This window comes from Scandinavium sp. UTDF21-P1B (assembly GCF_040750395.1).
Lineage (GTDB): Bacteria > Pseudomonadota > Gammaproteobacteria > Enterobacterales > Enterobacteriaceae > Scandinavium.
Map to the genome: position 1 here is coordinate 1 of NZ_JBFLVD010000037.1, position 56,709 is coordinate 56,709.

Genomic DNA, 56,709 nt, shown 5'->3' on the forward strand with positions numbered 1-56,709 from the left:
ACTAAAACAGGTGTGCTGGCACAATCGTTGGCCCCACAAGAGATATTACTTGGGGTGAGGGGCTTGTTGCATATTCAGCATTTTATCACCGTGCACAATCATATGAGAAATCATCCTTCCAGGATGTTCGGGTAATGAATCATATCGTTGGCGCGGGAACGTTCAGGCTCATAGAATCACCATATATATCATCTACCTATACAATTGATGGTTCTCGAAAATATGTTTGTTAGACTCTTAAAATAAGGACTTCTCATGGTAAATATCATAAACAAAAAATCTTTATTTATTCTTTCAATGATGGCTTGCAGTACAAGTTATGCTGCTTCTTTTGATTGTAATACAGTAGATTCAGGTGTTGAAAAAATGATTTGCTCAGATCATAAGTTAAGTCGTTTGGACGATTATCTATCCCAGAACTATAAAATAGCTATGGGGCCTGCTATGCCTGAAGAAGCAAAATCTAAAATTAGAAAATCGCAAATAGATTGGCTTAATAAGAGAAATGCTTGTACTGATGCTCAATGCATTGAGCGAATGTATTCGAAGCAGATGGACTATCTTTGGAACGAATGCTTTGATCATCTTAGTGGTAAAATTGAATATATTAAATTTTCCGAAGCAATAGATAAGATAAAGAGAGATCTAGCTTCTCAAGAATATAATAAAACTCATAAGACATCTGAGGAAGTTATCAGAGAATTATCAACTAAGAACACTAACAAAGTTCAACAATTAGGATTTAATAATAAACAATTAGAATCAACTTTATTTTTAGATGGGTTTGGTAGTTACTTTGAATACCATACTCTTAAGGAATGTTTGTCATTAATTTTTGAATTACCTGATTTAACCCTATTAGAGAAAATCAATTATAAAGGTTATGCTGGATTTAGGATAAAAACATCCGGACGACCTTACTCTGGATTTATTTTTAGAGAAGAAGAAGGTGAGATTTATTTAACCGGTCTAGTATCAGGTGATAAAATCATAGAAGCTACTACTGAAAATGACATGCGAGAGCTTGCTCGTATATTATTGAGCTATACAAACCATGTACTGGATAATAATAACTTTAGGGATTGATATAGCATTTAAAAAAACATGGTATTAGGGCTAAATGTGGTTCATTTTCCCGTATGATAATACATCTAGGTATTGTGAGATGTGAGTTATTACCGACTCTGACTCCCTCCTGCAGAGCAACGTACCATGCTGATTCTATAATGAATCAGCTAATGATTTATTGGCGGTACTTTGTAAACATATGATGATTACATGATAAGGGATATATGACGTAATGATTAATAGGCAAGTATCATAGATACCAATGATTCTTGCCTATGTTCATTATTTACCATTTTCACTTAAAAAGGGTCTGCGTCGTAGGTAAATTTTGTTCCAGATAGAACCTTTGTAGACTCATAATCTTTATATTTGCTTCTTCTCCCCCTTTCAGAAATAAGATGTAGGTTTTTTCTGGCCCTCGAACCAATGACATATAACAGTTTTTTTGCACTTTCATCACTTGAGTCATTAAAGTTTGGAACCATGTCTTGTAATAATCCAAATGATATAACAGTGTCATACTCTCCACCTTTTACTCCATGTATCGTTGACACTTTAATACCTGTTCTTGGTTTGAATGCATTACGAAATGCATTTATGTCTGTGGCAAAATGTTCATTATCTTTTTTTAGGCGATGAATTCTATCTTGTGAGCTTTTGAAAAAAGAGTCATAGTGCTCTTGTAGTTGAGGGTATGAGGAAACATCTACATTTATTCTTCTAAATAGTTCATCAAAAAAACTTCTTAGATAAATCAAACCGTCTATCTCATCAATTTTGATATCGTTAATAATATTTAAAAATAGTCGAGGGTTTAATCTTTGAATATCAACATGGCAAAAATGCATTTCTGACAATATATCAGAAACCCAACGCATTCGTTTGACATACATATTTGGAGATGGTTCAGTAAGAATTACCTGGGTGATTTTATACCAGAAGTTGTCAATATCTCTGGAAAAGGGCACAAGACCTGGACCATCAAAACTAAAATTTGGTAGTCTTGTAACTAAAGTCCTAGTTAAAGCTGCAAGATGCATCCACCATGGGGCCAGAATGCAAATTTCTTTCTGCTCAATTCCTAGTTGATTAACATTATATTCAATATACTTGCTTATGTGATCAACTAAATTATCCTTATAAACTTTTTGATTATACGTTACAACACTTTGGTAATTCTTAAACTTACTTTCCGAAGTTGTTTTGCTAGCTAATACATTGAAATTGATATAAAAATCTATTATTCTCTTTGAGCTTCTATAATTCTTATCTAAAGTCATATATGAAAATCGAGAATTAGTTATTTTCTCCAGCTCAGCTTGTGAGATTGCATACCCTCCTAATGAACCGTAAATGGCTTGGTTTGGATCTCCAACTACAAAAGCATTAATTTTACCTTCGCTAGATTGAATTATTTTGGAAACTATAGCGTATTGAATTTCTTTAGTATCCTGAAACTCATCTATGAAAATGTAGGAAAAAATACCACTTAATATTTTCGATATGGCATCTTTACTTATCAATTGGTATGAGAAGTATAGCATTTGCTCAAAATCAATTTGGTTATTTTTCCTTAGTTGAATGTGGTATTCGTCAAGGATATTCTTGATTGCTCCATGCTTTTTGAGATAACCAGATAACTTTAAGCCTTTAGATGTGTAGTAATGATTGCAGTCATAATAATTAACTTTTTCAGTTTTGTAATTTGAACAAATTGTTGTAATTAACTCTTCAGAGTCATAGGTGTTCAGTATTTTAAAACCGTCCCTAAGATTTTCATGATAAATAGAGTAAGGTTTTAGCAGCCATTCATAGCAAAATGAATGGATTGTTCCAATCCATAAACGTGATGTATCTACTCCTAATAACTCAATTCGCTCTTTAATTTCATCAGCAGCTTTATGGGTATAAGTGATCGCTAGTACATACTTTTTATCATCATTAAGCTTTGATAGCTCTAAAGCTATTTTATAAGTCAATGTTCTCGTTTTACCACTTCCCGGACATGCAATCAATAATACACTACCATGCGCATTGATTGCATCTTCTTGATCTTTATTTATTTCTTCCTTTTCCCATACAAACATTTATAATCTCCCCAAAATGTCATTATTTTCGATGGGTAGATCTTTTATCATTTCAACTTTCAGAGCATCAATATCATCTTTTGATAAATCAAATAAATTCCACTTAGGACTGAAAACACTTAGCCCATCCTCATATGCTTTTATATAGTTAATCCAACTATTTTTTAAGCCTAAATCTTTAGCTTCATTAAGCTTACTTATCTGTAGTTGTGCATAAGCCACATGTTTAATAACAGAATTGTAACGATGTTCTAAAATTTTATATTTAAGCTGTCTATTAAAATCACCGTGAGCAAATTGGATCGCATTTAATATATAATCTGGGATAGCTGTTTTGAAATCTATCACTTTCCCCAGTGTAAGTGCGAACCATCCTTTACCCTGATAATTAGCCATGGCCAAAGCTCTGACTCCTGATATTTTTATATCTCCAGAATTTAATTCATTTATGGAGTTGGTGATTGTTGCTTCTTGTTTGTAGATATCTCTAACGATGTTTTTTAAATAATTGTTATTACCTGATTTTATGAAGTCCACTTCAAATGTATGGTCTGCGAAAAATACCTCAACCCAATTATTGTTATTACAAAAATCTTGCAGCCTTTTTTTTCTTTCCGCTCCAGACTTTTGAGATGCATCTGCCTTTTTCTTGGCCTTTATTTCAACATCATCATTATCAGCAACTTCAGGAATAGTAATATCAAAAAATGCCTCATCGAGGTCAGTTATTATACTGCACTTCTTTTTAATCCGTTCATCGCTAAATAACAATGCTACATTCTCAAACCCAGTGCTTCTTATATTTATTAGGCTTATCCCAATCTCATCTAAACTTAACCCCGTGACCTTCTTGATTAATGTTGGGATCAATAACTCTTCTGCATCACCTTCAACTAAAACAACACTACGAGCAAATAATAAATTACTTCTTATTGCATCCAAATATCGTTGGATAAATTCACACTGTTCATCAGCCAACCCTGTTGAAGGTTGAAAAACTTCGCAGTTACCGCTAACGAAGCCAATTATATTCATGTTTTTTATGTTGCTAATTTCAGAGATGTTAGATGAGTGTGTTGAGTATATTATTTGAGTATTGTCATACTTTATGTTTTCGAATAATGATTTTTGAATATGTGTATGAATATGTGCTTCTGGCTCTTCTATTAATAGAAAGTTCGCTATTGATTGATTCGCGTGCTGGTACTTAAACTCTAATAATTTTAATGTAAGATATAGTAAGTTGGCTCCTCCAAGGCTCATTTCATGTATCGCCCCTTCATAGCCATCAACAGATTCTGCAACAAAGAGTTTTAGTGACTGAAATAGTTCGTCAGACTCATCACTTAAACTTGATTTAATCGACATCCCCTTTGGCGAATAGGTATCACCAACAGCATCTTTGATAGTCGTCGCAATATCACTACTTACAGTACATATATCTGGAAATTTCTCTATTTCAGAATTTAAATTTCTCACCAGGTCAGCAATCGGTTTAAATTCAGTTGAGCTTATTTCACCGGATTTTCGTTTTAGGAGGGTTAGTAAAGGGTTGGTTTTATTATTATGAAAGTCAGATACCACATCCCTAAGAGCTTTAATGAAAGTTAAAGAAACTTCATTTGGGATATTAAGTATATTGGGTAATTTAACTCCAAGTTCAGGATGGTTTAGAATTTTAGGAAATGAAGCACCATCAAAATCACCTACTATTTTTTTATAATTGGAACTATCGCTTAGATCAAGGGCACCTTTGCCAACTAGAATAGTTTCATAATCATCAATTGTTATGTTATTAAGTACTTCGTTAAGAGCATTTATATCACCAGGATTTATTTTTGACAAATCTTGCCTAATAAAAGATTTGGGCCTGAAGATTAAACTATATGTTGCCCTACTAACAATTTCATCTTCAGCATTACCAATACCATGAAGAAATAAGGATTGACTAGTTTCATCTGCGGCTATATCGTCAAATTCGACACTGATTATTATCCAATGTCCCCGCCAGTTTCCTATCGAACGATTGAAATCCCCTTCATTTAATTTCAGAGAATACCTTGGCATTGAGCTATCAAGTAATAACCTTATCGCTCTAAATAAATTTGTTTTCCCAGAAGCATTCTCACCAATAATCGTGTTTATGCCTTTATCAAAGTAAAAATTAGCTTTTTTGAAATTTCGATAGTTTACCAAAGTGAGTTTTTTTATAAACATATGATTTTAATCCATTTTTTTGTTAGTGCCTGTGTTTCATTGCATTGATAAAATAACGTAATCCATCACAAAAAAATTCTCTTAGACTAGAGTAAAGAAAGAGCTGTACTACTCTCGGAACGAGTGTGTGGATCTAACTGGTACCCCTACCTTTCAAGGACATCGGTTCGGACATTCCTGTTACAATCAGTTACGCTGCAGTTCTACCATAGCATTTGTCTGAAAAATATCTATCTCCAGCAAATAAAGTGCCGCACATCCAATCATTTTTCGTCATCTTTGGGACTTCCATGGTGAGTAGGTGAATTACCATCACGCTGTTTGCTTCCGTAGTGGCGTCACGTTATAGGCCTCCTCTCTTTCTAAAGAAACAAGCAAGCCAGCCCACAATTCCAACGCTTGTTTCCTCTCATCGAAATACTGATAGCGGTTATAAATCCCTTCCACGCCTTTGATTCTGTGATTCAGGCAGCGCTCTGCAACGACCGGATCAATCCCTAATGCTGCCAGATGCGATCGTGCGGTACGTCGAAAATCATGAATAGTAAAATTAGGGATGCCGGGGAGATTACTCTTCACCTTGCTCAAGGCTACAGGCAGCGTGCTTTCCTGAATGTGGGGAATCATGCGGTGCTGCATTTTTCTTGCTGGAAGTACCCACTGGCTATTACAGGACATCTGGTGCAGTTCTTTCAGCCATACAAGCGCAGGTGTAGGTATAGGGATATCGATCGCATCACCATTCTTAACTCGTTCAGCGGGTAAGTGCCAGACTGCTTCATCAAGATCGAACTCTTCCCAGCGGGCACCGCAAAGCTCCATTTTACGGCAGCAGAATACCAACAGAAGCTTCATTGTCAGTTCGTTCTGACGTGAGAAACCTTTTGTCATTGGCATTGCCTGTAAGAATCGCACAAGCTCTTCTCGGCTTAGCCAGCGTTCCCTGCTTTTTTCCTGCCCACCCGCATCATCAATTTCAAAAGAACTAGTAGGATTCGTTTCTAGCATATGCCGTCTTATTCCGTAATCGAAGATACGGCGAGTCCATCTGAGCACATCGTTAGCGACTGTAGGAGCACCACGCTTAACGATTTTTTGCAGCATGTCATCAATATGTCTGGCTTTAACCTCTTCGATTCTGAGTTGACCGATTGCAGGATTAATGTCCTTATCAATGCGACGACGTAGAATGTCTGGATGCTTCCACCGATTGAGGATCTGACGTTCAAAGTATTCTGCCGCCAGTTCTGAAACGCGAAGCGCGTGCTTTTCCTCCTCCATCTTCCTCAGCGCTTCAGCTTTGCGTTCTTGCTTTTCCCCCGCAACGTCATAACCCAATGCAACCCGTGCTGACTGTTCTTTAGCTTTTGCTCGTGCTTTAGCGAGTGACAGCTCGGTGTACGTGCCTATGACCAGCGATCGCTGCTTTCCCGCAAAGCGATAACGCAAACGCCAAAAGGGTACTGAGTAATTTTCTGGGAAGCATAAATACAGCCCACCCCCATCAGAGCGACCAGCAAAATGCTCACTCGATTTTATCCATGCTCTGATTTGTAAGTCTGTCAGTTTTGCCATGCTTATCTTGTCTCATTGCTGTGTACATAAACTGCGTGTCATAAATGTCAGTATGTACACGTCTATGTACATACGAAACACGCGCTCTAGTGATACATCATGAGACTATGTAAAACAAAAAAGGCCATGATTTACAATGGCCTTTTTATCCTGACGAGACTTGGTGAGACTACGCGAAATCGCGTGAAACGTTACTCGATATTCTGAATCTGCTCGCGCATTTGCTCGATCAGCACCTTCAGCTCAATGGCTGAAGCAGTAACCTCTGCATTAATGGACTTAGATGCCAGCGTGTTTGATTCGCGGTTGAACTCCTGCATCATGAAGTCGAGACGACGGCCAACGGCTTCTTTTTTCTTCAGGATGTTCCAGGTCTCTTTAACATGGGCTTCGAGGCGGTCCAGCTCTTCGGCCACGTCGATGCGCTGAGCCATCATCACCAGCTCCTGCTCAAGACGGTTGTTCTCGAGCTGAACCTGAGCCTCTTCGAGTTTTGCAACCAGGCGCTCACGCTGCCACTGGAGGATTTCTGGCATATGAGTACGGACTTTAACCACTTCCGCACTCACACCGTCAAGTCGCTGTTCGATGAGTGTTTTCAGCGCCTTGCCTTCGGTTTCACGCGCCACAATGAAGTCATCGAGAGCACCATCCAGGGCGGACAGAATTTCAGCGGTGATGGCATCAAGGTCCTGCTCCTGAGCAGCCATGACGCCGGGCCAGCGCAGAATGTCGACCGGGTTAATCTCACCCTCATCGCTCTGCATTTTGACCCAGTTAGCCGCGTTGACCAGCTGCCTGGCGAGGTTTTCATTGAGGATAAGCTCCCCTTGTGCGCCGGGATCCTGCTCAAAGCGCAGGGTACATTCAACTTTGCCGCGCGTCAGGCGGGTACGGATACGTTCGCGTACTACAGGTTCAAGGCTACGGAACTGTTCGGGCATGCGGAAGTAAGTTTCGAGATAACGCTGGTTTACCGAGCGCAGTTCCCACGCGGCGCTGCCCCATGTGCCCTTGATTTCACGGCGGGCGTAGGCGGTCATACTGCGGATCATAGACGTTCCTGTTTTTAAAGGAGAGATGGGGGGATTATAGCTACCGGGGCTTTCTCATGATAGGAATAAGCGCGTTTAATCCGTATAATGCGCAGCCACATTCGTTTTAAGCCGGAGATTTCATCATGCGTCCAGCAGGCCGTAGCGCTCATCAGGTGCGTCCCGTAACCCTGACCCGTAACTACACCAAACACGCTGAAGGCTCTGTGCTCGTCGAATTCGGTGACACCAAAGTGCTCTGCACCGCCTCCATTGATGAAGGCGTACCGCGTTTCCTGAAAGGTCAGGGCCAGGGCTGGATCACCGCCGAATACGGCATGCTGCCGCGTGCGACCCACACCCGTAATGCCCGCGAAGCGGCAAAAGGGAAGCAGGGTGGCCGTACCATGGAAATTCAGCGCCTGATTGCCCGTGCCCTGCGTGCGGCCGTGGATCTGAAAGCACTGGGTGAATTCACCATCACTCTGGACTGTGACGTGATTCAGGCCGATGGCGGCACGCGCACAGCTTCCATTACCGGTGCCTGCGTGGCACTTGCTGACGCACTGAACAATCTGGTTGTTGCAGGTAAGCTCAAAACGAATCCGATGAAAGGCATGGTTGCTGCGGTTTCCGTCGGAATTGTGAACGGCGAAGCGCTCTGCGACCTGGAATACGTCGAAGACTCCGCCGCCGAAACGGACATGAACGTGGTGATGACCGAAGACGGTCGCATCATTGAAGTGCAGGGCACGGCAGAAGGCGAACCGTTCACCCATGAAGAATTACTGACCCTGCTGGCGTTGGCCAGAGGGGGGATTGAATCTATTGTCACGACGCAGAAAGCGGCGTTAGAAAATTGATATTAAGGGCGACGATGTCGCCTTTTTTTTTTGTCCACAGAAAAGCAAAACAGAAAAGTAAGATGAGGAGCGAATCCATGAAACCGTATCAGCGCCAGTTTATTGAGTTTGCGCTTAACAAGCAGGTATTGAAGTTCGGCGAGTTCACGCTGAAATCCGGGCGCAAAAGCCCTTACTTTTTTAATGCCGGGCTGTTCAATACCGGCCGTGACTTAGCTCTGCTGGGCCGCTTCTACGCTGAGGCGTTAGTGGATTCAAAGATTGATTTCGACTTGCTGTTTGGCCCGGCATACAAAGGGATTCCGATTGCCACCACCACCGCAGTGGCGCTGGCGGAACATCACGAACGTGACGTTCCGTACTGCTTCAACCGTAAAGAAGCGAAAGACCACGGGGAAGGCGGCAATCTGGTCGGCAGCGCGCTCGAAGGGCGTGTCATGCTGGTGGATGACGTGATCACCGCAGGCACTGCGATTCGCGAATCCATGGAAATCATTCAGGCGAACGGTGCGACGCTTGCGGGCGTGCTGATTTCACTGGATCGTCAGGAGCGCGGACGTGGCGAAATTTCTGCGATTCAGGAAGTGGAACGCGACTACAGCTGCCAGGTGATTTCCATCATTACCCTGAAAGATCTGATTGCATATCTGGAAGAGAAGCCGGAAATGGCTGACCATCTGGCGGCGGTTCGCGCTTATCGCGAAGAGTTTGGCGTATAAGGAAATGCCCGGTGGCGCTGTGCTTACCGGGCCTGTGAAACCCACAGGCCGGATAAAACGAAGCCGCCATCCGGCAGCAATGTTACTGCAGCTGCGCGGCCACTAAAGGCCAGCGGGCGTCAAAATCATCCGTCGGACGGTATTTGAATTCACTGCGCACAAACCGGGAAAGCATCCCTTCGCAAAACGCCAGTAGCTGGCTCGCCAGCAGCGTTTCGTCCATGGTGTAGCCTTCACCTTCACGCATTTTCTTTTCGCGGAGCACCTGACGCAGCTGAGCTTCAATACGTTCAAAAAGCTGATTGATGCGGCCCTGCAGTCTGTCCTGCTCAAACATCAGGGCGTGTCCGGTGAGAATGCGCGTCAGGCCTGGGTTACGTTCACCAAAGCCAAGCACCAGCAGCACAATCAGGCGCAGGCGAGCGCCGGTATCTTTCTCATCTTTCAGAATCAGATTAATGCGCGTAATCAGGCTGTCTTCGATAAACTCAATCAGGCTGTCGAACATCCGGGTTTTGCTCGGAAAATGGCGGTACAGCGCGGCTTCAGAAACGCCAACGGACGCCGCCAGTTTTGCGGTTGTGATACGTTGACTGCCGTCACTGGATTCAAGCATCAGCGCCAGAGATTGAAGTATTTCTTCGCGACGATTCCTTTTCGCGGTTTGTTTTTCTGCCATGTTGTCAAATACCCCTGAAAATAAACACTCGCCAAGCGCGCATCCACACAGTGACCGCAAACGGTCGCTTGCGGTGATGTTATTGCATTATTTCGCTGCAGGATGCTGCTTCAGAACGGCTTATTTGCGCCCTGAATGGCCGAAGCCGCCTTCGCCACGATCGGTGGCGTCAAACTCTTCCACCAGGTTGAATTCTGCCTGAACGACGGGCACGAACACCATCTGGGCAATACGCTCGCCCGGTTCGATTGTGAAGCTCTGCTGGCCACGGTTCCAGACGGAAACCATCAGCTGGCCCTGATAGTCAGAATCGATAAGCCCCACCAGGTTGCCGAGCACCACGCCATGCTTATGACCGAGGCCAGAACGCGGCAGGATCACGGCCGCCAGAGACGAGTCGGCAATATGAATGGCCAGACCGGTTGGCAACAGCGTGGTGGCACCTGGGGCCAGTTCTACGGCGTCATCAAGACAGGCTCGCAGGTCAAGTCCGGCGGAGCCGGAGGTGGCGTAAGTCGGCAGCGGGAATTGCTCGCCAACGCGCGGGTCCAGAATCTTAACGTCGATTTTTTTCATCATAACGGGTCACGATCTCGTCCAATAGTAGTTGGCCCAGGAGTTCCTTTCGCGCAAGCGGTAAGACTTTATCTCCATCCTGCCATAAAAGGTGTAAAGCATTGTTATCGCTATTAAATCCTTGATTTTTCTGCGACACATCGTTGGCGCAAATCAGATCAAGGTTCTTGCGGGCTCGTTTTTGCTGCGCATATTCTTCCACATTATTCGTTTCTGCGGCAAACCCTACGACATAAGGACGAGAAGTTTTCAGCGCGGCTACACCGGCAACGATATCCGGGTTTTTCACCATTTTTATCGTTAATTCATCGCCTTGCTTTTTGATTTTCTCATCAGCAATGGCCGCGGCGCGGTAGTCCGCCACGGCGGCACAACCAATGAAAATGTGCTGCTTCTGAACGTTCTGCTGGACCGCCGTTTCCATCTCCAGCGCGGTGGTAACGTCAAGGCGCTGAACAAAGGGTGGCGTCGCCAGTGATACCGGGCCGCTAACCAGCGTGACGTTCGCCCCGCGCTGTGCTGCGGCAGCGGCAATCGCGAATCCCATCTTCCCGGAGCTGTGATTAGTGATGTAGCGCACCGGGTCCAGCGGCTCCCGGGTGGGGCCAGCGGTAATCATGATATTGAGATGTTGCAGATCTTTGACAGGAGAAAAATGCGCAGCTGCCATGTCAACAATCACCAGCGGATCGAGCATACGACCAGGACCGACATCACCGCAGGCCTGACTTCCGCTGTCCGGGCCCCAGAGCAGCAGACCCCGCGAGGAGAGCGTCTCCAGATTGTGCTGCGTCGCCGCCGCGCGGTACATCTGCTGATTCATTGTGGGCACTACGGCAACGGGAGAAGGTGTGGCCAGGCAAATGGTGGAGACTAAATCGTTCGCCATACCGGCAGCCACGCGGGCGATAAGGTCGGCGGTGGCCGGCGCCAGAATAACCAGATCGGCCCATTTCCCGAGTTCAATGTGTCCCATAGCCGCTTCTGCGGCCGGGTCCAGCAGGCTGTCAGAAACCGGATAGCCGGAAACGGCCTGCAGGCTCAGTGGAGTAATGAAGGCTTTTGCTGCTTCGGTCATGGCGACACGAACATCGGCGCCTCGTTCACGCAAACGGCGCACCAGCTCCGGCGTTTTATACGCAGCAATACCGCCGCTGACGCCGAGAACGATTTTTTTACCGGCCAGGCTCATCATGATGCTTTCCTGTGAAGGAGAGTGGAATTCGGCCATTTTATCACAATCCCTCTGCTGTCGTGCTGCAAAGGAAAATTCACTTTGCGAGGCGCTACGCAACTGTTGCAAGGGTGCGTCGTCAGGCGAAAGGTGGCCATGGCACTATAAAGCACGGCTGTAGGGGGAGAGGTATGGACACGATTGAGTCAATGTTGCCGCGCGAAAAGATGCAGGTTGACGGCATTGATAAATTATCTGATGTGGAGTTGCTGGCGCTGTTCCTGCGCACCGGTACGCAGCGGTATGGCGTGCTTTCCTACGCGGAACATTTGCTCAATCACTTTGGTTCACTGCATGGGCTGCTTTCGGCTCGTGAACAAGATTTGCTGCAAATAGAAGGCATTGGCATCGCTAAATACGCCCAGCTTAAAGGCATTGCCGAACTGGCAAGGCGCTTTTTTAACGTTCGCCTGATGGTTCTCGATGACCCGCTCAGCAGCCCGGATATCACCCGGGAATTTCTTCAAAGCCAGCTGGCGCATGAAGAACGTGAGATCTTTCTGGTGATCTTCCTGGACAATAAAAATCGGGTTCTTAAGCACTGCAGACTGTTCAGCGGCACCCTGAGCCATGTGGAGGTCCACCCCCGCGAGATAGTGCGTGAGGCCATGAAGGTCAACGCCGCCGGCCTGATCCTCGCGCACAATCATCCGTCAGGTAGTGCACAGCCCAGCAAAGCGGATAGAATCATCACGGAAAGAGTGATAAAGTGTTGCAACTTCATGGAGATAAGCGTCCTCGATCACCTGATTGTCGGCAAAGGTGAGATAGTTTCCTTCGCGGAAGAGGGCTGGATTTAGCGATCCATCGGGATCTTTGTCTGTTCGGGACTTGAGCACACCGCGGAGTCAGCGTATACTACGCCACCTTTGAGAATCTCGGGTTTGGCATTTGGGCCTGGCTATACGAGTTCACTTAGAACCGTCAGACCGGGCTGTAGCAGCCTGACGAGGCGCCAATACCCTATACGAAGCTCGAGCTAATTTGATTTTTGGAGAATAGACATGTCCCGAGTCTGCCAAGTAACTGGCAAGCGTCCGGTGACCGGTAACAACCGTTCCCACGCACTGAACGCGACTAAGCGCCGTTTCCTGCCGAACCTGCACTCTCACCGTTTCTGGGTTGAGAGCGAGAAGCGCTTTGTCACCCTGCGTGTATCTGCTAAAGGTATGCGTGTTATTGATAAGAAAGGCATCGATTCAGTTCTGGCTGACATCCGTGCCCGCGGCGAAAAGTACTAAGAGGAATTAAATCATGGCTAAAGGTATTCGTGAGAAAATCAAGCTGGTTTCTTCCGCTGGTACTGGTCACTTCTACACCACCACGAAGAACAAGCGTACTAAGCCGGAAAAACTGGAACTGAAAAAATTCGATCCAGTTGTCCGTCAGCACGTTCTGTACAAAGAAGCTAAAATCAAATAATTTTAGTTTCGATGTCACGAAAAACCTCGCCTCGGCGGGGTTTTTTGTTTTTCTGCGCGTCCCCATAATAGAAAGCATCATGCAAAGCCATCGGAGACGTCATGCCCGAATTACCTGAGGTAGAAACCAGCCGCCGCGGTATTGAACCGCACCTGGTTGGGGAAACCATCCTGCACGCAATTATTCGCAATGGCCGCCTGCGCTGGCCCGTATCCAGTGAAATCCACAGCCTCAGCGACAAGCCCGTGCTCAGCGTTCAGCGCCGCGCAAAATATCTTCTGCTGGAGCTACCGGACGGCTGGATAATCATTCATCTGGGTATGTCGGGCAGCCTGCGCATCCTTCCGGAAGAGCGCCCGGCGGAAAAGCATGACCACGTCGATCTGGTGATGAGCAACGGCAAAGTGTTGCGCTATACCGACCCTCGCCGTTTTGGCGCGTGGCTATGGACCAAAGAGCTGGAAGGCCACAGCGTGCTGGCACATCTCGGCCCGGAGCCGCTCAGCGAGGCATTTAACGCAGACTACTTCCGCGAGAAATGCGCTAAAAAGAAAACGGCGATCAAGCCCTGGCTGATGGACAACAAGCTGGTGGTTGGCGTCGGGAACATTTATGCCAGCGAATCGCTGTTCGCCGCGGGCATTCACCCTGACAGGCTCGCATCTTCGCTTTCTCTGGAGGAGTGTGGGCTGCTGGTGCGGGTGATAAAGGCCGTGCTGCTGCGCTCTATTGAGCAGGGCGGGACGACGCTAAAAGACTTTCTGCAAAGCGACGGCAAGCCGGGCTATTTTGCCCAGGAGCTGCAGGTGTATGGACGTAAAGATGAGCCGTGCCGGGTCTGTGGTGCGCCCATCATTGCGACGAAGCACGCCCAGCGGGCGACGTTTTATTGCCGGCACTGTCAGAAATAACGCGCGGTTTCGAGGCCCGGTAAGGTGTAACCGCCACCGGGCTACGAATTAAGGCTTTAGTTTGTCCATCAGCGCCTGATGAACGGCAGGCGGCAGGAAGTGTGCGACGTCGCCATCGTGGCGCGCCACTTCTTTCACCAGCGATGAAGAGATAAACGACCACTCTTTCGACGGCATCAGGAACACGCTTTCCAGATCAGGCATCAGGTGGCGGTTCATATGCGCCAGCTGCATTTCATACTCAAAATCCGCCACCGCACGCAGCCCGCGAATCAGGATATTGGCCTGCTGCGCCCGGGCAAAATTCGCCATCAGATCGCTGAATCCAACCACTTCAACGTTAGGCAAATGCGAAATCGCCTGCTGCGCCAGCGCCACGCGTTCATTGAGATCGAACATCGGCTTCTTACTCGGGCTGGCAGCAATCGCCAGCAGCACTTTATCGAACATAGCGCTTGCGCGGGTAACGATATCAATGTGGCCGTTGGTGATAGGATCAAACGTGCCCGGATAGATGGCTTTTGTGCTCATGACTCACGCCTTCTTGCTGAAGCCACGGGCCAGCGCCCACAGCTCGGTGTACTTATTAAACGTATACTGCGCGTTGACCATTGCCAGCAGCCAGCCCTGTGCACCGTCAAGAAATCCTGCACGCAGGATGAGCGTTTTGACGAAGGCACCGACCGTATGGCTGAACACGCTCGCCAGCGACGTTGTCTTACCTTTCTGATGGCGCTCCTGCGCCCAGGCGGTAGCGTATGCCAGCTGCTTGCGCTGGAAATCGGCGAAGTCACGGCAGGTCAGGTGCTTCAGATCACCTTTCAGTTCGACCACTTTGGCACCGCGACATTCCAGAGATTCATGTACCTGATTGTCGTTGTACTGCCATTTTTCACGTTCGTACAGGCGTAATACCCGGTCCGGGTACCAGCCGCTGTGACGCATAAAGCGCCCCAGGAAATAGTTACGGCGGGCGATACTGTAGACCGCGCCGGGCTCTGGCGCTGAGAGGGCTTGCCGCAATGCCTGTTCGAGTTCTGGCGTTACGCGCTCGTCGGTGTCGATCATCAACACGTAATCGCCTGTAGCAAGTGCCTGAGCGCGCTGACGCTGAATGCCGTAGCCTTGCCAGTCGGTGTTCACGTGAACTTTTGCACCGAGGTTTTTCGCCAGCTCAACGGTGCTATCGTCACTGCCGGAGTCCAGCAGAACAATCTCGTCGGCCCACTGCACGGAGGCCAGGCAATCCGGCAGCAGATCGGCCGCGTTTTTGGCAATCATGACCACCGACAGGCGAACAGGCATTAATGGCTCCGCTGAGGCAGGTAAGGTTGCAATAACTCCAGTAAACGGACGAGCGCCCCCTGGTTCTGATGCAGAACCTCGACGGCATGGCGGCCGTACCACAGGCGATAATCTTCATCCGTCAGCAGGGTAGAGACTTCTTTTACCAGCGTGTCGGTATCGCTTACGGTTATCAATCCATCCGCCTGCTGGAGCCTGGCGCAGATATCTTTAAAGTTGAAGGTATGCGGTCCCATCAGAACAGGGATAGCGTGCGCCGCAGGCTCCAGCGGATTGTGTCCGCCGCGCTCAACAAGGCTGCCGCCGACAAACGCCAGATCGGCAATGCCGTACAGCAGCATCAGCTCACCCATCGTATCGCCAATGACCACCTGTGTTGCCGTGGACGGAATTTCGCCCGTGCTGCGCAGGGTGAAAGTCATCCCCGCTTTCTGCACCAGCTCACGTGCATCCGCGAAGCGTTCAGGGTGGCGCGGCACCAGAATCAGCAGGAGATCAGAGAAGCTTTCCAGCAGCTTTTTGTGTGCGTCGAGAATAATTTTCTCTTCGCCATCGTGGGTACTGGTGGCAATCCACACCTGGCGACGCGGAGCCCATTGGCGGCGCAGCGTCACCGCGCGAGCCGCCAGTTCAGGCGTGACGGAAATATCGAACTTCAGGCTGCCGGTAATGGCAAGCTGGTTACGTTTGAGCCCCAGAGAGAGGAAGCGGCTGCCGTCCTCTTCGTTCTGCGCGGCAATCAGCGTGATGCGGCTCAGCAGGCGACGCATGAAGCTGCCGAGCTTGCCATAGCCTTTTGCAGATCGTTCAGACAGGCGCGCGTTAGCAATCACCAGCGGTATTTTGCGCTTGTTCAGCGCGGCAATCATGTTTGGCCACAGCTCCGTCTCCATCACGATAACCAGCTTTGGCCGCGTGGTGTTGAAGAACCGGTTCATGGCGCCGGGCAGATCGTACGGCAGATAAACGTGCTGGACGTCTTTGCCAAAGGCCGACATCGCACGTTCGGAGCCGGTTGGCGTCATCGTGGTCACTGTGATCGGAAGTGACGGATAACGATGGCGCAGCGCACGCACCAGCGGAATAGCGGCCAGCGTTTCACCCACTGAGACGGAATGCAGCAGTATACCCTCAGGCACTACCTTATTTTTGCAAAAGCCATAGCGTTCGGCCCAGCGTTTGCGGTAAGCAGGTGCCTTGCGGCTGCGCAGCAGTAACCGCAGCCAGACCAGCGGCTGAATCAGGTAGAGCAAGAAGGTATAAAGAAATTCCAAGCGAGTTATCCGTTTTTATCATTCGGCGGGCAAATTCTAAGCATTAAACCAGCGTAAAGCTATCCCTTTGGGGTTACGGGCGTTCAATCGGTCAGATAACGTTTCAAACGGAAGTAGCGGCGGCCAAGACGCCAGCGCAACCGCGGGCTTTTCGCACTCTTCCAGATCAGTTTCCAGATCCCGCGATCGAAGAATTCCCGCACGATCGTCGCTTTTTTACGTGGATCTTTCATATTGTCGAACGTATGAATAATCCCCAACCCCTCTTTGGCTATCTGCCAGTGGCAAGCCGCGATGCCTTTCACCTGTTCGGGATAACGCTGGTTGATGGCATCGAGCATCTCCAGAATTTTCATATAGTGGCGGGCAGAGCGGATCAGCGTCTCGTCAGTGTCCGGCATATGGGATACGGATGCCGAGTGGATGTAGTAATCGTAATACTGCTCGCTCGTATACTGCACGCGTTCAGCGGCCAGCAGCACTTCTGTCGTCCAGGGAATGTCCTGATGACGCAGGCCCGGCTCGAAATGGAAGTTATGCTGTCGAATAAAGTCATGGCGATACAGGTTCAGCCAGGTGACGTGCAGGAACTTACGTGAATCCAGCGCCTGCTTAAGCCACGTCGGGCCGCTCAGAACACCGGTGGACTGCAATTTTTCCGGCGGGAAAATCGGACGGATTGGTTTTTTGTCATTTTCCCAGACGTAGTTTCCGTTGCAGGTCACCACATCCAGCTGGTTTTTTAACGCCAGGTCCAGCAGATGCTGATACATACCCGGCTTGAAGAAATCGTCGATATCCGGGAAAGAGAGATATTGCCCTGTTGCCACGGCAAGTCCGGTATTGCGGGCAACAGATACCCCCTGGTTTTCCTGCTCGAGTACCTGGATTTGTGGCAGCTGCCCGCGCCATTTCTCGACGATGAGCATTGAGCCGTCGGTGGAACCGTCATTAACTATGATCACTTCCATGCTCTCAATGTTTTGTGCAGCGAGGCAGGAGAAGAACTGATCTAAAAATTTTTCGCCGTTATAGACGGCGACAACCACGCTAAGCAGTGGTGAGGTCGGGTGTTGCATACAATACCTGATTACTGTTTAGTGCCCGCAAGCGCAATATATTGACGGCAGATAGCCTCAATCCCGTAGGCAGAAATGGTGGTGTTATCGATAGCAGGTGGATTTTGCCAGATGTCCCACATGGTTTTTGCCAGGCCATCATCGTTCATTTCGCTCAGACCGCGGGCAAGCTCACCATTGAGAATTTCGGACGGCCCACCGGGACAACGCGTGCTCACGGGTGGCGTCTGGCAAATAATCGCTTCAACCAGCACGTTACCGAACCCTTCACAATCCGAGCTCAACACCAGCTGCCGGGCATTTTTGATCCACGGATAGGGGTTAGGTACAAAGGAGCGGAACTGCGTTTTGTCAGCAATGCCTAACGTTTTTGCCAGCGCTTTTAGTTGCTCAATATGCTTCTGACTGCCGTTCCCCATCATGATTAGCTGACCCGGAATACCACTTTTAGCGAAGGCACACAGCAGGCGGTCATGGCGCTTATGCTCATGGAAACGACCGACATGGATGACGTATTCCTGTCCCTCGAACGCAAAAGGTTCAGCGGCAAGCTGCTGGATATGTGCAATATCAAAGGGGTTATGGATAACCGCATCCCGCTTAAGAGTGATGCGCAGATTTTGGGTCAGATCATGAAGTACGGCGTTAGATACCGCTACAACCTGCGCGTTTTCATAGACCCTGCGTATTTTGGTTCGCTTAAACCAACGTGACGGGGCACGGCGATGGCGAAGGTAAGCAAACGAGAACATGCCATGAACGCAGTACCAGATTTTATCGCGGCTAATGACGCGGGTACGCGCGACGATGCGATCCGTTTTATGCAGGTGGGAGAAAACGATATCAAACGGCCCCTTTTCCTGCGCTTTAATGATGGCTTCGTCCAACAAGCGAGCGCGGCGCCACAGTTCCGTCACCTTCCGCCAGGGTTTTTTACAGTTATCCTGAACGACCTGATAGTCGATGCCTTCCGGAATGGCGTAGTCACACACTTTGCGCAAGGAGAACAGTGATACCTGATGACCCATTTCTACCAGTCCACGCGACAACGTCAGCACTGTTTTTTCAGCACCTCCGCCGGGTAAACCGTCAATAACCATAAGGATGCGCATCATTAATCCAGTAAAGTTTGATAAAGCGTAATGAGCTGACTTGAGAGCCGCTCCGGCGTTGCATCCATGACTTTATGGCGAGCAGCCATGCCCATTTTGTTATCGTAGTTCTGCACCGGTATTGCCATCACGGCGTCCCGTAGCCGGGCGATATCCAGCGCATCACAGACAAAACCGTTTGTTCCTTGCTCAATAAATTCAGCCCCACCGCAGGTGCGTGAGGTAATGACAGGCAACCCGCAGGCCATCGCTTCCAGAATGACATTCGGAAACGGATCGTACAGGGTTGGCAACAGTAAACCGTCTGCCGCCTGATAAAACGGCAATGTCTCTTTTTGCATACCGCAAAAGCGAACGCGATCTTCACACCCAACGGAACGAGCCAGCGCATGATAGTGCTTTTCCGCCTTGTCCTGACCGACGACAATCAGATAACGATCGGTGCCGGCAATGACGTTAATCGCAGCCGCCAACCCTTTACGTTCAAATCCTGACCCCACAAAACAGAACGCCACGGCGTTCTCGGGAATAGCCAGTTTTTCACGTAACGCAAATTTTTGCACGCTGTCTGCCGGAACGAAGCGGCTGGAATCTATAGAATTATAAATCACGTGGATTTTTTTTGCGTCTACGCCAAAATCTTCGATAATTTCCTGCTTCACCATCTCCGCATTACAAATGACGGCTTTCAGCTCTGGCGCCTGATACATGGCCCTTTCTGCACCCATCACGTAGCGATGATAGCGATCGAGCATCAGCATTTTCCCGCGCCAGGCGGGTAAGATGCGCTGACGCTGCAGTAACCAGCGGCGATGAACGCCATCCCCTGCGCGATAAATATCGCAACCCGGAATTCGCTCATGGCTTTGCACAATATCAAACTGTTCGGCCTGCCAGAGTTTACGCGCCGCCTGGGCAAAACCGCGCTCGCGGCTGATGCGGCCCCATTTCTGCGGGTTACAAATGTGAATATGCCAGTCGTCCTGCTTTTCGCCCTGCCACTGGCGAGTGATGACGTTGAGCTCCAGATCCTGATTGCTGAGCGCGCTCAGCGCACGGGAGACGAAACGCTCGGCGCCGCCGTCAGGGCGATATTTTTGCCGGACAATGGCCAGGCGATGTTTTTTCATGACAGGCATTTCCTTGCAGCGGCCACCACGCGTTCGACCGGAATGGCATTCAGATAGCGCTCTTTGGTGTTGGTATCCACCGCATCAGGATCCGGAAGTGGACCGTACTCGCCAGCCCAGATCACCTCTCCGTTCACCTGCCACGGGCTCCAGAAGGTGATTTTTGAAGGGCCAAAAAGCGCCACGCACGGCGTCTGCAATGCGGCAGCCATATGCATTGGCACAGAATCTACACCAATAAAAAGCGCAGCGTGGTCAATAAGCGCAGCCAATTGACGAAGCGTTAACTGCCCGGCCAGCGACACGACGCCTTCCTGAGGACAGGCCGCAAGAATGGTGTCGATCATTGCAAGCTCTTTTTTGTCCGGGCCGGAAGTCAGCACAATCGTATGCCCATCCTGCTGGAGCGCAGTGAGGGTTTGCGCCATTTTGCCTTCATCCCAGCATTTGAAGAACCAGCGGGAGGTAGGCTGTACCACAACAAACCTCTCAGTCACGCCTTTTTCGAGCAGCTTGCCGGAAACGGTTTGCCAGTCTTCCGGTTCATAACCCATAGCGACCGAACTGACAGGAGAGATGCCCAGCGGAGCAAGAATCGAGAGATTTTGCTCAACGGTATGCATCTGATTATACCCGTTTACGGACGCAAGAGCAGTGTGACAACGCCGCCAGAACCAGCCCCGGCGCTTATTAAAATCGAAGCCAATACGCACTGGCGCACCAGTAAAACGAGTGATGATGGCACTTCGCCATTGATCAGCAAGGTTAAGAACCAGTTGATAACGCTGGTTACGCAACATCGTCAGCAACTGCCACTCTTTTTGCAAATGCCCGCGGGTACCCAGCTTTTTCCATTTGCGGTCAATACCGTAGATCTGATGAATATCGGGGTGCGCAGCCAGCATATCCCTCGTTTCCTCATACAGCAGGACATCGATTTGCGCATCGGGCCAGCGCTGACGCAGAGAGTGGATCACCGGAGTAGTCAGGAGCATGTCGCCATGATGACGTAATTTAATCAAAAGAATGCGTAAACCGGGTGCGTTAAGTGAGTTATTCATCATCATCTTATTGGGAGCGTATTGCCTGCAATTCTAATAGACATGATGCGCAGTTGCATCCTTTCTCAGCAATGTCAGCTTTTTCCTGGCAACTGTTTACTCTATGAGATGAGAGTGCGTAACATAGCCCTAACCCTCATTCACCATGGGATCATCATGACCAAACCTGCTTTTATCATCACCATCGATACTGAAGGCGACAACCTTTGGCAAAACCATCGGGAAATTAAAACTGAAAATGCCCGATACCTGCCGCGCTTCCAGGCCCTGTGTGAAAAATACGGTTTCAAGCCGGTCTGGTTGACGAACTATGAGATGGCGGTCGATCCGGTTTATATCGAGTTTGCCAAAGAGGTAATTGCCCGCGGCCAGGGGGAAGTCGGGATGCACCTGCACGCCTGGAACAGCCCGCCGGAGTATGATTTGACAGGCGATGACTGGCGCTGGCAGCCCTATCTGATTGAATATCCGGATACGGTACTGCGCGAAAAAGTGCTTTTTATGACCAATCTGCTTGAGAAAACCTTCCAGACGAAAATGCTCAGCCACCGCGCCGGTCGCTGGGCATTCGACAGCCGCTACGCCAAATTGCTGATCGAGCTTGGTTATCAGGTCGATTGCTCAGTGACACCGCGGGTAAACTGGCGCAACGCAAAGGGAGCACCGCAGGGCAAGGGCGGAACGGATTATCAGCACTTCCCGGACAGCGCCTGGTTTATGGACACAGAAGCTATCCATCAGCCGGGAAACAGTCCGCTGCTGGAAGTGCCGATGAGCATCCAGTACAAACATCCCGGCTGGCTGAATAGCGTGAAGCAAGGTTACGACCGTCTGCGTGGCAAATATCGCTCTCCTTCCGTCAACTGGCTGCGCCCTGCGGGCGGCAATGCGGATGAGATGATCAAGGTGGCAGAGAAATGCCTGGCTCAGGGAAACGATTATGTCGAATTTATGCTGCACTCATCAGAATTTATGCCCGGCGGCAGCCCGACGTTTAAAGACGAAGCGGCAATTGAAGGGCTGTATCAGGATCTGGAGACGCTCTTCGCCTGGCTTGCGCAGCGGACACAGGGAATGACTTTGGCGGAGTTTTATCAGGTGAAAAATCAAAACGCCGGATGACCGGCGCCTGGAGAGTATCAATTCTCGGGCAATAGCCGTCGTGAAAGAGACGGGCATAGCGCAAAAATGGTCACGTAGAAGATCACCGCTTCAGAGCTAAGCAGCAGCACATCAGTGAGCCCGTACAACAGCAGGAACAACGTCGCAATCAGCAACAGGCCATTGTCCTTCCTGATGGCCTGAGCAATGAGTGCAACAAAGAAGAAGAGGGTCAGTACAACGCCCGGAATCCCCTGCAGAGAGTATTTTTCCACTATCTCGTTGTGTAGATGAATGTCTATATATTGCATTGACGTTTTAAGATGTGGATGTGATTCAATATACTTCCCTGTCCACTGTTTGCGGCTTTCCATGGATTGACCTAATGGATGAGCGGCACCGTTTGCTATACCTACCGTCCACATTGAGAATCTTGCGCCCAGAGAGGTATTATCGTTTCCCCACTGAAAATCAGAGATCTCGGCAGTAGTCTGATTCAGTTTCGGTTCGATATAAGGCTTGTAGCCTAACGCAACAATAATCGCAACGATGCAAAGGAATATGCATGAGAATTTAACGTGTATTTTCTTGAAATGATAAAGCGTCAGTACGGCAGCGATAAAAATGTACAGGCCCATGGCAGCCCGGGTACCGGTCATTAAAATAATGACATAAGAGAGCAGGATGACAGCGCCCGCAAGGGTATAAGCAGCAAGCGTTTTACGAAGATACAACCCATAAATAAAAGCCATTGACAGCACGGAATAAACATACGCTGAAACCGTTGCACGGTTAATTGCCATTTCAACGCGGCCCATGCCCTGTGTGCTTTGCCATATGGCATAGAGCGTTGCCAAAATGAAGCCAATTCCCGTTGCATACACGAACCCTATCTTAAATTTATCCTGTGGGATGTATGCTTTAAATCGATCCAGATAAAAAATGAGGAAGCTGCCAAGAATGAGTTTTTTACTTGCACCAAAATAATTGCTGAAAGTGTTAATCCCCTCGTTGTGATACTCCCACGCAAAATACCAGGCCAAATTCAATAGTCCGATTAACAACACGGGTAATGCGATGCTGAAAAGGCGAAGGTCCACCTTTTTGTATTCCAGCATCAGACCAATGATGCTGCCGTAGACAGCAATATAAAAGAACTCACGCTGCTTACCAGAGCTTACCAGTACCAACGCTACCGAAATCAGTGTCAGCAGCAGAGTAAGCTGATACAGACGAAACCTTACTTTTTCCATAATGCCTTGATAGCCCTTTTTTTATAGCTAAAGCGAACGTCTTTCGCAAAGAAAAAACGCCATGAATATAACCCATCAATCCTCTGTTTCACTGTCTCAAGCTGTAAAGAAGTGAGTCGCTGTTTATGATTGGTATAAATATCAAGCCAGTGGCAGTTGATAAGGGGTTTAAAGATGGCAGGAAAAACGGATTCCATGCTGAGCGTGCAATCTACCAGAAGCGTTATCTTCTCTGCATCCAGCGCATTTGAAAGACTGCCTTGCCTCTTGATGTAGTAGTAATGACCGTCTCGTTGGAAAAAGATTTTACTGGCTTTGCTGAGCATCGTCGGGAAGACGGCAAAATCTTCGTAACAGCTCATGGGAGGAATGGCTTTTTTCTGATAAAGATCGCGATGGATAAACTGGCCAATCAAATGGGCCTGAAAATCCTTATGAATTAAAAAACGTCGAATGGCTTCGTGCGATGTCAGGCTGATGGGAGAGAATCCCTGCCACTCGGATGTTATTTTTGCCATATCGCGAATTTCCAGCAAATGCGTCAATAACATATCGGGCTGATGCTGGCGTAAAAAACCAACAGCGTCTCTCAGGCTACCGGGTTTAAGCAAATCATCGCTGTCCAGCATGGTGATGTACTGGCCCTTTGCCAATGAAACAGCATGGTTTCTGACCTGGCCTACATTTCGCCAGGCAACTTCTGCGGTGACAGCTCCCGGAAGTCGTGACGACCACGCCTCAATAATGCTCTGCGTCTCATCGTCAGAAGCGTCGTTCAAAATGATAACTTCGACATCGACAAATGCAGAATCAACGGCTAAAACCAGACTCTCCAGCGTCGCAGGAAGGGTAAGGGCTGCATTATGGGCCGCAATAATGACGCTGAGAAAGGTCACCTGATCAGATTCCGGAAATCAAAGAGTTAGAAATTTTAACAGCCTGCGGCAGACTGGAAACGAACTGGAAAAGCCGTGATTTTTCTTCCTCGCCGATGGCAAACAGCTCTTCGCGTGTTTTATCAAAGTAATACCGCGTCTCAAACACATACGAACAGATGTTTTCATCTTTGCCGATCAGCAACGTTTCGCCCAGCGGGCGCTGCTCGCGGTAGCAGCACGGGCCATATAGCAGAACAACAGGAACGTTAACCGCATCGGCAACGTAAACGTTGCCCGAGTCAGAGGCAATATAACAATCCATTCTTGAGATAGCCCACGGCACGTCTTCAAGAGGAAGCTGCCCGAGGAGGCTGGTGATATTGGGCTGTTCACCGATCGTCCGATAGAGCTCGTCCAGCCAGGGCTGTTCGTTCTCGGTGCCAAAAATATAGTAATGGCAGGGCAAAATGCTCAGGGTGTCAAAGATACGCTGCCAGATAGCAGGAGGAATGGTTTTAGCTTTATTCCCGGCGGAAATACTGAGGCCGATGCGAATCACGCCTTCTTTGTCCAGGCTTACAGGCCACGTTTGCGGGCGATACAGCGGATATGTGGCATGTTTTGGCGCATCCTGCCAGCTCAATGAGCGATCGGCCAGCTGCAAATAATTGGTGACAGACAGCGTTTGTTTCCCGTGCTCAACGACGCCATCCGCCGCCATGTAGAAAATGGCGTGATACCAGCGGCGCGTGTAAATACTTAAGAACTGCTTGTTTTTGGCGTTGCAGACGGCAGCAAAAAATAAATTCGTGCTGTTAGGCTGCAGCAAATACACGTTGTCGTAGCGATTCATAATCTGCCAGGCAAAGCTGAGTTTGGCGAACACGTTGCGCTTCATTTTACCGATGAGATAGATCGTCCCGATGGTATCGTCGCGGCTAGCCAGCGGCTCCACGGCCCGGCTAATCAGCACATCGCTCTTCTTCAGGTGGCTGAGCAAAGGTGTGGCATTGACGAAATCGCCAATCTTTGCCGTCTGGATGACAAGGTTTTTACCCGTCTCTTTGCGAAACAGCTTTCCCAGCAGCTTTACCGGAAGAAAGAGGATAAACAAAAGCACATAGCTCATTGACTACGTTTCCTTGCCCGTACGTTGCAGGTTTCGCTGTAAGGCGTTAAAAATCGCATCGGCCGTGATATCTCCCATCTTGCCCGTTGGGCTGACATATTGTTGTTGATTTTTACCGTAGCCGCCAATCAAACCCGGGTCTGTCGGGCCAAAGAGCGTAATGTTGGGGCGGTCTAAAGCGGCTGTCAAATGGCTCAGTCCCGTATCGACGGAGACAACGGCCTGCGCACCGGCTAGCTCAGCGGCAACCTCAGCAAGCGTGAGTTTTGGTAGCACCTGCACATGGCTCAGGCCTGCGGCAATCCGCTCGGCACGCTCACGCTCATGGCTGGCTCCCCACGGCAGTTTAATCTGGAATCCGCTGGCTTGCATTAGTTGAACAAGCTCACGCCAGTGCGTTTCGGGCCAGTGCTTATCATCGCGGGTGGTGGCATGCAGAAATATCACATACGGAGCCGCAGTTTGTTCCTGTAAATGCTGAAAATGCTGCGCAATCGCATAATCACCCTGCGTCTCAGGCTTTAGATAACCCAAGCTTTTGGCAAACAGTTCACGCGTGCGTTCAACAGCGTGCTGCTGCTTTTCGATGTGGTGGCGACGATGATAGAACAGGCTCGCCAGCGGTTCGCGGGCGCTGGACCAGTCCATACCGTGCTTAACGCCGCGCGCCAGGCGCGTGACCAGCGCGGCGCTTTTCACCAGGCCCTGAGCGTCGATGATGGCGTCGTATTTTTGCGCCTGCACCTTCTGGCGAAACGCCTGACGTTCGGCTTTCACCGGCGCGGAGAACCACGCTTTACGCCAGCGGCGAATCGCCACGGGAATGACATTGTCTACCGCTGAGTGCCAGGAAGGGATTTGCGCAAAGCCTTCCTCCACCGCCCAGTCAAAACGAATGCCCGGAATGGCCTGAACGGCATCGGTCAGCGCAGGCAGGGTGTGGAGCACATCGCCCATCGAGGACGTTTTCACGATCAGCACTCGCATCCGTTATGCGTCCCCGGCCAGCAGCAGTTGGTTTAACTCTTCCAGCACGCGGGCGGGCGTGATGTCGATCAGGCTCTGATGATAGCCCTCTTCGCCGTCACCTTTGCGCACTTTGTGGTAGCCGGTAATCAGACGAATCACTTTGGCTTTGTCCGACAGCGGCGGAGTGAAGTCCGGGCTGCTCGGGCCATAAAGTGCAACCAGCGGGCGGTTCAGCGCCGCGGCAACGTGCATCAGACCCGAATCGTTGGTGACCACGGCTTTGCAGGCGGCAAGCAGGATCACAGCCTGTTCAAGCTGGGTCTCCCCGGCCAGGTTACGACACCAGGCCTGCTGTTCCTGACTGAGCGCGGCGAGGATTTCGTTCCCGGCATCGTGATCTTTTGCCGATCCAAGCAGCACAACCTGATAGCCTTCGTCGATCAGCTGTTTCGCCAGTTCGGCGTAATGATAATGCGGCCAGCGTTTCGCCGGACCGAACTCAGCGCCGGGGCAAAAGCCGACCATCTGCCGTTCTGTGGAGAGGTTAAAGGCGCCGCAGGTCTGCGATTTTTCGCCTTCACTCACCTGAAGCTGCGGCCACAGCAGCGGCTGAGGCAAATCTTTCGCCGAACGCATAACGCCTTTGTCGTAGGCCAGCGCCACGTAACGCTCAATCATCAGCGGCCAGGCCGCTTTGTCGAGCACGCGCGCATCGTTTAGCAGACCGTAGCGCATTTCACCGCGGCAGCCGGTACGCTGTGGCACACCCGCAAAGAAGGGCACTAAGGCTGATTTAAAGGAGTTAGGCAGGACATAGGCACGATCGTAACGCTTTTCACGCAGGCTGTGCCCGAGCTTGCGGCGCTCGCCAATTTCCAGCGCGCCGTGTCCGAGCGGCATAGGAATAGCTTCGTTCACTTCCGGCATACGCGATAAAAGCGGACGGCACCACGCGGGTGCCATCACATCAATGATCGCCTGGGGATAGCGCGCCTTGAGCGTGCGATAGAGACTTTGCGACATCATCATGTCGCCCACCCATGACGGGCCAATCACCAGTATTTTCATTTTTTATCTTATGCGTCGCGGTTCAGCCAGTGCATGTACTCGGTAACGCCTTCGGCCACGGTTTTGAAAGGCTTATCATAGCCTGCCGCACGCAGATTGGTGAGGTCGGCCTGGGTAAACGCCTGATAGCGACCTTTCAGTTTTTCCGGGAACGGAATGTACTCAATGCTGCCTTTTTTGTGGAACGCCAGGGTTGCATCCGCTACGGCCTGGAAAGATTCCGCACGCCCGGTACCGAGGTTGAAGATACCGGAAACACCGTTTTCCCAGAACCACAGGTTTACCGCTGCGACGTCGCCCACGTAGACGAAGTCACGCCTGAAGCCGTCGCTGCCTTCGAACAGTTTAGGACTTTCGCCATTATTCAGCTGGGTGTTGAGGTGGAATGCCACGCTCGCCATGCTGCCTTTGTGGCCTTCGCGCGGTCCATAAACGTTGAAGTAACGGAAGCCTACGACAGGAGAATCCACTTCCGGCAGGATCTGACGCACGTATTCGTCGAACAGGAACTTGGAATAGCCGTAAACATTCAGCGGCTTTTCATATTCGCGCGACTCGATGAAATCCGAGGTGCGCCCGCCGTAGGTGGCTGCAGAAGAGGCATACAGGAACGGGATTTCGCGCTCCAGGCAGTAGTGCAGCAGCTCTTTGGAGTACTGATAGTTATTGTCCATCATGTACTTGCCGTCCCACTCGGTGGTGGAAGAGCAGGCACCTTCGTGGAACACGGCTTCGATCTCGCCCATCTCTTCGCCTGCCATAATCTGGATAAGGAAGTCTTCTTTATCCATGTAATCGGCGATGTTGAGATCGACCAGGTTGACGAATTTGGTGCCATCTTTCAGGTTGTCCACCACCAGAATGTCGGTGATACCTTTATCATTCAGGGCCTTAACGATGTTGCTGCCAATAAAGCCTGCGCCGCCGGTAACGATGATCATAACGATAACCTTTGAAATGTGAGTGACCGGGACTATCCCGGACGCTAATGGTTCTTATCATACCATCACTGTGCGGACTCTTCACATTCACCGACAAGCCGCAGGGGTACACGTGATTTATGCTACAAAAATGCTTATCTGCCGCGGTGTCATCTCGTATACGCCGGAAGCATTGGGTAATATGTGCCAAATTTTGCCGAATCTGGAGAGTTGCAATGCGTGGTGATTTTTACAAACAGTTAACCAGCGACCTGGAGACCGCCCGCGCGGAAGGGTTGTTTAAAGAAGAACGCATCATTACCTCCGCCCAGCAGGCGGACATCACCGTCGGCGACGGTAGCCACGTCATCAACTTCTGCGCCAACAACTATCTTGGCCTGGCCAACCACCCGGAACTTATCGCCGCGGCAAAAGCCGGTATGGACAGCCACGGATTCGGCATGGCTTCCGTTCGTTTCATCTGCGGCACCCAGGACAGCCATAAGGCGCTGGAGAAGAAGCTCGCTGATTTCCTCGGGATGGAAGACGCCATTCTGTACTCCTCCTGCTTTGACGCTAACGGCGGCCTGTTTGAAACCCTGCTCGGCGCGGAAGATGCCATTATTTCCGATGCCCTGAACCACGCGTCCATCATCGACGGCGTGCGTCTGTGTAAAGCGAAGCGTTTCCGCTATGCCAATAACGACATGGCTGAACTGGAAGCGCGCCTGAAAGAAGCCCGCGAAGCCGGGGCGCGTCACGTGCTGATCGCCACCGATGGCGTGTTCTCCATGGACGGCGTCATTGCCAATCTGAAAGGCGTGTGCGACCTGGCAGACAAATACGATGCGCTGGTCATGGTCGATGATTCCCACGCCGTTGGCTTTGTCGGCGAAAACGGGCGTGGTTCGCATGAATATTGTGAAGTGATGGGCCGCGTTGACATCATCACCGGCACCCTCGGCAAAGCGCTCGGCGGCGCATCCGGCGGCTATACCGCCGCACGTAAAGAAGTCGTTGAGTGGCTACGTCAGCGCTCCCGTCCGTACCTGTTCTCCAACTCTCTGGCTCCTGCCATCGTTTCCGCCTCCATCAAAGTGCTGGAAATGGTGGAGTCAGGGGCAGAGTTACGCGATCGCCTGTGGGCCAACGCCCGCCTGTTCCGCGAAAAAATGACCGCCGCAGGCTTTACCCTGGCCGGTGCCGACCACGCCATCATTCCGGTGATGCTGGGTGAAGCCACCGTCGCGCAGGACTTTGCCCGCGAGCTGCAAAAAGAAGGCATTTACGTCACCGGTTTCTTCTATCCGGTGGTGCCAAAAGGCCAGGCACGTATCCGCACGCAGATGTCCGCGGCGCATACTCCTGAGCAAATTGAACGTGCGGTGGACGCGTTTACCCGCATCGGTAAGCAACTGGGCGTCATTGCCTGAGGATGTGAGATGAAAGCATTATCGAAACTGAAGGCCGAAGAAGGCATCTGGATGAACGACGTTCCTCAACCGGAAGTCGGGCATAACGATCTGCTGATTAAGATTCGCAAAACCGCTATCTGCGGCACCGATGTGCATATTTACAACTGGGACGAATGGTCACAGAAAACTATTCCGGTCCCGATGGTTGTCGGCCATGAATACGTGGGCGAAGTGGTTGGCATCGGCCAAGAAGTAAAAGGCTTTAAAATCGGCGACCGCGTATCCGGCGAAGGCCACATCACCTGCGGACACTGCCGTAACTGCCGCGCGGGCCGTACGCACCTGTGCCGCAATACCATTGGCGTTGGCGTCAACCGTCCGGGCTGTTTTGCAGAATATCTGGTGATCCCGGCGTTTAACGCCTTCAAAATCCCGGACAACATTTCTGACGACCTGGCCTCCATCTTCGACCCGTTCGGCAACGCGGTTCACACGGCGCTGTCGTTTGATTTGGTTGGCGAAGACGTGCTGGTATCCGGCGCGGGCCCGATTGGCATCATGGCGGCAGCCGTGGCGAAACACGTTGGCGCACGCAATGTCGTGATCACCGATGTGAACGAATACCGCCTGGGCCTGGCGCGCAAAATGGGCGTGACCCGCGCGGTAAACGTGGCGACTGAAAACCTGAAGGACGTGATGACCGAACTCGGCATGACCGAAGGTTTCGACGTGGGCCTGGAGATGTCCGGTGCACCACCGGCGTTCCGCACGATGCTGGACACCATGAACCACGGTGGTCGCATCGCGATGCTGGGCATTCCACCGTCAGACATGTCCATCGACTGGACCAAAGTTATCTTTAAGGGGCTGTTCATCAAAGGCATTTACGGCCGCGAGATGTTCGAAACCTGGTACAAGATGGCCGCGCTGATTCAGTCTGGCCTCGATCTCTCGCCAATCATCACCCATCGCTTCGGCATTGATGATTTCCAGAAAGGCTTTGACGCGATGCGTTCAGGCCAGTCCGGGAAAGTTATCCTGAGCTGGGATTAATCCGCGTAATTGCCGGATGACGCTGCGCTTATCCGGCCTACGGAAGCTGATTTCTGTAGGCCAGTGCAGGCTTAGCTCCGCAAGGCATCAGCTTTGTTGCTGCTTCTCTTTATCCGTCAGATAGCGCACTTTGCGCGTGTAGTCCTGCCCTTTGAACAGCAGCTTGCTGTCAGCTGATTGCAGATATTTCTGCCACTCAGAGAGCGGGAAACCGCCATGGGCACCGACCACCTCTTTTGGGATAACCGCTTCCTGCCCGCCGATTTTTTTGGAGACCGGCCAGTTCATCCAGTCGCCCAGATTCACCGTTTTCAGATCAAGCATATCCAGCAGCGCGGCCAGCGGCAGCTGATCCGTTGGCGGCTGGCTGTCGTCCATCAACTCCCAGGTATCCTGGAAAAGCGTCAGCCACAGCGGACAGATACGACGCCAGGTTTTGCGCGTTGCGGCCAGGAAGGCCCCGTTGACGTGGTCGACGATATACGGGCGCACGGTGCCCTGGTAGTAAGCCGGTACCTTTTCAGCCGGTGCGCCTGCCAGCTTGGCGATCATTTTGCCCTGACGAAAGCTCGAATAAATATGGCCTTCTTCAACCCTGAACCGGGGCATCTGCAGCAGGTTCAGGTCTGAATCGATCATCAAAACGCCTTCACCGCGCGCCTGCATTGGCGCGTTCAGTTTCACCAACCGACTCAGGTAGATCTGCTTGTAGCGGTAGGTCTCTTCACGCTTTGGCAAATCGAGCGTAACAACGCGGGTTTTTACCGGTAGCGCGCCAAACGCGCTCTCTGGCTGATCGCTGACGATAACAATCTCTTCAAGATCGGGCGCGTAGCGCTCGGCGAAGGTGGCGGAAAGTAACGCCTCCTCAACATAATCTGCCCCGGTGCAGGGGATGACGACCGAGGTAATCGGCACGCTCTGAGCAGAAGGCGTCAATGAAGCATAAGGAATATTGTGGCGCGCCGTGATGTGACGATAGCGGGCATTCAGAAAGTTAAACATGGTCGGTCCGTCCCGAAGAAATAGAGGCTAGTTCGCGTTCAACACCCGCGACGTAATGCTCAATGGCGTAGTGATGGCGCACGTGCTGACGGGCATTTTCAGCCAGGGCCCGGCGCAGTTCAGCATTTTGCCAGAGCATAGAAAGGTTGTGTGCAAGAGCCTGAGTATCACTCCATGGGAAAAGCAGGCCGGTTTGCTGATGGTCGATAAGCTCAGCGGTCCCGGTGACGTCAGAGCCGATGACCGGAACCCCTAACAGCATTGCCTCCAGCACTACGCGAGGCAGCCCTTCGCTGGCTGAGGCCAGGATAAAGAGGTCAAAGGCGGCGAGATAATCCAATGGATTATTGCGAAATCCAGTGAAGACAACCCGTTCAGCGAGCCCGCACGCGGCGGCCTGTGCTTCGAGCGTTGAACGTTCCGGGCCTTCGCCAATCAGCAGCAGCTTCCACTTTGCCTCGGGATTATTCCGGCTGAACAAGGCCAGCGCTTCGAGCGTGTGATGATTCGCTTTACGGGGGATCAGTGAACCGATGCTGCCGATGACAAACGTATCGTCATCCAGTCCCAGCGAGCGGCGCATCACCGCACGGTCCGGCAACGGCTGGTGAATATCAATGGCGTTATTCACGGTGACGCAGAGCTGGCGCTCAACGCCGTGGTTGAGCAGCACGCTTTCCACTCCATGGGAAACGGCAATGATTTTATCCACCTGCGCATTAACCAGTGCGACCAGCGACGGCGAGAGGACTGGTTCAATGCGGCAGTGCTGAACCAGAGCAACGGGCAGGCCCTTCACGGCATGATAGCCCTCTTCGTTAGAGCCAGGCTGATTATTCATGTACAGGATGTCGTACCCGCCTTCCTGCAGCAGCTTGCGCAGACGGCGTGCGTCAGGCTGGATGCGCCACAGCGTATCCATCTTTCGGGTGAAGGCTTTACGCGTGTCGCGGGAGAAGAACAGCAGGCTGCGACCGACTTCTTTCAGTAACTTTGCCCAGCCAGGCTGACGACGGGCGGGCAACAGGATCATCGGAATGCCGAAGGTGCTCAGCACTTGCTCAATGCTCTCACCGCCCGCACGAAGATAGTTGTGGTAGAAGCAGCAGGTAATATCGAACCGTTGCCTGTCGATGCGTTTAAGCAACTCCAGCATGCTGTTGGTGCCACCGCCCCACTCTTTGCCGCTGTCGAACAGCAGGATTTTCCGTTTTTGCGGCACCATGCTCTCTGATTCTCATATTAAAACCAGTGGGCATTATAGAGAATCTCGCCGCAGATTCAGCGTTTTTTATCGCCGTCTTCCTGCCCGCTCAGGGCTTATCCCAACCCTGCCACTGCAGCTGGAAGTATTGCACCAGCGTGCTGTGCGTAATGCTGTCGCTTAACACATCGAAGAAACGGCTCGCATAGACTGGCTGCTGCGGTTTTTTCGGTTTGCACAGCTTCACGCCCCGGAATGGGTTGCGGGGCGCCGTTGGTTTCACTGGCACGGCATTGTTCGGCGTCGAGGTATCAACCTGCGGTTCATTCAGCAGGCTGCTGGGGCGAACCAGGGTGATATCAGGCGGCAGGTTATACACCATCTGCTGAAGAACGCGCACCGTGGTCGGATGCGGATGTCCGATGGCAATCGCAGAACCGCTGCGCCTCGCAATCTGGATAGCGCGATTAAACTGCGTGCGAATATCCGCTTCGTTCTGCGTATCGTCGAGGAACACTTTGCGCTTAATGACCTTCACGCCCGTTCCGGCGGCGGCCCGCATCGACTGGCTGTTGCCAATCGTCATGCTGTCGAGAAAGTAGAAATTGTAGTGGCTCAGCGTCTGCATCACCTTCTGCATGCCAAACAGGCTGGAGGTCATGGCGCTGCCCATGTGGTTATTCAGGCCCACGGCATAAGGCACCTTGCTTACCGCTTCACGAACGATGCGATCAATCTCATCGCTGCTCATGTCCGGACGCAGGGTATCTTTCTCCAGCGGCTGTTTACTGATGGGTGCCATCGGCAGATGGATCAGCACTTCATGGCCGCTATTATGGGCTTTGGTCGCCATTTCACGGGCGTGCGGCGCATTAGGTAAAACGGCGACGGAGAGGGTGTTGGGCAGGGCCAGCACCTGATTTTCCTGCTGGGGGCGATAGCCAAAATCATCAATGACTATCGAGAGTTTTCCGGCATGAACCGGGGCAACCATCGCCACTAAGGCGGCGAAGGACAACGCTAACGGGCGAAATTGAAGCAAAACTTATCTTCCCAACCACGGCTGTGGATTGACCGCCTGACCCTGGCGGCGAATTTCGAAGTAGAGTGAAGGTCGGCCCTGACCGCCACTGCTGCCCACAAGGGCAATCGGCTGGCCGGCGCGAACCTGAGTGCCGACGCTGACCAGCGCGCTCTGGTTGTATCCGTAAAGGCTCATGTCGCCTTTCCCGTGCTCCACCACCACGACCAGGCCATAGCCCTGCAGCCAGTCGGCGAGGATTACGCGGCCATCGGCGATGGCTTTGACCTCGGTGCCTTCAGACGCACCGATAACCATCCCTTTCCAACGTAGTTCACCCTGAAGCTGTTCGCCATAGCGATGCAGCGTTGGGCCACGAACGGGCCAGAATGCCTGGCCACGAGGTGAGCCCAGGCCGCCGGTACGGGCCATCAGCGAGCGCTCACTTTCGGAAGGTTTGTAGGTGGTGCCTTTGCGGGAAGCATCCTGCTGGCGGTCGCGAACGGCCTGTGCTTCTTTGGCTTCTTTCTCTGCACGCGCACGGGCGGCAGCTTCTGCCTGCGCTATGCGGGAACGCATGCGGGATTCGTTGGCGCGCAGTTCGGAAAGCTGCTGCTGACCGGCCTGAATGGAGGACTCAAGCCCGGCAAGGGTTTTCTTACGTTCGTTACGCGCCTGCTCAAGTTTGGCCTGCTGCGCCTTTTGCTCGTAGAGCAGGGTTTGCTGCTGGCTCTGCTTCTCTTCAAGCAGCGCTTTTTGCGAGGCGACCTCTTCACTGGTCTGCTTCAGCTCGGCGATGGTTTCCTGGCGGGCCTGATTGAGGTAGCCAAAATAGGCCTGCAAACGCTGGCCCCGCTGGCTCTCTTCGCCGCTGAGAATAAGCTGAATACCGGTATGCTCGCCCTGGCGGAATGCCGCATCCAGCTGAGCGGCAAGGTTGCGCTCTTGAGCAGCTTTTTGCTTAAGCAGTTTGGTGATGGAGGCATTCATCTCATCGACCTGCTTATTGAGGTCGGCGAGGGTATTCTGCGTGTCGCGCAGCTTACGGGCGGCGACGGCAATCGCTTCTTCCTGGGTTTTAAGCTGGGCGAGCAGGGCTGAGCGCTGCTGTTGCTGCTGGCGTACCGCCTTCTCTTTGCTGGCGATATCGGCCTGAATGGATTTCAGCTGGTCACGGTCATCTGCCTGAGCAGATGCCGCGCACAGCAATACGCCAGCGCTGAACGCGCTGGCGTAACAAACGGATCGGACTGCCGTCGCGATCCAGGTCTTTGAAACAATCGCCTTTCCCCTCATGGGGAGGGATTATTCCACGATGAACAGCGGCTTGCCAGTCATCTCTTGCGGGATTTCCATGCCCATCAGGGAGAGCATGGTTGGGGCGATGTCGGAGAGTTTACCGCCGTCGACCGCTTTCACCGCTTTGTTACCGACGTAAATCAGCGGTACCGGCAGGTTGGTGTGCGCCGTGTGCGCCTGGCCGGTAGAAGGGTCACGCATCTGCTCGGCGTTGCCGTGGTCTGCGGTGATCAGCAGCTGTCCACCAACGGATTCAACGGCTTTGCTCACTTCGTCAATGCAGTGGTCCAGCGCTTCAACCGCCTTCACTGCAGCTTCCATCACGCCGGTATGGCCAACCATGTCGCCATTCGGATAGTTACAGATGATGGCGTCGAATTTACCGCCTTTGATGGCACCGACCAGTTTTTCAGTCAGTTCTGCAGAGCTCATTTCTGGCTGCAGATCGTAGGTTGCGACTTTCGGAGAGTTGATCAGGATACGTTCTTCGCCCGCGAAGTTCTCTTCGATGCCGCCGTTGAAGAAGAAGGTCACGTGAGCATATTTCTCGGTTTCAGAGATACGCAGCTGGGTTTTGTCGTTCTTCGCCATCCACTCGCCGAAGGTATTCGCGAGGGAAGCTGGCGGGTAAGCGCACGGTGCGTCGATATCGGCGGCATACTGCGTCAGCATGATGTAGTCGAGGTTAACCACTTTTTTGCGCGCAAAGCCGTCGAAATCTTTGTTTACGAAAGCGCGGGTGATTTCACGGGCACGGTCCGCACGGAAGTTCATGAAGATCAGCGCATCGCCATCTTCCATTGCGGCATCGGCCTGGCCTGCGGCACGGATAACGGTCGCTTTCACGAATTCGTCGTTTTCGTCACGTGCGTATGCGGCTTCCAGAGCGGCAACTGCGGAGTCGAACTGGAACTCACCTTTTGCCAGGGTCATCAGATCGTAGGCCTGCTCAACGCGGTCCCAACGGTTGTCGCGGTCCATAGCGTAGTAACGACCGATGATTGACGCTACGCGGCCTTTGCCCAGCGCAGCGAATTTCTCTTCGAAGGCAGCCAGAGAGGATTTCGCGCTGCGAGGTGGAGTATCACGACCGTCGAGGAAAGCGTGCAGGTAGATTTTCTCTGCACCACGCTCAGCGGCCATTTCAACCATCGCCATGATGTGATCTTCATGGCTGTGAACGCCACCGGCAGACAGCAGACCCATAATGTGCACCGCTTTGCCTGCGGCAACAGCTTTATCAACGGCACCGGCCAGCACGCTGTTTTCAAAGAAGGTACGCTCTTTGATTTCCACGTCCAGACGGGTCAGGTCCTGATACACGATACGGCCTGCGCCGAGGTTAACATGGCCGACTTCAGAGTTACCCATCTGACGGTCTGGCAGACCCACTTCCAGGCCGGAAGCGTCAATCAGCGTATGAGGGCGTTTTGCCCACAGGCCATCCATCACTGGCGTTTTCGCGCTGAAGATCGCGTTATCCTGCTGCTCTTCGCGATAGCCATAGCCATCCAGAATCACCAGTACCATCGGTTTTTTAGTATCAGACATTGCGACAACCTCATGCTCACAAGATAAAAAATTTGCGTAATTTTACTACAGCTGAATCGATAAATCTGCCTCAGAAGATCAAAGAACGGGCGCGGCTGGCGGGGCGATTTGGCTATTTTTGATCGAAATTTCTCGTACCACTCCGCAGAAATTGGATTAGCTTAGGTTCGGCTTGCTGTAATTGCCCCCCTGCACAGGTATACTCCTTTCCTGTTTTTTTAATCACTGAGTCGGGAGTTATCACCCCCCATGCAAGAAATTATGCAATTTGTTAGCCGTCATCCCATACTGAGTATCGCCTGGGTTGGCTTACTGGCTGCCGTGCTGTTCACCACGTTCAAAGGCCTGACTTCCAAAATTAAAGTCATCACCCGCGGTGAAGCCACGCGTCTTATCAACAAAGAAGAAGCCATCGTTGTCGATCTGCGCCAGCGTGATGATTTCCGTAAAGGCCACATTGCTGGTTCCGTTAACTTGCTGCCAGCCGAAATCAAAGCGAATAACCTCGGCGAGCTTGAAAAACATAAAGATAAACCCATCATCGTTGTAGATGGTTCCGGTATGCAGGCTCAGGAGCCCGCCAACAATCTGAACAAAGCGGGCTTCGGGCGCGTTTTCGTTCTGAAAGAAGGTGTTGCAGGCTGGAGCGGTGAGAACCTGCCGCTGGTTCGCGGTAAGTAATTTTCTGAGGTAACGTCATGGCCAATATTGAGATCTACACCAAAGCAACCTGTCCGTTCTGCGTACGCGCGAAAGCGCTGCTGAAAGAGAAGGGCGTCAGCTTCCAGGAGTTACCTATCGATGGTAACGCTGAAAAGCGCGAAGAGATGATTGAACGTAGTGGCCGCACCACGGTGCCGCAGATTTTTATTGATGCACAGCACATTGGCGGCTGTGACGACTTGTATGCACTTGACGCGCGTGGTGGACTCGATCCCCTGCTGAAATAATCCCTTTTAAGGACAAAAAAAAGATGTCAGAACAAACCAACCCAGAAATGACTTTCCAGATTCAGCGTATTTACACCAAAGACGTTTCCTTTGAAGCGCCAAATGCGCCGCATGTTTTCCAGAAAGACTGGCAGCCAGAGGTTAAACTTGATCTGGATACCGCTTCCACCCAGCTGGCGGAAGGCGTGTATGAAGTCGTACTGCGCGTGACCGTAACCGCGTCCCTGGGCGAAGAAACGGCGTTCCTGTGTGAAGTTCAGCAGGGCGGCATTTTCTCTATCGAAGGTATCGAAGGGACTCAGATGGCACACTGCCTGGGTGCATACTGCCCGAACATTCTGTTCCCGTATGCGCGCGAATGCATCACAAGCCTGGTAGGCCGCGGTACATTCCCACAACTGAACCTTGCGCCAGTGAACTTTGATGCGCTGTTCATGAACTATCTGCAGCAGCAGGCTGGCGAAGGTGCCGAACAACATCAGGATGCCTGATGAACGCACGTAAAGCTGCAATGACTGTGATCGGTGCCGGCTCGTACGGCACCGCTCTTGCCATCACCCTGGCAAGAAATGGCCACGACGTAGTGCTTTGGGGGCACGACCCGAAACACCTCGCCGTGCTGCAACAAGACCGCTGCAACGCGGCCTTCCTCCCTGATGTGCCTTTCCCTGACACGCTGTATCTTGAAGCCGATCTCGCCACGGCGATGGCCGCCAGTCGCGATATTCTGGTCGTCGTGCCAAGCCATGTCTTTGGCGAAGTGCTGCGCCAGCTTAAACCGCTGATGCGCGCTGATGCCCGCCTGGTCTGGGCGACCAAAGGACTCGAAGCGGAGACAGGTCGTCTGCTGCAGGATGTTGCGCGTGAAGCGCTGGGCGATGCCATTCCGCTGGCGGTAATTTCAGGCCCGACGTTTGCGAAAGAGCTGGCGGCAGGCATGCCAACGGCGATTGCGCTGGCGTCAACCGATCCTCAGTTCGCGGAAGATCTGCAAAAGCTGCTTCACTGCGGCAAAAGCTTCCGCGTCTACAGCAACCCGGATTTCATCGGCGTGCAGCTGGGCGGCGCGGTGAAAAACGTTATCGCCATTGGTGCGGGCATGTCCGACGGTATCGGCTTTGGCGCGAACGCGCGTACGGCGCTGATTACCCGCGGGCTTGCAGAAATGTCCCGCCTGGGCGCAGCGCTAGGTGCCGACCCTTCCACCTTTATGGGCATGGCGGGGCTTGGCGATCTGGTGCTGACCTGCACCGATAACCAGTCGCGCAACCGCCGCTTTGGCATGGCGCTCGGCCAGGGTAAAGACGTGCAAAGCGCGCAGGATGCGATTGGTCAGGTGGTCGAAGGCTACCGCAATACCAAAGAGGTTCGGGCACTTGCGCACCGGTTTGGTGTCGAAATGCCAATAACCGAGGAAATTTATCAGGTATTGTATTGCGGAAAGAATGCGCGCGAGGCAGCATTGACCCTATTAGGTCGTGCCAGCAAGGAAGAGCGCAGCCACCACTAACCGCAGGGAATCGTCACCATCCCAATGACCCGGTCAGCGCAGAACTGACCGGTCATTTGCTTATCGCCTGGAGTTCGCAATGCCGTGTGAAGAACTGGACATCGTCTGGAACAATATCAAAGCTGAAGCCCGCGCGCTGGCCGACTGTGAGCCGATGCTTGCCAGCTTCTACCACGCCACGCTCCTCAAACATGAAAACCTCGGCAGTGCGCTGAGCTATATGCTCGCCAATAAGCTCGCCTCTTCGATTATGCCCGCGATTGCTATTCGCGAAGTGGTGGAAGAAGCCTACGCCGCCGACCCGGAAATGATCGCCTCCGCCGCCTGTGATATTCAGGCCGTGCGCACCCGCGACCCGGCCGTCGATAAATACTCCACGCCGCTGCTGTATCTCAAAGGCTTCCACGCACTTCAGGCCTATCGTATCGGCCACTGGCTGTGGAATCAGGGGCGTCGTGCGTTAGCCATTTTCCTGCAAAACCAGGTTTCGGTGACCTTCCAGGTGGACATCCACCCGGCGGCGAAAATTGGCCGCGGCATCATGCTCGACCACGCCACCGGCATTGTGGTGGGCGAAACAGCCGTCATCGAAAATGACGTTTCCATTCTGCAATCCGTTACCCTCGGCGGGACAGGCAAAACCAGCGGCGATCGCCATCCGAAAATTCGTGAAGGGGTGATGATTGGCGCGGGGGCGAAAATCCTTGGCAATATCGAAGTGGGCCGCGGCGCGAAGATTGGTGCGGGCTCCGTCGTGTTGCAGCCCGTCCCTCCACACACGACCGCCGCAGGCGTTCCGGCGCGCATCGTCGGCAAGCCAGACAGCGACAAACCGGCGATGGATATGGATCAGCACTTCAACGGCATTCACCATACCTTTGAGTATGGTGACGGCATTTAGCGTATTGCCCGGCGGCTCTCACGTTTGCCGGGCCTACACGAACGTCGAATCTGTAGGTCGGGTCAGGCGTAGCCGCCACCCGACAAATCCTTCAGCTACGTAATACCGCGCCCGAATATCCCAGCTGGCGCCAGGCCTCATACACCACGACCGACACCGCATTCGACAGGTTCATGCTGCGGCTGTCCGGCATCATCGGAATGCGAATTTTTTGCTCTGGCGGCAATGCATCCAGAATGCTGGCAGGCAAACCGCGGGTTTCCGGGCCAAACATCAGATAATCCCCGTCCTGATAGCTCACCGCACTGTGGGCAGGCGTGCCTTTGGTGGTGAGCGCAAACAGGCGCTGAGGCTTCTCTGCCTCAAAAAACGCTTCGTAGCTGGCATGGCGCTGAACGGCGGTAAATTCGTGATAATCCAGTCCCGCGCGGCGCAGACGCTTATCATCCCAGGCAAAGCCCATAGGCTCGATAATATGCAGGCGAAAGCCGGTGTTGGCACACAGGCGAATGATGTTGCCGGTATTGGGTGGGATTTCTGGTTCGAATAAAACGATGTTAAGCATGCTGCCCCCTTAATTGCGCGGGCAGAATAGCAGAAATTTTATTAACCCTCACCCCGGCCCCCGGGGGAAAAATGGCCAGAATAATAACGTCCTGAGTAGTTGGCTCTGTCATTTGAACCACGCCAGCGAACGAGGTTCAGTTTGCGCATCAGGATGACATAAATGAATGACGATCGCCGATACCAGTCGTCATTCACCGTGGTATCAGTGCAGCCAGGTGACGCCATCCTGCGGCATAAACAGCTGATTGTAGCGGTGCTGGAAGGCGTTAAACTCGGCCATATCAGGATCCAGCTCCCGCAAAAAGCTCAGCGCAAGGCGTATTTGCGCGTCGGTGACGGGCACCGCAAGTCGCGCCTTTTGCAGTTGCCTGTGCCAGAAAAGCAGGTTGGACTCACTTGCGTCCACCACTGCCACCTGCCAGATCAGCAAAATCTGTGCAGCATTCTGTAGATGGGCCTCATTTGGGCGGTGCAGATAGCTCAGGTACTCCTCCCCCATCTTTTTTCCCATCTGATCGATCATCGATTCGATGTGCATGGGCGTTATATTCAGGCGCTCGCTCAGGCGCTTAATTGCCCGGCGCGAATCCGAGGTTAATACCCGAAACCCCACCACAAATACCACCACCAGCGTGGCCAGCGTCAACCAGATCATGCGTCCTCACAGATTGCTTTAGCCTGCACATCATAAAGGCATCCACGAGTAAGTCGACAGCCAGCCCGCGTTAATTACTCAAAAAACAGGCCCAGCTTATTGAAGACGCCAGGGTCACTCTGGTGGCGCATCACCTCGGTGACGTCTTCAAGCTTGTCGATTTGGCTTATCATCTGTTCCAGACGCTGGTCATTGTTAACCAATAGCCAGATACGGCTTTTATCGCTGTTCTGAATCGGCAGGCACAGAATGCCCTCCACGTTGAATGCACGGCGGGCGAACAGGCCGCATACGTGGGTCATTACGCCTGGGTGGTTGCGCACGGTGAGTTCAAGGATTACGTTGTCATGGGTTGCGTTTTGCATGGCTTATTCCCCCACCATTTCAGTATTTGCGGCACCCGGCGGCACCATTGGCCAGACTTTTTGTTGCGGGTCGATGCGCACGTGAATCAGCGCCGGGCCCGGACGGGAAATGATTTCCTGCAGTGTGGCCTGCGGATCTTCCGCCGCATTCAGGTCACAGGTTTGCAGACCAAAGCCCTGCGCAATCTGCATAAAGTTGATCATACCTGGATAGGTCGCGGCGAATACGCCCTGCTTGTAGAACAGGCTTTGCTGCTGATGCACCAGCCCCAGCGCCTCGTTGTTCATCAGGATGATTTTGACGTCGAGATGGTTTTCTGCCGCCGTCGCCATCTCCTGAATGTTCATCATCAGGCTGCCGTCGCCGGAGAAGCACAGCACTTTGCGGTGCGGGTTCGCCAGCGCCGCGCCAATAGCCGCGGGCAGGCCAAAACCCATAGTCCCGAGACCGCCGGAGGTCAGCCACTGACGCGGGCGGTTCAGCGGGTAAGCCTGCGCCGTCCACATCTGGTGCTGGCCCACGTCGGTGGTCACAATCGCATCGTCATCCACGCAGGCGGCCACGGCATTAATCAGGCCGTAGTGCGTTAACGGATCGCCAGCCTGCGGGATCGCCGATGGAAACTCCTGCTGCAAATCGCTCACCAGCTGACGCCACTCGGCGCGCGGCTGCGCTTCGATCAGCGGGATTAACTGGTCCAGCACTTCACCGACGTCTGCCTGAATCGCCACGTGCGGCTGCTTGATTTTACCAAGCTCCGCGCGATCGATATCAACGTGGATAATTTTGGCATTCGGGCAGAACTGCTCGGTTTTACCAATCGCCCGATCATCAAAACGTGCACCTAAAACAATCAGTAAATCAGATTCTTGCAGGATATAGTTGGTGCTTCGCGCGCCGTGCATCCCGAGCATCCCGAGCGACAGCGGATGCGTTTTCGGCAGCATGCCCAACGCCATTAACGTCATGGTGGTCGGGAGGTTGGCTTTTTCCGCAAGCTTGCGAATATGTTCCGGCGCGTTAATCACGCCACCGCCCAGGTACAGCACCGGGCGTTTGGCGGCATTGATCATCGCTGCTGCGTCGCGAACATCGGAAAGGTTAAACACCGGCGCAGGCGCTTTACAGCCCGGCATTGGCAGGTCGTCGATGTCGATTTCTGCGGTCTGAACATCCTTCGGAATATCCACCCACACCGGGCCTGGGCGGCCAGACTGCGCGATCCGGAACGCGTCGCTGATGACCTGCGGCAGTTCGCTGATGTCACGCACTAAGTAGTTATGTTTGGTGATCGGGATGGAGATGCCGTAGGTGTCCACTTCCTGGAATGCGTCAGTACCAATCATCGAGGCAGGCACCTGGCCGGTGATGCAGACCAGCGGAATAGAATCGAGGCGGGCGTCAGCAATGGCGGTCACCAGATTGGTGGCACCCGGCCCACTGCAGGCCATGCATACGGCAGGTTTGCCCTGAGTGCGCGCCATGCCCTGCGCAATAAACCCTGCACCCTGCTCGTGGCGGGCCAGCACGTGGCGTATTTGTTTACTCTGGCTGAGGGCGTCGTACAGCGGTAAGACAGTGCCGCCGGGGATCCCCGTAACGGTGGTAATACCCTGACGTTCCAGCAGGTGAACAATCAGCTGCGCGCCGGTGAAGCGCTTAGCCTGTGAAGTTGCTTGTGACGACTGCGTGCCCGAAGTTGCCATGCTCCAGTCCTTCTTCTTCTGGGCCGACTTTCCGGGAGGCTTTTAACGAAAAACCCCGCCGGTTTGCGCCGGCGGGGTTTTGGAATCGTGTGTTCCGGACCCTACGGCGCATTGCCGACGACGACCACCACACGCACGACGACCACTGCGGCTGGTTGCGCAGTTGGTAGTAGGTTCAGTGCGTTGAAGGTAGCGTTCATTAGGGACCATGACGTTGTGTTATTGACCGGATCCATACAAGCACAGCTTTACAGATGTCGGCAAGGGCTTTATTGCGGCTCATGGAATTTTGTGCAACCGATCACATTTCGCCGTAAAACTGCCGAAAACAAAAAACCCCGCCGGAGCGAGGTTTTGTCTGTGGTTAGCGGGTGGTGGCCGCAAAGCACACTCTGTTACGTCAACCGCAAAAGTATACGCGATCGGCGGCGATCGTGCAATTTAAGCCCCGGTTTTCCGCGTAGTCCCGCATGCGGAACATGACGAGTTTCACTTATAAAAACACCTGTTCATACATACAGTGTTTATCTATACTGAAGCTGTTCACGGTGAGCCATTTGGGGGCCGCATGTACACCGGCGCGCAATAAGTCCTGGCTGAAACGGGTGGTGCCGTCAGCGCCTTAACCCCCGGGAGAGCACACTGTGTTACGTCAACAACACGGCTGATGACAGGCAGCGGAGAGGTAAGTCAGCCGGAAGTTCTCCTTCACTACGGGAGAAGCGTATGGGTGGAATGGAACTGGCACTGTTAGTCCTGAAACTCATGGTTGCGTTGCTGCAACTGCTTGATGCAGTCCTGAAAACCTTCCGGTGATCGGGTTCAGGCCGTACCGAAGAGGGGCGGGCAACCGCCCCTCTTTTATAAATCGCTGGCAACAATAGTTGCCGAGTGTTGTTTACAAAATCTGCCTGAACCCTGCGAATCAATCAGCCCGACATGGTTGTTCTGTCGTTTTACTGTGGTAGATTTCCACCGCGTTTAACGGATGTGCCAGTCACATATTCTTTCTTTTAAATCATTCACAAAGTATTCATCGCATGAAAAGGCATAAGAACGTCAGTCTGCTGTTGATGTTGGTGCTGCTTGTCGCCGTCGGGCAGATGGCGCAGACCATTTATATTCCGGCAATTGCCGACATGGCGCGCGAGCTGAACGTCCAGGAAGGCGCGGTGCAAAGCGTCATGGCCGCTTATCTGCTGACTTACGGCATTTCGCAGCTCTTTTACGGCCCGCTCTCCGATCGGGTGGGTCGCCGCCCGGTGATTCTGGTCGGGATGACGATTTTTATGCTGGCGACGGTCATCGCTATGACCACCCACAGCCTGACGGTTCTGATTGCCGCCAGCGCGCTGCAGGGAATGGGAACCGGCGTTGGCGGCGTGATGGCGCGTACGCTTCCGCGTGATTTATACGAAGGCACTCAGCTGCGTCACGCCAACAGCTTGCTGAATATGGGCATCCTGGTAAGCCCGCTGTTGGCCCCGCTGGTTGGCGGCCTGCTGGACACGGCCTGGAGCTGGCGCGCGTGCTACGGTTTCCTGCTGGTGCTGTGCATGGGCGTAACGTTCAGCATGGCGCGCTGGATGCCGGAAACGCGTCCGCAAAACGCACCGCCAACGCGCTTATCCACCCGCTACAAAACCCTGTTCGGCAACGGTGCTTTTAACTGCTATCTGCTGATGCTGATTGGCGGCCTGGCGGGTATTGCGGTGTTTGAAGCCTGTTCCGGCGTGCTGCTGGGCGCGGGTCTGGGCTACAGCAGCATGGTGGTCAGTATTCTGTTCATCCTGCCGATCCCGGCGGCCTTTTTTGGTGCCTGGTTCGCCGGTCGCCAAAATAAGCGCTTCGCCAGCCTGATGTGGCAGTCGGTCATCAGCTGTCTGCTGGCCGGGCTGATGATGTGGATCCCCGGTCTGTTCGGCGTGATGAACGTCTGGACGCTGCTGGTGCCTGCCGCGCTGTTCTTCTTCGGTGCCGGAATGCTGTTCCCGCTCGCTACCAGCGGCGCGATGGAACCCTTCCCGTTCCTCGCAGGCACGGCAGGTGCGCTGGTCGGCGGTCTGCAAAATATTGGCTCCGGTGCGCTGGCCTGGCTTTCCGCGATGCTGCCGCAAACCGGGCAAAGCAGCCTTGGGTTACTGATGACCCTGATGGGGCTGCTGATTCTGCTGTGCTGGCTGCCGCTCGCTTCGCGCTTTAACCAGCACCAGCAGCCCATCTGATTTTCCCGGCGGCAGGTTTTGCTTGCCCTGTCGCCCGCTTTTTGGCTTTATTCTGGCATCCGTCTGAACAGAGCCTCGCCATGAATGCCACCGAACTGACCGAACTGAAACAGCGCTTTCCACTGGTTGCTGAACTCATTGCGCTACGTGAAACCCGCTGGCTGAATCCAAAATCCTCCTCACTGGCCGTTGGCCTGCCCTACGTAGGGCTTACTGCGGAGGATGTAAAAGATGCCCATGCCCGCCTCGCACGCTTTGCGCCTTATCTTGAAAAAGCCTTTCCGGAAACCGCGCCCACCCACGGCATTATCGAATCAGAGCTGATCCCCATTCCGGCCATGCAGCGCCGCCTTGAACAGGAGTACGGTCAACCGATAGCGGGCACGCTGCTGCTGAAAAAAGACAGCCACCTGCCTATTTCCGGCTCCATCAAAGCCCGTGGCGGCATCTATGAAGTGCTGGCCCATGCTGAAAAGCTGGCGATTGAGGCGGGTTTGCTCTCCGTCAGTGATGACTACAGTCGGCTGTTATTGCCCGAAGCTCAGCGCTTTTTCAGCCAGTACAGTATCGCCGTCGGTTCTACGGGGAATCTGGGGATGTCGATTGGCATCATCAGCGCCAGGCTCGGCTTCAGGGTCACCGTACACATGTCTGCCGATGCCCGCGAATGGAAGAAGGCAAAGCTGCGCAGCCACGGCGTTGAGGTCATTGAGTATACTGAAGATTACGGTGTTGCCGTGGAGCAAGGACGTATCGCCGCCGGGCGCGATCCGAGCTGTTTTTTCATCGACGACGAAAACTCCCGCAATCTGTTTCTGGGGTATGCAGTGGCAGGCGAGCGGCTGAAAGCCCAGTTTAGCGATCAGGGTCGCGTGGTGGACGCAGATCATCCTCTGTATGTTTACCTGCCCTGCGGCGTTGGCGGAGGGCCGGGCGGCGTGGCGTTTGGCTTAAAACTCGCCTTTGGCGATCATGTTCACTGCTTTTTTGCCGAGCCCACGCACTCACCTTGCATGCTGCTCGGGGTTTATACCGGCCTGCATGATGGAATTTCGGTGCAGAAACTTGGCATCGACAATATCACCGCCGCAGACGGTCTGGCCGTGGGTCGCGCTTCCGGTTTTGTTGGACGCGCCATGGAGCATTTGCTGGACGGTTTTTACACCCTGGACGATCAAACTCTGTACGACATGCTTGGCTGGCTGGCGCAGGAAGAGCACCTTTTCCTTGAGCCGTCGGCGCTGGCCGGAATGGCCGGACCACAGCGGACAGGTGCTCTGCTGGCACCCGAGAAAATCTGCCAGGCCACCCATCTGGTGTGGGCAACAGGTGGCGGCATGGTGCCGGAAGCCGAGATGGCGCAATACCTGGCGAAAGGGCGTTAACTCACCTGCTGACGCAGCATCGCCATCAGCTCCAGCGGCGAGCGGCGCTGATTGATTAAATCGCGCATCACCTTCATGTGTGGCGCAGTGTATTCAAAGAATGCACGATAGCCTTCGCATATTGCACTTTTGCCGGAAGCATCGCGATGTTTTGGGCAGTCTCCGTTGCAGAGCCGCAGCACGGCGCAGGAGTGACATTCCTGCGGCAGCGATGCCAGCTTGTAGTGCCCAAAAGCTGCCGCTTCGGCGCTGCTGTTTATGTCCTCCAGCGTGGTGTGGTGAATATTCCCCAGCCGGTAAGAGGGATAAACGTAGTGATCGCACTGGTACACGTCACCGTTGCTCTCCAGCGCAAAAGCATGGCCGCAGGTTTTACTGAGCGAGCACATCTGTGAGGAAAAACCATTCCAGACCCCGAGCGTGGAATCAAACAACTGCACGAATACCCGACCAATATCCTCACGCACCCAGACGTCAAAGACCCCGCACAGAAACTCACCCCACGCCTTCGCCGACACGGAGTACTCATCCGGCTGATGGCGATCGTTCATCTCCAGCAGCGGGATGAATTGCAGGAACGGCGTGCCGAGCTCGCGCAGATAGCGATACAGGCGTTGCGGCTGCGCGCTGTTGAGGCTGTTCACCACAACTAAAAGATTAAATTCGACGCCGTGCGTCTTCAGGCACTCAATTGCCCGCAGCACCTTGTGATGCGTGGGATTCCCGCTGCGGCTGACGCGAAACGCATCGTGTAACGCTGCCGGGCCATCAAGAGAGATACCCACCAGCCAGTTGTGATCTTTGAAGAACTGACACCATTCGTCGTTCAGTAACACGCCGTTGGTCTGAAAGGCGTTGTAGATGCGCTTCTCCCCGGCGTAGCGCTGCTGAAGCACCACGACGCGGCGAAAGAAATCGAGCCCGCAGAGCGTGGGTTCGCCGCCCTGCCAGGCAAACTGCACATCGCCGCCGGGCTGCGCATCAATATGCTGACGAATGAAAGCCTCCAGCGTGGTGTCGCTCATCACCGGCTGTTGGTTTTTTTCGAGATAAAAACAGTAGCGACAACGGAGGTTACAGCGCGAGCTGGCCGGTTTAGCCATGACGTGACATCCAGTCATTTCAGTCCCTTAGAATAGTATTACGAGCTGCTGTAAGTGAGTTATAGCAAACAACAAAGCCAGGGAGAGGACCGCGAGAGCGATCAAAAATTTATCACGCACTGCTCTATTTTGAGAAAAGTCCAGGTCTGTAACATTCATCAGATTGCGGCTGCGGGTGTAGTGCCAGAGGATAAAACTCACCACCATCAACACCGCCACGGAGAGCCAGAACGGCGTACCCGACCGGTGCCAGTTGTGCTTAAGCGCCAGCGCCATTAGCGCGCCATAGCCAAGCAGGGTGCGGAACCAGGCAAGTGACGTGCGTTCTGGCTGAAGACCGGGATCGCTCACGCGACGCGCGCGACGGTTATCCGGCATAGAACACCAGCACAATCACTACCGCCGCCACGCCTACCAGTGCCATGCTGATAATCAGCAGCCCGCGCGTATAGGGCAGATCGTCTTTCAGGCGCATCGCTCTTTCGTTATTGAGCCAGCGAAGATAACCGTAAATCGCCAGCGCGCCCGCAAACAGGCAAAGCAGGAGCGCCAGCAGTTCACGGATGAGCGGCGTGGCGAAATCCGGAGCCAGTTGGTCAAGACCAACACCCGCCGCCAGAAACCCCAGCGCGGTACGAATCCACGCCAGGAATGTGCGCTCGTTTGCCAGCGAGAAGCGGTAATCCGGCGCTTCGCCGAGACGGGATAGCTTCATTGTTGCTCCTTTATCTCATCCATTTTTTGCCGGGCGGCACTACGTTTGCCCTGCCTGGGTACCCTGTAGGCCCGGTAAGCTTCGCGCCACCGGGCAGCAACGGGAAACCGGTCATCAAAACTTCTGCTTCTTCTCTTCCACCTTAACACCCTGAGTGGGCAGCCCGGTATCGTAGTCGCGCACCACCGGCGAGTAGCCATCCTCAGGACGTGGGCGAAACGCGCCCATCCAGCGGGGTTTCGCCTGAGCGCGCCACGGGCGCAGGCTCCACTGGTAGGTCCGGAACGGATCGCGGATTTTGTCCATATAATCCAGCAGGCTGTCGTGCATTTCGTCGCGTACTTTAGCGTAGTCTGCATTCTCAATCAGGTTGCGCAGCTCGTCCGGGTCATTGTGTCTGTCGTACAGCTCGTCGCTGGTGAACAGATTCAGCACCAGCTTCCAGCGGTCCGTCACCCAGCAGCGCACGGGGATGAAGCCGCCGAAGCTGTCGTGCTCAATTTCATAGCGGTTAAACTCCACCATCACCCCACGAGCCGCATCCGCCTGCAGGATATTCTCGCCGGGCAAAATGTCGGGCTGATGAATTCCCGCCAGCGCCATCATGGTCGGCAACAGATCGACATGACTGACGGGGGTGTCCACCTGCGCAGGTTTGCCGTGCGGCGGGCGCATGATAAGCGGGATACGGGTGATATCGTCGTACATCGCCGCGCCTTTGCTGATAAGCCGGTGCGCGCCCATCATCTCACCGTGATCGGAGGTGTAAATCACCCAGGTATTTTCCCGCTGCTCCGGCGTCAGGGCGTTGATCACCCGGCCAATCTGATCGTCCACAAAGTCGTTGCAGGCAAAATACATTGGGTGATGGTAGCGGGCATCCTCGCCCACCGGCGACGGCATCGCCTGCGCCCACAGCCTGTGATGCTCGGGTTTGCCGTCCAGGCTATCGCGTCCTTTGTCGCCGAGCTCGTAGTAAAAGTCCTGATACTTCTCAAGATACGCCACCGGGCAGGTGAACGGATGATGCGGCTCGTCGTAGGAGACCACCATCAGGAACGGCTCGTCCTGGCGATCCGGTTTGCCGAGAAAATCGATCGCCCGATTGCTGATGCGGTACGCCCAGGTGAAGGTTTCATCTATCTGATGCTCCTGCAAATCCTCCACGCTGTTCAGGCCGTTACGCCACAGGCTGATTTGCTCATCGGTCAGCTCCGACAGGTAGTTCGCCCCGTCATACCAGTACTCCGCATCCCACTCGGGCGGGCAAACGCCTGTGCCGAAGTAATCGTGTCCATCGAGATGCCATTTGCCGATGTAGCAGGTGCGGTAGCCCGCGTCCTGAAAATAGCGCCCCATCGTTGAGATGTTTTTCCCCGGCGCGACGTTGTTGGTCCATGGCCCGGACTGGTTGGCATAAATACCGGTAAACAGCCCGGCGCGGGCTGGCGTACAGACGGGCGAGCAGGTGTAGGCCGAATTAAAGCGGATCCCTTCCTCAGCAAGTTGGTCAATATGGTTCGTATTCAGCGGCTTCCCGCTATAGCAGCCCACCATGTTGGTGGCCTGGGTGTCGGTCATGATGAACAGGAAATTGGGACGGCTCATGGTTTTTCCTTAATCTCTTTAGCGAAAACGTCAGGCCCTGCGCGGCGCGCCTGCCAGCCCGAAAACAGGAGATACAGCACCACCGCGACGGTGATGCCGTAGCTCAGAACGGTCAGCCATTTCACGTGATAGCCGCCGAACTGCGCCAGCCCGGAATAGACGCCAATCATCGCGAACAGGACGCCAACGGAGGCGATTTTCGCGTTTCGCCACGGTTTCATGTCCACGGCAAAGGCATCATGGAACTTAAACGGCGTGGCGCGCGGCCAGAGGGCGCCGATGACCAGCATCAGCACCACGTTGATGCAGAAGGTGCAGGCCAGCACGTAGAGGAAATGCAGCTCGAAATGCACCAGATATTTCAGAATGATGTAGCTACAGATGCCAAAAAGCATGGCGGCTTTTGCCGCCACGGCGGGAATACGCGGGAAGAAAAAGCCCATGATCACAATCGTTACCAGCGGCACGTTGTAGATGCCGTTGAGCTGCTTCATCCAGGTGTAAAGCCCTTCAGGCGCGTTGGCGATCCACGGTGCAACCAGCACGGAGACGATCGCCACGATAAACCCAAAGCGACGGCCCACAGAAACCAGCTGCTCCGGCCTGGCCTGCTCGTTGATAATGCGGCGATAAATGCCCATGCTGAATAGCGTTGACGCACTATTCAGAAAACCGCAGAACGCGCTGATAATCGCGCCGAAAAGTACCGCGCTGAAGAAGCCAATCAGCGGCAACGGCATCACTTTGTTGACCAGCGCCGGGTAGGCCATATCGGCTTTCGGCAGGTCCTGGAACAGGTGAAAAGCAATTACCCCCGGCAGCACCAGAATTAAAGGATCGAGCATCTTCAGCACCGCCGTCAGCAGCGCGCCTTTTTGTCCTTCAGCCAGGCTTTTCGAGGCCAGCGTACGCTGGACAATGCCCTGATTGGTACACCAGTAGAACGTGTTAACCAGAATCAGTCCGGTCAGCGCCGCGCCAATAGGCACCGGATCGTGGCTGCCGCCGACAGAGTTGAGCATCTGGCTGTGATCGGTAGTCAGCTTATGAAGACCCGCCGAAAGGCTACCGCCGCCCATCGCCATCAGGCCAAACAGTGGTACCATCAGGCCGCCAATCACCAGTCCGATACCGTTAATCACATCGGCGATGGCTATCGCCCTCATGCCACCGACCACCGCGTAGAGAATGCCGCAAATGCCCAGCACGGCCGACATTGCCCAGATAGCCGCGTTCTGGCTGATGCCAAACGCTTCGGCCACGTGGAACATGCTGTTAAACGCCAGCGCGCCGGAATAAAGAATGATCGGCAGGAAGCAGATGCCTGTGGCAATCAGGAAACAGCAGTCGATGATGATGCGGGTCGTTTTATCGTAGCGTTCTTCAATAAAATCCGGGATGGTAGCGATGCCGCGCTGGAGGTAGCGCGGCAGGAAAATTAAGGCCAGGAAAATCAGAGGAATGGCGGAGATAACCTCCCAGGCCATCACCGACATGCCGCTGCGGTAAGCCTGGCCCGTCAGGCCAACCAGCTGTTCAGTCGACAGGTTGGTCAACATCAGCGATGCCGCAATCACCGGCGCTTTCAGCGAACGTCCGGCCAGAAAATAGCCCTGTTGCGAAGCCGTGTCGGCCTTGCGTAACTTCCACCATGTAATCAATGCCACCAGTAGGGTAAATGCTATAAAGCTCACAATCTGTTGAATGTTCATCTTGCAGCCCTTAACGATTTATTATTCGGGGATTACACTCCCCATTAATGTGCTGGGCAGATAATTGGTTGTGGACGAAATAAAATGAATGGAAAAAGCGTTCTTTTGCATGTAAAAAACGAAACCACTTACAATATTCCGTTAGTTATTGACGAAAATGTGATCTCCAGCGGCATCTCATTAATTTCACTCTGGCATACGCTGGCCGACGAAAGCTACAAGGTTATTTGGCCAAGGGATAAGAAAAAACCGCTGATACCGAATTCATGGGTGGCTATCTACACCCTACAGGGCTGCGGCCAGCTGCTGCTGCGCGACGGTACGGAAATAATCCTGAACGGCAACTGCATTATTTTCCTGAAACCTATGGATATTCAGTCCTATCACTGCGCAGGCCTGCTGTGGGAACAATACTGGATGGAGTTTATCCCCACCAACGTGATGGAAATTCCGCTATTACAGACGGGTATAATTTATAACGGTGAGATATTTAACCAGGAGCTGTCGGAAGTTGCGTTATTGATTGCTCATAAAGACCCACTAAAGAATAACCTCGCGGTCGCGTTCTTAACCAAAATGATATACCAGTGGATATGTCTTATTTCAGAAAACGGCAAGAAAGATGCGCTGCTTATTCAGATTGAGAAATTACTGTCAGTATTACACAGCGATCTACAGCGAAACTGGAGCGTGACGGAAATGGCGCAAAAGATGCAATGCAGCGAGCAATATCTGCGGCGTCTGTTTCTACGCTACACCGGAAAAACGCCAAAGGAGTACTACCTGGACGCGCGTCTGGACCTTGCGCATTCGCTGCTGAGGCAGGAGGGACAAAGCGTGGGAAAAGTGGCCGATATGCTGAATTTTTTCGACTCGTTTCACTTCAGCAAGGCGTTTAAGCGCAGGTTTGGCCTCCCGCCGTCTCAGCTGTTAAAGGGGGAGTAATCCCCCTTCGGTGAAACGACTAGGCCCAGAACAGCACCGCCAGCAGCTGCGGCGTAATAATGCGCAGGAACATCACCAGCGGATAGACCGTGGCATAGGAGAGCGCCGCTGCACCGCTCGTTGCATGCAGGTTATTAGCAAAAGCTAACGCAGGTGGATCGGTCATTGAGCCTGCGAGCATACCGCACAGCGTCAGGTAGTTCATTTTGGCAAAGATGCGCGCCAGGATACCGACCGTCAGCAGCGGTACGGCGGTAATGAAAATGCCGTAACCAATCCAGCTTAAGCCGTCGCCTTCCGTGAGCGTACGGATAAAATCACCGCCGGACTTAAGGCCAACCACCGCCAGAAACAGCACAATCCCCAACTCTCGCAGTGCAAGGTTAGCGCTCGGCGGCATAAACCAGTACAGCTTGCCGATGCTGCCGATGCGCCCAAGAATCAGCGCCATAATCAGCGGCCCGCCCGCCAGACCAAGCTTCAGCGCCACCGGGAAACCCGGTATAAACAGCGGCACGGAGCCCAACAGCACGCCAAGCCCGATCCCAATAAACACCGGCAGCATCTGAACCTGTTGTAGCTTCTGCTGCACGTTGCCAACTTCTGCCGCCACTGCGTCAATCGACGCCGGTCGCCCGACAAGGTTAAGGATATCGCCAAACTGCAGGCTGGCGTTGCTGCTTGCCACCAGCTCAACGCCCGCGCGATTGAGTCGCGATATCACCACGTCATAGCGCTGTTTGAAGTGCAGATCGCGGATTTTCTTGCCTAATACCTTCTCATTGGTGACGACAACGCGTTCAACTTTCAGATCCGTACCGCGCGTGGAGAGCGACGTTTCCACCTCTTTGCCAATCACCAGCTGCGCGTTATGCAGATCCACCTCAAGCCCGACCAGGTGCAGCAAATCCCCGGACTGAATCACCGTTCCCGGCGACGGCACCATCAGCATTTCGTCGCGCTTCAGGCGCGAGCAGATGATTTTATCGCTGTTGAGAATGGGGACGTCCTGAATGGCAAGGTTGTGCAGGTTGGGGTTTTCCACGCGAATGTTGATGGTGTGCAGATGGCTGTGTCCGTTCCCGGCCTGCGCATCAAACTGCTGCGCTTCTTTCTCGACGTTCACCCTGAAAAAGAGCCGCACAAACCACATAGTCAGCAGAATGCCGCAGATGCCGAACGGATAAGCCATGGCGTAGCTCATCCCCATCTGATCGACGACTTCGAACGGCACGCCCAGATCGCGCAGAATTTGCTGCCCGGCCCCGAGCGCTGGCGTGTTGGTGACGGCCCCGGAAAAAATCCCCAGCATCACCGGCAAAGGAATGGCGAACAGCTTATGCAGCAGTGCGGTCACCACACCGCCAAGCAGCACAATCAGAATGGCGAAGAGATTCAGCCGCAGGCCGGACACCCGCAGCGAGGCGAAAAAACCCGGTCCGACCTGAATCCCAATGGTGTAGACGAACAGGATCAGGCCGAACTCCTGAATAAAGTGCAGCATCGGGCTGCTCAGCGTAACGCCCGCCTGTTCAACAAAATGGCCAACGATAATGCCGCCAAACAGCACGCCGCCAATACCAAACCCGACGCCGCGAACTTTAATATTACCGATCCACAGCCCCACAACCGCCACCAGCGCCAGAACGCTGACGGTCAATGCTATATCACTCATCGTCTTTTCCCTGTGAATAACATTACTGATAGAAGGGATTCTGGCAGAGAGGCACTGAAATGTATCGATCGCGGCGCACAAAAAAGCCCTGAAGAATTCAGGGCTCAGAATGCGGCTTGAATTGCCCGGCGGCGCTTCGCTTGCCCGGGCCTACAAGACCAACAAATCGTGGTGGGTACGTAGGCCCGGTAAGCCTGCGCCATCGGGTATCTGGAACTTAGCTGTCCAACGCCGGACGCTCGCTAATGGCAATGCGCTGCGGAGCGATGGCTTCCGGCTCGTTACGGGTCAAATCAATATGCAGTAACCCGTTGCTGAAGGTCGCCCCGGTGACTTCCATATGCTCGGCAAGGGTGAAGCTCAGGCTAAACGGTTGCATCACCAGGCCCTGATGCAGCCATTTGGTTTCGGTTTCAGGCTTCACCGGCGTGCCTTTAACGCTGAGACGAGTGCCTTCCAGCTGCACGTCCAGATCTTCCTGACGGAAGCCTGCCAGCGCAAGGGTAATACGGTAGTGGTTATCGTCGCTTTTTTCGATGTTGTACGGCGGGAAACCCTGAGTTTCCGGGGTATTCAGCATCGCGTTGGCCAGTTTATCGAAGCCAATCCACTGACGCAGCATAGGGGTTAAATCGTAGTTACGCATGATAGTTCTCCTTCAAAGAAGCGAGTTTGGCCCGGCGAGTGAAAGACTCGCCATTGCTCCCTGTCGGCAAGCAGCGGGCAGGTATTATCAGGCGGCGCATGGCCGCCTGAAGGGAATCAATTGATTTCGATACGACGCGGTTTATTCGCTTCAGGAATAATGCGTTCGAGGTCGATATAGAGCAGCCCGTTCACCAGATTGGCGCCTTTAATATGCACGTTTTCAGCAATCTGGAATTTGCGCTCAAAGTTACGCTCGGCAATACCCTGATAGAGATAAGTGCGCTCTTTTTGCTCGGTTGGGTGGGAGCCTTTCACCACCAGCAGGTTGTCCTGGGCGGTGATCTCCAGCTCGCTTTCGGCAAAGCCTGCAACCGCGATAGCAATGCGGTAGTTATTTTCGTCAACCAGTTCAACGTTATACGGAGGGTAGCCGCCGTTGCTCTGGCTCTGGTTGTTTTCCAGCAGATTGAAAAGACGGTCAAAACCAATGGCGGAACGGTACAGTGGGGAAAGATCGAAGTTGCGCATAATCATAAAGCTCCTGAAATCAGCGAGAATTTTCTGACCTTCCACAATGGACAGGTCGTGAACCCGGAACACCCCTCAGGCATGTTCTCAATGGGTACAGGATTAAAATGGGATTCGCGGAACGTTTATCAAGGGCAAAGGTCTTACTTTTTTTGCACTTTCGCCCACAGAGCATAGACTGAAGGGCGGCACGGAGGCCGAAAGTGCGACAGGTGCCACAGAGCGCCATTTCCGGACTATGTATTTTTTCAGCGGGCCGTTATAACCCGATAGACAGGCACTCCGGGTGCCGACAACG

At 52.8% G+C, this 56,709-nt stretch carries 57 protein-coding genes and 1 other annotated feature; of the genes, 19 read left to right on the top strand and 38 right to left on the bottom strand.

The window, feature by feature from the left end:
- The first annotated feature begins 255 nt into the window (after positions 1-255).
- A complete protein-coding gene (locus AB1287_RS21430; RefSeq protein ID WP_435619037.1) occupies positions 256-1,086 on the top strand; it encodes a lysozyme inhibitor LprI family protein in 831 nt (276 codons plus the stop codon).
- A gap of 281 nt (positions 1,087-1,367) precedes the next feature.
- Here AB1287_RS21430 and AB1287_RS21435 read toward each other — a convergent pair whose 3' ends face one another.
- From AB1287_RS21435 to AB1287_RS21450, 4 genes are all read right to left on the bottom strand, one after another.
- A complete protein-coding gene (locus AB1287_RS21435; protein WP_435619038.1) occupies positions 1,368-3,155 on the bottom strand; it encodes a UvrD-helicase domain-containing protein in 1,788 nt (595 codons plus the stop codon).
- Positions 3,156-5,372 carry an AAA family ATPase gene (locus AB1287_RS21440; protein ID WP_435619039.1) on the bottom strand — a complete coding sequence of 739 codons (2,217 nt, stop codon included), beginning with the start codon at positions 5,370-5,372 and terminating at the stop codon, positions 3,156-3,158.
- Between the two features lie 312 nt (positions 5,373-5,684).
- Positions 5,685-6,947 (bottom strand): tyrosine-type recombinase/integrase, encoded by a 1,263-nt coding sequence (locus AB1287_RS21445; RefSeq protein WP_333055027.1) that lies wholly within the window; start codon positions 6,945-6,947, stop codon positions 5,685-5,687.
- A 191-nt stretch (positions 6,948-7,138) separates the two neighbouring features.
- Complete coding sequence (locus AB1287_RS21450; protein ID WP_435619040.1) at positions 7,139-8,002, bottom strand: YicC/YloC family endoribonuclease; 864 nt, start codon at positions 8,000-8,002, stop codon at positions 7,139-7,141.
- A gap of 125 nt (positions 8,003-8,127) precedes the next feature.
- Here AB1287_RS21450 and rph point away from each other — a divergent pair, with 125 nt between their 5' ends.
- Together rph and pyrE are read left to right on the top strand one after the other, a co-directional pair.
- Entirely contained in the window at positions 8,128-8,844 is a 717-nt protein-coding gene (gene rph / locus AB1287_RS21455; RefSeq protein WP_312627953.1) for a ribonuclease PH, read from the top strand.
- Positions 8,845-8,921: 77 nt separating this feature from the next.
- Positions 8,922-9,563 (top strand): orotate phosphoribosyltransferase, encoded by a 642-nt coding sequence (gene pyrE, locus AB1287_RS21460; RefSeq protein WP_312627954.1) that lies wholly within the window; start codon positions 8,922-8,924, stop codon positions 9,561-9,563.
- An 82-nt stretch (positions 9,564-9,645) separates the two neighbouring features.
- On the opposite strand, the gene slmA is transcribed toward pyrE, so the two are convergent.
- The 3 genes from slmA to coaBC form a co-directional block, all read right to left on the bottom strand.
- The gene (gene slmA / locus AB1287_RS21465; protein WP_312627955.1) at positions 9,646-10,242 is read right to left on the bottom strand and encodes a nucleoid occlusion factor SlmA; all 597 of its coding nucleotides are present in this window, start codon (positions 10,240-10,242) and stop codon (positions 9,646-9,648) included.
- A gap of 120 nt (positions 10,243-10,362) precedes the next feature.
- On the bottom strand, positions 10,363-10,821 hold the full coding sequence (gene dut / locus AB1287_RS21470; RefSeq protein ID WP_312627956.1) for a dUTP diphosphatase: 459 nt from the start codon (positions 10,819-10,821) through the stop codon (positions 10,363-10,365).
- Positions 10,799-12,010: a bifunctional phosphopantothenoylcysteine decarboxylase/phosphopantothenate--cysteine ligase CoaBC gene (coaBC, locus tag AB1287_RS21475; protein ID WP_435619079.1), complete on the bottom strand. Its 1,212-nt coding sequence runs from the start codon at positions 12,008-12,010 to the stop codon at positions 10,799-10,801. The genes dut and coaBC overlap by 23 nt, the downstream gene beginning before the upstream one ends.
- Before the next feature lie 173 nt (positions 12,011-12,183).
- On the opposite strand from coaBC, the gene radC reads away from it, so the two are divergent.
- The 4 genes from radC to mutM all read left to right on the top strand — a co-directional run bounded on the left by radC (position 12,184) and on the right by mutM (position 14,385).
- The gene (gene radC, locus AB1287_RS21480; protein WP_435619041.1) at positions 12,184-12,852 is read left to right on the top strand and encodes a RadC family protein; all 669 of its coding nucleotides are present in this window, start codon (positions 12,184-12,186) and stop codon (positions 12,850-12,852) included.
- 204 nt (positions 12,853-13,056) lie between these two features.
- Positions 13,057-13,293 carry a 50S ribosomal protein L28 gene (gene rpmB / locus AB1287_RS21485; RefSeq protein WP_312627958.1) on the top strand — a complete coding sequence of 79 codons (237 nt, stop codon included), beginning with the start codon at positions 13,057-13,059 and terminating at the stop codon, positions 13,291-13,293.
- Between the two features lie 13 nt (positions 13,294-13,306).
- Positions 13,307-13,474 carry a 50S ribosomal protein L33 gene (gene rpmG, locus AB1287_RS21490; protein WP_003024094.1) on the top strand — a complete coding sequence of 56 codons (168 nt, stop codon included), beginning with the start codon at positions 13,307-13,309 and terminating at the stop codon, positions 13,472-13,474.
- Positions 13,475-13,575: 101 nt separating this feature from the next.
- Entirely contained in the window at positions 13,576-14,385 is an 810-nt protein-coding gene (gene mutM, locus AB1287_RS21495; protein ID WP_435619042.1) for a bifunctional DNA-formamidopyrimidine glycosylase/DNA-(apurinic or apyrimidinic site) lyase, read from the top strand.
- Positions 14,386-14,433: 48 nt separating this feature from the next.
- Here mutM and coaD read toward each other — a convergent pair whose 3' ends face one another.
- The 7 genes from coaD to rfaQ form a co-directional block, all read right to left on the bottom strand.
- Positions 14,434-14,916 carry a pantetheine-phosphate adenylyltransferase gene (gene coaD / locus AB1287_RS21500; RefSeq protein WP_312627960.1) on the bottom strand — a complete coding sequence of 161 codons (483 nt, stop codon included), beginning with the start codon at positions 14,914-14,916 and terminating at the stop codon, positions 14,434-14,436.
- Positions 14,917-14,919: 3 nt separating this feature from the next.
- A complete protein-coding gene (locus tag AB1287_RS21505; protein WP_435619043.1) occupies positions 14,920-15,690 on the bottom strand; it encodes a glycosyltransferase family 2 protein in 771 nt (256 codons plus the stop codon).
- A complete protein-coding gene (gene waaA / locus AB1287_RS21510) occupies positions 15,690-16,964 on the bottom strand; it encodes a lipid IV(A) 3-deoxy-D-manno-octulosonic acid transferase (protein WP_435619044.1) in 1,275 nt (424 codons plus the stop codon). The genes AB1287_RS21505 and waaA overlap by 1 nt, the downstream gene beginning before the upstream one ends.
- Positions 16,965-17,047: 83 nt before the next feature.
- Positions 17,048-18,043: a glycosyltransferase gene (locus tag AB1287_RS21515; RefSeq protein WP_435619045.1), complete on the bottom strand. Its 996-nt coding sequence runs from the start codon at positions 18,041-18,043 to the stop codon at positions 17,048-17,050.
- A gap of 11 nt (positions 18,044-18,054) precedes the next feature.
- Positions 18,055-19,155 (bottom strand): glycosyltransferase, encoded by a 1,101-nt coding sequence (locus AB1287_RS21520; RefSeq protein ID WP_435619080.1) that lies wholly within the window; start codon positions 19,153-19,155, stop codon positions 18,055-18,057.
- Positions 19,156-19,157: 2 nt separating this feature from the next.
- Positions 19,158-20,285, bottom strand: coding sequence for a glycosyltransferase family 4 protein (locus AB1287_RS21525; protein ID WP_435619046.1), 1,128 nt, complete (start codon positions 20,283-20,285; stop codon positions 19,158-19,160).
- A complete protein-coding gene (gene rfaQ / locus AB1287_RS21530; RefSeq protein WP_435619047.1) occupies positions 20,282-21,352 on the bottom strand; it encodes a putative lipopolysaccharide heptosyltransferase III in 1,071 nt (356 codons plus the stop codon). Before rfaQ ends, AB1287_RS21525 begins: the two co-directional genes overlap by 4 nt.
- 150 nt (positions 21,353-21,502) lie before the next feature.
- On the opposite strand from rfaQ, the gene AB1287_RS21535 reads away from it, so the two are divergent.
- Entirely contained in the window at positions 21,503-22,468 is a 966-nt protein-coding gene (locus AB1287_RS21535; RefSeq protein WP_435619048.1) for a polysaccharide deacetylase family protein, read from the top strand.
- A 17-nt stretch (positions 22,469-22,485) separates the two neighbouring features.
- Here AB1287_RS21535 and AB1287_RS21540 read toward each other — a convergent pair whose 3' ends face one another.
- The 6 genes from AB1287_RS21540 to rfaD are packed head-to-tail and all read right to left on the bottom strand — an operon-like array spanning position 22,486 to position 28,685.
- On the bottom strand, positions 22,486-23,700 hold the full coding sequence (locus AB1287_RS21540) for an O-antigen ligase family protein (RefSeq protein WP_435619049.1): 1,215 nt from the start codon (positions 23,698-23,700) through the stop codon (positions 22,486-22,488).
- Complete coding sequence (locus tag AB1287_RS21545; RefSeq protein WP_435619050.1) at positions 23,688-24,596, bottom strand: glycosyltransferase family 2 protein; 909 nt, start codon at positions 24,594-24,596, stop codon at positions 23,688-23,690. Before AB1287_RS21545 ends, AB1287_RS21540 begins: the two co-directional genes overlap by 13 nt.
- A gap of 4 nt (positions 24,597-24,600) precedes the next feature.
- Complete coding sequence (locus tag AB1287_RS21550) at positions 24,601-25,707, bottom strand: glycosyltransferase family 9 protein (protein WP_435619051.1); 1,107 nt, start codon at positions 25,705-25,707, stop codon at positions 24,601-24,603.
- Positions 25,708-25,710: 3 nt separating this feature from the next.
- Complete coding sequence (gene rfaC, locus AB1287_RS21555) at positions 25,711-26,694, bottom strand: lipopolysaccharide heptosyltransferase RfaC (RefSeq protein ID WP_435619052.1); 984 nt, start codon at positions 26,692-26,694, stop codon at positions 25,711-25,713.
- A gap of 3 nt (positions 26,695-26,697) precedes the next feature.
- Positions 26,698-27,744 (bottom strand): ADP-heptose--LPS heptosyltransferase RfaF, encoded by a 1,047-nt coding sequence (rfaF, locus tag AB1287_RS21560; RefSeq protein ID WP_435619053.1) that lies wholly within the window; start codon positions 27,742-27,744, stop codon positions 26,698-26,700.
- Positions 27,745-27,752: 8 nt separating this feature from the next.
- Positions 27,753-28,685 (bottom strand): ADP-glyceromanno-heptose 6-epimerase, encoded by a 933-nt coding sequence (gene rfaD / locus AB1287_RS21565; RefSeq protein WP_435619054.1) that lies wholly within the window; start codon positions 28,683-28,685, stop codon positions 27,753-27,755.
- A 215-nt stretch (positions 28,686-28,900) separates the two neighbouring features.
- Here rfaD and kbl point away from each other — a divergent pair, with 215 nt between their 5' ends.
- Both kbl and tdh read left to right on the top strand, forming a co-directional pair.
- Positions 28,901-30,097, top strand: coding sequence for a glycine C-acetyltransferase (kbl, locus tag AB1287_RS21570; RefSeq protein WP_435619055.1), 1,197 nt, complete (start codon positions 28,901-28,903; stop codon positions 30,095-30,097).
- 9 nt (positions 30,098-30,106) lie between these two features.
- Positions 30,107-31,132 carry an L-threonine 3-dehydrogenase gene (gene tdh / locus AB1287_RS21575; RefSeq protein ID WP_435619056.1) on the top strand — a complete coding sequence of 342 codons (1,026 nt, stop codon included), beginning with the start codon at positions 30,107-30,109 and terminating at the stop codon, positions 31,130-31,132.
- 87 nt (positions 31,133-31,219) lie between these two features.
- Here tdh and AB1287_RS21580 read toward each other — a convergent pair whose 3' ends face one another.
- The 5 genes from AB1287_RS21580 to gpmM form a co-directional block, all read right to left on the bottom strand.
- On the bottom strand, positions 31,220-32,137 hold the full coding sequence (locus AB1287_RS21580; protein WP_312627979.1) for a hypothetical protein: 918 nt from the start codon (positions 32,135-32,137) through the stop codon (positions 31,220-31,222).
- On the bottom strand, positions 32,130-33,362 hold the full coding sequence (locus AB1287_RS21585) for a glycosyltransferase (RefSeq protein WP_435619057.1): 1,233 nt from the start codon (positions 33,360-33,362) through the stop codon (positions 32,130-32,132). Before AB1287_RS21585 ends, AB1287_RS21580 begins: the two co-directional genes overlap by 8 nt.
- Before the next feature lie 88 nt (positions 33,363-33,450).
- The gene (locus AB1287_RS21590; protein ID WP_435619058.1) at positions 33,451-34,383 is read right to left on the bottom strand and encodes a divergent polysaccharide deacetylase family protein; all 933 of its coding nucleotides are present in this window, start codon (positions 34,381-34,383) and stop codon (positions 33,451-33,453) included.
- A gap of 3 nt (positions 34,384-34,386) precedes the next feature.
- Positions 34,387-35,658, bottom strand: coding sequence for a murein hydrolase activator EnvC (gene envC / locus AB1287_RS21595; protein ID WP_435619059.1), 1,272 nt, complete (start codon positions 35,656-35,658; stop codon positions 34,387-34,389).
- A 9-nt stretch (positions 35,659-35,667) separates the two neighbouring features.
- The gene (gpmM, locus tag AB1287_RS21600; RefSeq protein ID WP_312627984.1) at positions 35,668-37,212 is read right to left on the bottom strand and encodes a 2,3-bisphosphoglycerate-independent phosphoglycerate mutase; all 1,545 of its coding nucleotides are present in this window, start codon (positions 37,210-37,212) and stop codon (positions 35,668-35,670) included.
- A gap of 249 nt (positions 37,213-37,461) precedes the next feature.
- Between gpmM and AB1287_RS21605 the strand changes: the two genes are divergently transcribed.
- From AB1287_RS21605 to cysE, 5 genes are all read left to right on the top strand, one after another.
- Positions 37,462-37,893, top strand: a complete 432-nt coding sequence (locus tag AB1287_RS21605) for a rhodanese-like domain-containing protein (RefSeq protein ID WP_312627985.1) — start codon at positions 37,462-37,464, stop codon at positions 37,891-37,893.
- A 17-nt stretch (positions 37,894-37,910) separates the two neighbouring features.
- The gene (gene grxC, locus AB1287_RS21610; RefSeq protein ID WP_312627986.1) at positions 37,911-38,162 is read left to right on the top strand and encodes a glutaredoxin 3; all 252 of its coding nucleotides are present in this window, start codon (positions 37,911-37,913) and stop codon (positions 38,160-38,162) included.
- A gap of 23 nt (positions 38,163-38,185) precedes the next feature.
- Positions 38,186-38,653, top strand: coding sequence for a protein-export chaperone SecB (secB, locus tag AB1287_RS21615; protein WP_312627987.1), 468 nt, complete (start codon positions 38,186-38,188; stop codon positions 38,651-38,653).
- Complete coding sequence (gene gpsA / locus AB1287_RS21620; protein WP_435619060.1) at positions 38,653-39,672, top strand: NAD(P)H-dependent glycerol-3-phosphate dehydrogenase; 1,020 nt, start codon at positions 38,653-38,655, stop codon at positions 39,670-39,672. The genes secB and gpsA overlap by 1 nt, the downstream gene beginning before the upstream one ends.
- Positions 39,673-39,751: 79 nt before the next feature.
- On the top strand, positions 39,752-40,573 hold the full coding sequence (cysE, locus tag AB1287_RS21625; RefSeq protein WP_312627990.1) for a serine O-acetyltransferase: 822 nt from the start codon (positions 39,752-39,754) through the stop codon (positions 40,571-40,573).
- Positions 40,574-40,664: 91 nt separating this feature from the next.
- Here the strand turns inward: cysE and trmL are convergent, their stop codons facing one another.
- From trmL to ivbL, 5 genes are all read right to left on the bottom strand, one after another.
- A complete protein-coding gene (trmL, locus tag AB1287_RS21630; protein ID WP_435619061.1) occupies positions 40,665-41,138 on the bottom strand; it encodes a tRNA (uridine(34)/cytosine(34)/5-carboxymethylaminomethyluridine(34)-2'-O)-methyltransferase TrmL in 474 nt (157 codons plus the stop codon).
- A 204-nt stretch (positions 41,139-41,342) separates the two neighbouring features.
- Complete coding sequence (locus AB1287_RS21635) at positions 41,343-41,795, bottom strand: DUF1198 family protein (protein ID WP_312627992.1); 453 nt, start codon at positions 41,793-41,795, stop codon at positions 41,343-41,345.
- 74 nt (positions 41,796-41,869) lie between these two features.
- Positions 41,870-42,160, bottom strand: a complete 291-nt coding sequence (gene ilvN / locus AB1287_RS21640) for an acetolactate synthase small subunit (RefSeq protein WP_312627993.1) — start codon at positions 42,158-42,160, stop codon at positions 41,870-41,872.
- Between the two features lie 3 nt (positions 42,161-42,163).
- Positions 42,164-43,867: an acetolactate synthase large subunit gene (ilvB, locus tag AB1287_RS21645; protein WP_435619062.1), complete on the bottom strand. Its 1,704-nt coding sequence runs from the start codon at positions 43,865-43,867 to the stop codon at positions 42,164-42,166.
- A gap of 101 nt (positions 43,868-43,968) precedes the next feature.
- Entirely contained in the window at positions 43,969-44,067 is a 99-nt protein-coding gene (gene ivbL, locus AB1287_RS21650; RefSeq protein WP_312627996.1) for an ilvB operon leader peptide IvbL, read from the bottom strand.
- 535 nt (positions 44,068-44,602) lie between these two features.
- On the opposite strand from ivbL, the gene tisB reads away from it, so the two are divergent.
- The 3 genes from tisB (at position 44,603) to dsdA (ending at position 47,477) form a co-directional block, all read left to right on the top strand.
- A complete protein-coding gene (tisB, locus tag AB1287_RS21655; RefSeq protein WP_435619081.1) occupies positions 44,603-44,683 on the top strand; it encodes a type I toxin-antitoxin system toxin TisB in 81 nt (26 codons plus the stop codon).
- Positions 44,684-44,907: 224 nt separating this feature from the next.
- Entirely contained in the window at positions 44,908-46,092 is a 1,185-nt protein-coding gene (gene emrD / locus AB1287_RS21660) for a multidrug efflux MFS transporter EmrD (protein ID WP_312627999.1), read from the top strand.
- A gap of 80 nt (positions 46,093-46,172) precedes the next feature.
- A complete protein-coding gene (gene dsdA, locus AB1287_RS21665) occupies positions 46,173-47,477 on the top strand; it encodes a D-serine ammonia-lyase (RefSeq protein WP_435619063.1) in 1,305 nt (434 codons plus the stop codon).
- Here the strand turns inward: dsdA and AB1287_RS21670 are convergent.
- The 5 genes from AB1287_RS21670 to AB1287_RS21690 form a co-directional block, all read right to left on the bottom strand.
- Positions 47,474-48,598 (bottom strand): anaerobic sulfatase maturase, encoded by a 1,125-nt coding sequence (locus AB1287_RS21670; RefSeq protein WP_435619064.1) that lies wholly within the window; start codon positions 48,596-48,598, stop codon positions 47,474-47,476. The two genes, dsdA and AB1287_RS21670, sit on opposite strands and share 4 nt — an antisense overlap.
- Positions 48,599-48,607: 9 nt before the next feature.
- Positions 48,608-48,958, bottom strand: coding sequence for a DUF202 domain-containing protein (locus tag AB1287_RS21675; RefSeq protein WP_435619065.1), 351 nt, complete (start codon positions 48,956-48,958; stop codon positions 48,608-48,610).
- Positions 48,948-49,295, bottom strand: coding sequence for a YidH family protein (locus tag AB1287_RS21680; protein ID WP_435619066.1), 348 nt, complete (start codon positions 49,293-49,295; stop codon positions 48,948-48,950). The genes AB1287_RS21675 and AB1287_RS21680 overlap by 11 nt, the downstream gene beginning before the upstream one ends.
- Before the next feature lie 114 nt (positions 49,296-49,409).
- Positions 49,410-50,903 carry a sulfatase-like hydrolase/transferase gene (locus AB1287_RS21685; RefSeq protein ID WP_435619067.1) on the bottom strand — a complete coding sequence of 498 codons (1,494 nt, stop codon included), beginning with the start codon at positions 50,901-50,903 and terminating at the stop codon, positions 49,410-49,412.
- A complete protein-coding gene (locus AB1287_RS21690; RefSeq protein WP_435619068.1) occupies positions 50,900-52,615 on the bottom strand; it encodes a solute:sodium symporter family transporter in 1,716 nt (571 codons plus the stop codon). The genes AB1287_RS21685 and AB1287_RS21690 overlap by 4 nt, the downstream gene beginning before the upstream one ends.
- Positions 52,616-52,699: 84 nt before the next feature.
- Between AB1287_RS21690 and AB1287_RS21695 the strand changes: the two genes are divergently transcribed.
- A complete protein-coding gene (locus tag AB1287_RS21695) occupies positions 52,700-53,560 on the top strand; it encodes an AraC family transcriptional regulator (protein WP_435619069.1) in 861 nt (286 codons plus the stop codon).
- Between the two features lie 19 nt (positions 53,561-53,579).
- Here AB1287_RS21695 and AB1287_RS21700 read toward each other — a convergent pair whose 3' ends face one another.
- From AB1287_RS21700 to ibpA, 3 genes are all read right to left on the bottom strand, one after another.
- Positions 53,580-55,235: a putative transporter gene (locus AB1287_RS21700; RefSeq protein WP_312628011.1), complete on the bottom strand. Its 1,656-nt coding sequence runs from the start codon at positions 55,233-55,235 to the stop codon at positions 53,580-53,582.
- A 217-nt stretch (positions 55,236-55,452) separates the two neighbouring features.
- Positions 55,453-55,881, bottom strand: coding sequence for a small heat shock chaperone IbpB (gene ibpB / locus AB1287_RS21705; RefSeq protein WP_312628012.1), 429 nt, complete (start codon positions 55,879-55,881; stop codon positions 55,453-55,455).
- Between the two features lie 116 nt (positions 55,882-55,997).
- Positions 55,998-56,411, bottom strand: a complete 414-nt coding sequence (gene ibpA, locus AB1287_RS21710; protein ID WP_312628044.1) for a small heat shock chaperone IbpA — start codon at positions 56,409-56,411, stop codon at positions 55,998-56,000.
- Positions 56,405-56,479, bottom strand: a sequence feature (ROSE (Repression Of Heat Shock gene Expression) occurs in the 5'-region of heat shock genes and acts as an RNA thermometer to modulate expression.). (Overlaps the previous gene by 7 nt.)
- Positions 56,480-56,709: the final 230 nt, after the last annotated feature.

Coding starts and splice junctions, on each gene's coding strand:
- slmA (WP_312627955.1), bottom strand. CDS start 10,242: ATGGCAGAAAAACAAACCGCGAAAAGGAATCGTCGCGAAGAAATACTT.
- AB1287_RS21680 (WP_435619066.1), bottom strand. CDS start 49,295: ATGAAGCTATCCCGTCTCGGCGAAGCGCCGGATTACCGCTTCTCGCTG.
- coaBC (WP_435619079.1), bottom strand. CDS start 12,010: ATGAGCCTGGCCGGTAAAAAAATCGTTCTCGGCGTCAGCGGCGGTATT.
- ibpB (WP_312628012.1), bottom strand. CDS start 55,881: ATGCGTAACTACGATTTAACCCCTATGCTGCGTCAGTGGATTGGCTTC.
- AB1287_RS21685 (WP_435619067.1), bottom strand. CDS start 50,903: ATGAGCCGTCCCAATTTCCTGTTCATCATGACCGACACCCAGGCCACC.
- AB1287_RS21585 (WP_435619057.1), bottom strand. CDS start 33,362: ATGGTGCCGCAAAAACGGAAAATCCTGCTGTTCGACAGCGGCAAAGAG.
- AB1287_RS21695 (WP_435619069.1), top strand. CDS start 52,700: ATGAATGGAAAAAGCGTTCTTTTGCATGTAAAAAACGAAACCACTTAC.
- grxC (WP_312627986.1), top strand. CDS start 37,911: ATGGCCAATATTGAGATCTACACCAAAGCAACCTGTCCGTTCTGCGTA.
- cysE (WP_312627990.1), top strand. CDS start 39,752: ATGCCGTGTGAAGAACTGGACATCGTCTGGAACAATATCAAAGCTGAA.
- ivbL (WP_312627996.1), bottom strand. CDS start 44,067: ATGAACGCTACCTTCAACGCACTGAACCTACTACCAACTGCGCAACCA.
- ibpA (WP_312628044.1), bottom strand. CDS start 56,411: ATGCGCAACTTCGATCTTTCCCCACTGTACCGTTCCGCCATTGGTTTT.
- AB1287_RS21670 (WP_435619064.1), bottom strand. CDS start 48,598: ATGACTGGATGTCACGTCATGGCTAAACCGGCCAGCTCGCGCTGTAAC.
- rfaF (WP_435619053.1), bottom strand. CDS start 27,744: ATGAAAATACTGGTGATTGGCCCGTCATGGGTGGGCGACATGATGATG.
- kbl (WP_435619055.1), top strand. CDS start 28,901: ATGCGTGGTGATTTTTACAAACAGTTAACCAGCGACCTGGAGACCGCC.
- AB1287_RS21635 (WP_312627992.1), bottom strand. CDS start 41,795: ATGATCTGGTTGACGCTGGCCACGCTGGTGGTGGTATTTGTGGTGGGG.
- ilvN (WP_312627993.1), bottom strand. CDS start 42,160: ATGCAAAACGCAACCCATGACAACGTAATCCTTGAACTCACCGTGCGC.
- tdh (WP_435619056.1), top strand. CDS start 30,107: ATGAAAGCATTATCGAAACTGAAGGCCGAAGAAGGCATCTGGATGAAC.
- AB1287_RS21450 (WP_435619040.1), bottom strand. CDS start 8,002: ATGATCCGCAGTATGACCGCCTACGCCCGCCGTGAAATCAAGGGCACA.
- radC (WP_435619041.1), top strand. CDS start 12,184: ATGGACACGATTGAGTCAATGTTGCCGCGCGAAAAGATGCAGGTTGAC.
- rfaQ (WP_435619047.1), bottom strand. CDS start 21,352: ATGATGATGAATAACTCACTTAACGCACCCGGTTTACGCATTCTTTTG.
- AB1287_RS21535 (WP_435619048.1), top strand. CDS start 21,503: ATGACCAAACCTGCTTTTATCATCACCATCGATACTGAAGGCGACAAC.
- envC (WP_435619059.1), bottom strand. CDS start 35,658: ATGAGGGGAAAGGCGATTGTTTCAAAGACCTGGATCGCGACGGCAGTC.
- rph (WP_312627953.1), top strand. CDS start 8,128: ATGCGTCCAGCAGGCCGTAGCGCTCATCAGGTGCGTCCCGTAACCCTG.
- coaD (WP_312627960.1), bottom strand. CDS start 14,916: ATGAGCACAAAAGCCATCTATCCGGGCACGTTTGATCCTATCACCAAC.
- AB1287_RS21700 (WP_312628011.1), bottom strand. CDS start 55,235: ATGAGTGATATAGCATTGACCGTCAGCGTTCTGGCGCTGGTGGCGGTT.
- emrD (WP_312627999.1), top strand. CDS start 44,908: ATGAAAAGGCATAAGAACGTCAGTCTGCTGTTGATGTTGGTGCTGCTT.
- AB1287_RS21505 (WP_435619043.1), bottom strand. CDS start 15,690: ATGCCTGTTCGCCTGTCGGTGGTCATGATTGCCAAAAACGCGGCCGAT.
- AB1287_RS21550 (WP_435619051.1), bottom strand. CDS start 25,707: ATGAGCTATGTGCTTTTGTTTATCCTCTTTCTTCCGGTAAAGCTGCTG.
- AB1287_RS21540 (WP_435619049.1), bottom strand. CDS start 23,700: ATGGAAAAAGTAAGGTTTCGTCTGTATCAGCTTACTCTGCTGCTGACA.
- dut (WP_312627956.1), bottom strand. CDS start 10,821: ATGATGAAAAAAATCGACGTTAAGATTCTGGACCCGCGCGTTGGCGAG.
- AB1287_RS21525 (WP_435619046.1), bottom strand. CDS start 20,285: ATGAAAAAACATCGCCTGGCCATTGTCCGGCAAAAATATCGCCCTGAC.
- AB1287_RS21690 (WP_435619068.1), bottom strand. CDS start 52,615: ATGAACATTCAACAGATTGTGAGCTTTATAGCATTTACCCTACTGGTG.
- AB1287_RS21580 (WP_312627979.1), bottom strand. CDS start 32,137: ATGTTTAACTTTCTGAATGCCCGCTATCGTCACATCACGGCGCGCCAC.
- rfaC (WP_435619052.1), bottom strand. CDS start 26,694: ATGCGAGTGCTGATCGTGAAAACGTCCTCGATGGGCGATGTGCTCCAC.
- secB (WP_312627987.1), top strand. CDS start 38,186: ATGTCAGAACAAACCAACCCAGAAATGACTTTCCAGATTCAGCGTATT.
- rfaD (WP_435619054.1), bottom strand. CDS start 28,685: ATGATCATCGTTACCGGCGGCGCAGGCTTTATTGGCAGCAACATCGTT.
- AB1287_RS21515 (WP_435619045.1), bottom strand. CDS start 18,043: ATGCAACACCCGACCTCACCACTGCTTAGCGTGGTTGTCGCCGTCTAT.
- AB1287_RS21675 (WP_435619065.1), bottom strand. CDS start 48,958: ATGCCGGATAACCGTCGCGCGCGTCGCGTGAGCGATCCCGGTCTTCAG.
- gpmM (WP_312627984.1), bottom strand. CDS start 37,212: ATGTCTGATACTAAAAAACCGATGGTACTGGTGATTCTGGATGGCTAT.
- AB1287_RS21605 (WP_312627985.1), top strand. CDS start 37,462: ATGCAAGAAATTATGCAATTTGTTAGCCGTCATCCCATACTGAGTATC.
- AB1287_RS21430 (WP_435619037.1), top strand. CDS start 256: ATGGTAAATATCATAAACAAAAAATCTTTATTTATTCTTTCAATGATG.
- AB1287_RS21520 (WP_435619080.1), bottom strand. CDS start 19,155: ATGCGCATCCTTATGGTTATTGACGGTTTACCCGGCGGAGGTGCTGAA.
- rpmB (WP_312627958.1), top strand. CDS start 13,057: ATGTCCCGAGTCTGCCAAGTAACTGGCAAGCGTCCGGTGACCGGTAAC.
- gpsA (WP_435619060.1), top strand. CDS start 38,653: ATGAACGCACGTAAAGCTGCAATGACTGTGATCGGTGCCGGCTCGTAC.
- AB1287_RS21435 (WP_435619038.1), bottom strand. CDS start 3,155: ATGTTTGTATGGGAAAAGGAAGAAATAAATAAAGATCAAGAAGATGCA.
- pyrE (WP_312627954.1), top strand. CDS start 8,922: ATGAAACCGTATCAGCGCCAGTTTATTGAGTTTGCGCTTAACAAGCAG.
- dsdA (WP_435619063.1), top strand. CDS start 46,173: ATGAATGCCACCGAACTGACCGAACTGAAACAGCGCTTTCCACTGGTT.
- rpmG (WP_003024094.1), top strand. CDS start 13,307: ATGGCTAAAGGTATTCGTGAGAAAATCAAGCTGGTTTCTTCCGCTGGT.
- mutM (WP_435619042.1), top strand. CDS start 13,576: ATGCCCGAATTACCTGAGGTAGAAACCAGCCGCCGCGGTATTGAACCG.
- ilvB (WP_435619062.1), bottom strand. CDS start 43,867: ATGGCAACTTCGGGCACGCAGTCGTCACAAGCAACTTCACAGGCTAAG.
- AB1287_RS21440 (WP_435619039.1), bottom strand. CDS start 5,372: ATGTTTATAAAAAAACTCACTTTGGTAAACTATCGAAATTTCAAAAAA.
- tisB (WP_435619081.1), top strand. CDS start 44,603: ATGGAACTGGCACTGTTAGTCCTGAAACTCATGGTTGCGTTGCTGCAA.
- trmL (WP_435619061.1), bottom strand. CDS start 41,138: ATGCTTAACATCGTTTTATTCGAACCAGAAATCCCACCCAATACCGGC.
- AB1287_RS21445 (WP_333055027.1), bottom strand. CDS start 6,947: ATGGCAAAACTGACAGACTTACAAATCAGAGCATGGATAAAATCGAGT.